The sequence below is a fragment of the Sphingobacterium corticibacterium genome (assembly GCF_004208525.1).
Taxonomy (GTDB): domain Bacteria; phylum Bacteroidota; class Bacteroidia; order Sphingobacteriales; family Sphingobacteriaceae; genus Sphingobacterium; species Sphingobacterium corticibacterium.
Genome location: NZ_SGIT01000007.1, coordinates 1 through 57671 on the forward strand (window position 1 = coordinate 1; position 57671 = coordinate 57671).

The window sequence follows — 57671 nt, forward strand, 5'->3', positions numbered from 1 at the left end:
ACCTCTTCCCATTCCGAACAGAGCAGTCAAGCCCGCCAGAGCCGATGGTACTGCCGTAAAAGGTGGGAGAGTAGGTCGGTGCCGAACCTTATACAGGGCCCCTGCAGTATAACTGCAGGGGCTTTTTGTTTTTCTTTTCGACCAGCAATTATTCTCTCTTATGAAGATCGTATTACGACGATCGGTGGCCCCTAACGGATTCTAAAAAACAATTGATTGGGCGGGGGAAGTTCGATCCGTTTGGGCGAATAACACAGTTAATTGTGATAATAAATAGAAGAGAAAAGCCCGGAGGTGAGTCCGGGCTTTTCTAATTTCTTGATAAGAAAAGGTATGAGTTATTTTGCCAATTCTTCAGCAATAGCGACGCCAATTTCAGCAGGAGATTCTACTACACGTATACCGCATTCACGCATAATCTTCATTTTGGCAGCAGCCGTATCATCCGCTCCACCTACGATCGCACCGGCATGGCCCATACGACGTCCCGGAGGCGCTGTCTGTCCTGCAATAAAGCCAACGACAGGCTTGGTACCGTGTTCTTTAATCCAACGAGCAGCTTCTGCTTCCATACCGCCGCCTATTTCACCGATCATGATAATACCTGCCGTTTCTGGGTCATTCATCAATAATTCTACAGCTTCTTTGGTGGTTGTTCCGATAATAGGGTCCCCGCCAATGCCTATAGCCGTTGTAATGCCTAAACCTGCTTTTACCGTTTGGTCTACTGCTTCGTATGTCAGGGTTCCCGATTTAGAAACAACACCTACGTTTCCTTTTTTGAAAATAAAGCCAGGCATGATGCCTATTTTAGCTTCTTCAGCCGTGATAATACCCGGACAGTTTGGTCCGATTAATCTAGAATTCTTGTCGCTCAAGTATGATTTTACTTGAATCATATCTTTAGTAGGGATACCCTCTGTGATACAAACAATAACTTCGATACCTGCTTGAGCCGCTTCCATAATGGCGTCAGCAGCAAATGCAGGAGGAACAAAAATGATCGAAACGTTAGCGCCAGTTGCTTCTACTGCATCTTGTACTGTATTGAACACCGGACGATCTAAATGAGATTGTCCTCCTTTACCTGGAGTAACGCCCCCTACTACATTTGTACCGTACTCAATCATTTGAGATGCGTGATAAGTACCTTCATTTCCGGTAAAGCCTTGTACAATTACCTTTGAATCTTTATTTACTAATACACTCATTTTTTCTGTTTTTTTGCAAAGCAAATCTACCATTTTGCGACGACTTCTGAAAATTTAATATACGATTGTCAACCGTACGAAAATTTTTTACAACGGCAATGCATACAATCGTTTACATGGTTACCGAGCTTTATTTATAAGCACGCCCATTTTTGCCTAAACTGCCATAGTACAATGCCAATAGTAACCGAGACATTTAACGAATGTTTAGTGCCGAATTGTGGGATTTCGATGCAGCCATCAACGATTTGCATGACTTCATCAGATACACCGTGTACCTCATTGCCGAATATTAACGCATATTTCTTTCTAGGTTGTATCTCAAACTTTTGTAAAGATATACTCTCCGCAGCTTGTTCTATAGCAAGAATTATATAATCTTCTCTTTTTAGCTGTTCGACGATCGCAAATGTATCACGATGATATGTCCAGTCAATGGATTGTGTAGCACCTAACGCTGTTTTTTCTATTTCGCGGTGTGGGGGGGTACCCGTAATACCACATAAAATAACTTTTTCAATAGCAAATCCGTCCGCAGTACGGAAAGTTGATCCTACATTATGCATGCTTCGTACATTGTCTAATACAACGACAACTGGGATTTTTTCTTGATTTTTAAAAGAATCGATATCAGTCCGATTCAACTCTTCCATGGATAATTTTCGCATAGGCGAAATTAAAAAGTAAAAGGCGAAAAAAGAACGTCCGCATAACATTTTTAAAATACATTTTGAATATTGGAAATAGTATGCTATTTTTGCATTCCGAAATTAGTATAAAAAGAAATATAAATATAGCTAGAGAAATGGCAAATCATAAATCAGCGCTTAAAAGAATCAGAGCAAATGCGGCAAAACGCTTAAGAAATCGTTACCAGGCAAAAACTACTCGTAATGCGATTAAAAAAATACGTAATACAACCGATGCTGAAGAGGCTAAAGTGTTGTTGCCGAGAGTTGTTTCAATGCTTGATCGTTTGGCTAAGAAAAATGTTATCCATAAGAACAAAGCTGCTAACAACAAATCTAAATTAACGAAATTAGTTAGTAAATTAGGTTAATTTTAAGCCTGTTCTTTAATAAGAATAAAAAAGGGATGTATTATTTACATCCCTTTTTCTTATTGACCTTTGATACAGATTATGTTAAAGGAACTTGGAATCAGGCAAAATACTTAAAATAATCTCGTCCAGTTTAGCCTTGTTGTCTTTGTAGGGAGATAGATCGTATAATTCCACTTTTCGGAAATCGATCGGATGACTTTCACTTTGCAGGTAAATAAATCCTTGCTTTAAAAGCTTTCCGTCCGCTTTTTGAGCAGGATCATAAGGTTCGACGTTCCCTCCTCCAATTTGGGGCTTGTGATATTCTAATACCACCTCACCTTCTAGTATGTGTTGAATAAGAGAGTCTCCTAATACGAGGAAATCAGCCGTTACCCATTCGTCTCCATGATAGGTTTTTGATGTAGAGCTTGTACAATGAGGGGTAAATAATGTTCCGTCAATAACGACGTTTGTTCCAGGGGTACATAAGTTCGATGTCGTACGTTCATCCTTGCCATTCCCACCAAGAAATTGCCCTTCAATAGAAATCGGGAAATCCTGGTCTTTTAGCATAGTATTTGGATCCTGTCCGTGAAGCATTGCCCCGCTATTGCGCCAAGCCCAGCCTTCACCACCTTTTACCTGCTCATCAACAAAACGGTATTCTACACGGAGAAGATAATAGCTATAAGGCGTATTGTAGGCAAGGTGACCATATTGTTGATTGAATTCGTCATAGCCATCGTAGCGGACTTTAAGCAGACCATCTTCGACCCGAAAAGTATTGGCGTAGTTCTCGCCTACTTCATGCAATCGGATTTTTGGCGTCCAGTCATTTATATCATTGCCATTAAAAAGCTGAATTGGTTTAGGAGTTTCCGCTGACACGGTAGTTTTACTTCCCGTAGAGGAGCAAGCCAATATAATGGCACTCGTTGCTAATACCAATAGAAAACTTAATTTGATTTTCATGCGTCTAGTTTAAGGTTATAATAATAAATTTTTGTTTTTGATATATTCGCTGGGTCTCACTCCAATAACTTTATTAAAGGTATTGCTGAAGGTTGGTAAGCTGCTGTAACCCACACGCATCGCTACTTCGTTTACACTCATCTTCTCGTCCAGAAGCAGTTTTAGTGCGGTGAGCATACGGAGAATAGTGTAATATTGGATAAAGCTCATGTTTAGTTCCCGTTGAAAAAGACGAGCCAGTGTGCGTTCACTGACCTCAAATTCGTTCGCCAGATTTTTAAAGCTAATGTTTTCATCTATACGTTGTTCCAAATAATTGACAATCATTTTTAGTTTTTCATGTTTCGGATAGGGGAGGGCTAAAGGCAATTCCGTTTGAGATATTTCCGGCAGGATTAATTTAAAAGCCTTAGCAATGGAGTATTTAGGTTCTTCTGTAGGTAATATATTACCTGTCCAGCGATTGGTAAACATAATAAACTCAATTAAAAAATCATTGACAGGATAGATATTTACTTTATCAAAAAAATCGGTGTCCGTATCAAATGGAGGGAAATATAAATTACGCATCACGACTTCGGGACTACTTGGGTAAATACTGTGTCTTATTCCGCCTGGAATCCATATGTAATGACGTGCGGGTAGAAAGTACGATTTTTCATCAGTTTTTAAAAAAACAATTCCTCCCTCTGTATAGAGAAACTGCCCTTTTGTATGACTGTGTTCGGAAATGAAGCTTTCTCCCATAAGTGCATGGTGGCAATAAATACTATCTTCGAAAGTGTCTACTTCCGTCATGTAATATTTGTCAACATAAAGCGTTCTGTCCATTGTTTTCTGAAGTAAAAGGCATAAATTTCCTATTTTTTGACGACATAACCAAAAAAGTAGGAGACATACGGAAAATTGATTATTATTGTTTATCTTACAGTTTGTAGCAGATAACAGCGTATTTTATATGACAGCGGAAAGAATTAAATTAGAGAGGCTAAAAGATAAAGTGATGACCGTACAAGAAGCGGTCGATTTTTTTGAGAACGATATGGTGGTGGGGTCGAGTGGCTTCACAAAAGCGGGAGATAGTAAGGTTGTGTTGGAAGCTTTGGCAGAACGTGCTAAAAATGAGGATATAAAAATTACGTTGATGACCGGGGCTTCGTTAGGACATGATACAGATGGTAAGTTAGCCGCTGCCGGAGCACTAAAAAAGCGGATGCCCTTTCAGGTAGATCGGACGTTGAGAAACAAAATCAATGCAGGTGAAGTATTGTTTATAGATCAACATCTTAGTGAGAGTGCGGAGTTGCTGCACAATAAGAATCTTCCTGCTGTTGATATTGCGGTTATTGAAGTAGCATACATTGATCGGGACGGGAGTCTGGTACTTACCACATCTGTGGGAAATTCTGCCACCTTCGCTGAGTTGGCGGAAAAAATCATTATTGAGATTAATACGGCTATCCCGATGGAGGTTTATGGTCTCCATGATATATATAAACCTGAGAACTACCCTCATAGAAATGTGATTCCTATTGTTGCGCCTTGGAATAAGATTGGACGTAAGACCATTTCTGTTAATCCAGATAAAATTGTTGGAATCGTTTTTACAGATAAAAAAGACAGTCCGGCAGATATCGCCGAGCCGGATGCAAAAACAACGGCAATAGCTGCCCATATTTTGAATTTCTTTGAGAACGAGGTGCAATTAGGGCATTTAACCGATCGACTGCAGCCATTGCAGGCGGGAATCGGAAAAGTGGCGAACGCGGTACTGATGGGGTTTAAAAACAGTAATTTTTATGATTTAACAATGTTTTCCGAAGTATTGCAAGATAGTACATTTGATTTGATAGATGCCGGAAAACTATCTTTTGCTTCTGCCTCGTCTATTACGGTGTCCGAAGAATGTTATGAACGGGTATTCAATAATTTACAACGGTATCGGGATAAAATTGTATTACGACCTCAAAATATTTCTAATACGCCGGGTTTGATTCGTCGGTTAGGCGTTATTGCCATCAACACGGCGATTGAATTTGATATTTACGGAAACGTTAACTCCACACATCTCGCGGGTTCCAAAATCATGAATGGTATCGGTGGTTCAGGTGATTTTGCGAGAAATGCGTACCTCAGTATTTTCGTAACGCAAGCAGCTTCTAAAAATAATACAATTTCGCATGTTCTGCCCATGGTATCCCATGTGGATCATACCGAACATGACGTGGATGTTTTGGTAACAGATATTGGACTAGCTGATTTACGTGGGCTTGCGCCGAGAGAACGTGCTCAAAAAATCATTGAAAACTGTGTGCACCCTGATTTTAGAGCAGAACTTCAATCCTATTTTGATAGAGCCTGCGACAGAGGGGGGCATACGCCCCATTTATTGGAAGAAGCTTTTAGCTGGCATTTACGGCTTGCGGAGACAGGTACAATGAAGAAACTTACTTAAAAACTAAAAGCACATCTCACTTGTAAAGGATGTGCTTTTTTCTGAAATAAGGTTGCTGCTTTTCTATCGTTGTCCAGGCAGATAGATCTGGAAACCAAGGCTTACACCAAGGCCGCTTTGTCCACCACCGGAATTAATATTAGCTTTGTTATAATTGTATCCAACTGTTGTTTCTAATGCTACTGATTGCGTTATAAAATGTGCATAGCCAGCAGCTAAACCTAGTTCTAGAGCGACATTGTCGCCAGCTGAACTGCCGGCAATACCAACGTTCCCGTGTCCGAAGAAACGTCCGCTCGCACTAGCTCCACCTGGGAAATAGTAACGCACGAAAGGGGCTACGCCATAAGTCCATTCGTTGTCCCCATCACCTTTGACTGATTTAAAGCCTAAACTGGCTTGTGCTCCGATTGCAACACCATCTGATACAAAGTACCCTGCGCGTGGCCTTAACCCGATATTAAACGATTCAGCTTCAAAATTGTAACCTAGGCCGGCTAGCTCGCCACCAACCATCCAATTGCCTTGTCTAATTGGTTCTAATCCTACGTTAGCAGATGTCTGCGGTGTCGTCTCTACACGTTGTGCCTGTGCGCTGATTGCGAAGCCTCCTAGTAAGAGGCATAAAAATGTAAACTTCTTCATATTACGATCTATTACGTTAAAATTATTTTATCTAAGTTAATAACGTTTTGTGACCATAATTGTTTGACGTAATTTAATAAATTATAGAAGCGATGTGAAAATGTAGTAAAAGATCTACTTTTTCTATTAGAAAATTAATTGATAAACGGAGAGGAGAGCCCTCTTTGTTTGCTATAATAATCTACTGTTTTCGCTGCTTGAAATGGTCGGTCAGTACTCAATATATCGGCTCCATTTTCAATATATTCTGCGTAAACCTGTTCGCCTCTTTGCTGCGCTTGGCGATCCAGGTTTCCGATGGTGCCTAAAATACATAAAATACCATGCTGATGAAGTAGATCGATTAGTTTTTTGTCTGCTTGTGATGTGCCGATAAAAGCAACAAGTCGCGTATCCGGAATATCCAGATCATTTAAACGTATCAAGTCTTCTACATTTTTTATAGAAGCTGAAATCATTAAATCTGGTGCCAAGTTATGTACTGCTGCCGCTTGGTCGGCACTGTAAGTAATGATGATCACATATGCTTCGGCTTTTGTTTTTCTAATGACGTCTACCACGAGCTGATAGGGGACATTTCTTTTTACATCCAATGTGAAAAGAACTTGGCCGATACCCCACCGTAATGTTTCCTCCAATGTTGGAATACGGTAGTTGGTTACAGTTCCTGCAGGATCTTTGAGGTTTAACTCCTTCAACTCAGCTAATGTATGTCGACTAACTTTTCCCTTTCCTGTTGTAGTACGGTCTAATGTTTCGTCGTGCATTAAAACGAGAACAGAATCTTTCGTAAGTGCAATGTCACACTCGATAATGGCAGGCATTTTCGAGGCCACGCGTTGAAAAGTTTCTATGGAATTTTCGGGATAATCTGTATCCGGCCCGCCCCGATGTGCGCTAACCAATGGAACCCTCGTTTCCGAATAGGTAAGGAAACGATATAAGTCCCCAACCTCTTTAAAATTAAATACCTGCGGAGCATTACCTAATCGGATGGTATCCGCTGTGGTGTTATTTCTGAAACAGCTGCAGAAAAACAATAGAAGCACGAGCGTTAAATAAAAATTATTTATTTTCTGCATAGGTTTCAATGGATTGACATATAGTATCTAAAGAGCTGTTTAACTGATCAATTTGGATATGGGCTTGCTTATAAAAAAATTCTCTTTCACCCAATTTTTCTTCAATAAATTTTAGGAGAGCTTCATCTCGTAACCCTTGGAGAGCAGGGCGGGAAGCAATATTGGATTGTTGCAATCTATTATATAAGGCTTTGGGTGTGAGATATAGATAAATGGCAATGCCGTTTTCCAAAATCCATTGCATGTTATCGAAAAAACAAGGACTCCCCCCACCGGTAGAGACTACTGCTCGTTTTCCGTGTTGTTCTTTGAGCATTTTGCTTTCCAATTCGCGAAAGTTTTGCTCGCCATATGCTGTAAAGTATTCCGGTATTGACATGCCGATACGTTCAACAAGCAGGTGATCTAAATCAATAAACTGCATGCTCAGATGGTTAGCTAGCTTTTTGCCTAGGGTAGTCTTTCCGCTGCCCATAAAACCGATTAAAAATATAGGCTTATACATTATTTCCCTAAATAATCTTCTTCTAATTCTTCTTTTGATGGAAATGTGATTTTTGACCACTTTTTGATTACCGTGCCATTTTGCAATAACAATACACCCGGGTTAGAACGAACCATACTTTTAAGTGGAACGGCATCAACATAAAATGTTTCCAATACCAAATCCATTTCATCATGAAGGCCTCTTGCTACTTGTGATGGGCTGGCGGTCAATAATATTGCCCGGAGGTTGTAATCGGTTGCTAGATCACGGATGGTAGTGTTAATACGATCCAGTGCGATAATGTCTGCTAAAGACAACTTGTCTGCATATGTACTTACGACCACAAAGTTATAATAAGGATTGGTGATGATTTCTTCTGTCACATCGTTTCCTTCCATGTCGGATATCACCAAATCTGGAATGGGAATCTGATATCCTTTTTTGATAAGTTTCGACGTAGGTTCGCCAATGATTTCCCAATTGTCATCTTCCCAGATGCCGTCCATATATTCCTTATCGGTCACTTTTTTAACTTCTGCCGTTTGCTTATGTTTTATTTCATAAATATATTCGTATACATCACCTTTTTCCCCTTCAGGAAGCACCCTTAATGCAGGTATATTGTTCCCTTCTTTATAAGGAAGAAAATCTATAAAAGGAAGGAAGTAGATGGTATAAATGCCAATTCCAAAAGCTAAAAGTACAATCAATGTACTGACAAGACCTATCGTGGTTGAGTTAGAAAAGATAGGTGTAATCCGTGTTCGGTACTTGAAAATGATAAACACGAAGATCAATAAAATAATATCTTTAATAAAAGATTGCCACGGTGTTAAGGGTATGGCATCACCAAAACATCCACAAGAACTTACCACCTCAAAAAAAGCAGAATAGAATGTTAGGAATAGAAAAAATACAGTTAACAGCAATAATCCCCAAGCTACCTTGTTTTTATAGATTCCCAATAATAAAAATACCCCTAAAACGATTTCTAAGCCACAGATAAGGACAGCTAGCCAGGTACTATAGTCATGGAGAAAATCCATGTGGAAAACAAGAAAGTATTCTTGCAATTTATAGCCGAAGCCAGTCGGATCATTAGCTTTGATTAAGCCTGAAAAAATAAATAGTATACCAACAAAAAACCGGCTAAATCCTAATGCAATATCAATGGTATTGGTTTTCTTTTTTCGCGTAGGGGTGAAATTCGTTTCCATGAGTCTATTTTTGTTCAGCAAGTCCTAATTTTATAAGTGCAAAAACAGCATAGTTTAGCATATCTTGATAGTTTGCCTGTAGTCCTTCCGATACAAGGGTTTGCCCATTATTGTCTTCAATTTGTTTGACCCGGTGAATTTTCATAAGGATAAGGTCTGTCAAGGAAGAAATACGCATTTCTCGCCAAGCCTCCCCATAATCATGATTTTTGGCAAACATCAAGTCACGTGTTTCGCTTACCTTTTCGGTGTATCGCTTGTCTACAATTTCATATGGCAAGTTCTCCCCCGCATCTTCTGGTAGCTCCAATTGCATCATCGCAATCACACAATAGTTGACGACACCTATATATTCTCCTAAAATGTCTTCTCCCACTTTTGAAACTTTTTTGACCTCCAATGTCCGTATGCGTTGTGCTTTAATATAAATTTGATCTGTTATGGATGGTGGACGCATAATCCGCCAGGCAGTACCATAATCTTTTGTTTTCTTCAGAAATAAATCCTTGCAATGTTTTATAACGTTATTATATTCGGTATTCGTGTCCGTCATTGTTATCACCTTTTCTACAAATATAATTAGAATATGTTTAAGGGATAGGTCATAAATAAGTACAATTTGCCATAAACGAAATTATCATTATTTATCCAAGGCACATTTGAGTGATGAATAAATCGAGCTTACGAACGCTGGAATGCTTGTTTAACAGACCTTGGCGATAAATCTGATAGCTTCATCGCCTTTAAAAATAACCGAGTGTAACGAGCTCATTTATTCCATGGAAACCTTACGGTCATAAATAATTACATACGGATGAAAAATAATTCCGTTCTTTGAGATAGAAATTAAATAGAGGTACGAAGTTTATATGGATGAAACTGAAATGTAAATAAGCGTGTATGAAGATATTTAAACCAGAGATACGTGACGTTCGTATTATACGATATGTTCAGCCTTTTCGGGAAGGAGGATCATTGCCAGCATTGGTAGATGCGGATGATGGATTTAGCTATGTCATTAAGTTTCGTGGGGCGGGACAAGGAAAAAAAGCTCTAGTAGCGGAGCTCATCGGAGGGGAACTCTGCCGTTTTCTAGGGCTTCGTATGCCTGAATTGGTATTTGCCGATCTCGACGAATCCTTTGCACGCATGGAACCAGACGAAGAGATACAGGATTTGTTGCGTTTCTCGGTGGGAAAAAACCTAGGTGTACATTTTTTGAACGGAGCGGTCACATTTGATCCGAATGTGGATGAGATTGCCGAAGACGAGGCATCTAAGATTGTCTGGTTGGACGCGTTACTCATGAATGTAGACCGTACCGTTCGAAACACCAATATGTTGATATGGCATAAAGAACTCTGGCTGATAGACCACGGGGCATCCCTTTATTTCCACCATGCATGGGATAACTGGGAAGAACAATTACCAAAACCGTTTCTACAAATAAAGGATCATGTGCTGCTCCAGTTGGCGTCCAAAGTAGAAGAGGTGGACGCACAGTACAGGTCTCGTTTTACAGAAGAAAATTTGTGGAATATATTACGAGTGGTTCCCGATGAATGGTTGGTAGACGAGCATAGGCAATTGCGTGCCGATGACGCAAGAGAGGTATATGTGTCTTTTTTATTGGGAAGGCTGGCTCATTCGGGGAACTTTATAAAACAGATACAGCATGAGCGAAAGAACATTATATGAGTATGCTGTCGTACGCGTAGTGCCTCGCGTGGAGCGTGACGAATTTATCAATGTTGGCGTAGCACTCTATTGTCGGAAGCAACGTTATGCCGAGGTCAAGATTTATGTAGACGAGGCTAAATGTAAAATGCTGGATTCGGAGATTGATCTGACTCTTATTGCAAAACACCTAGATTCTTTTCAGCGTATTTGTGTTGGGGATAAAGGAGGTGGAAAACTCGCGACTTTGGAACAAGCCGAACGTTTTCGCTGGCTGACGGCAAAACGGAGTACCATAATCCAATGTTCGGTTGTACATCCGGGCTTATGTGTTTCGGCAGAGCAGACCCACCAAGAATTATTTGAAAAATTAGTGCTATAGAAAGCCTCATTTTTTTATAGGAATCGTAAATTTGAACGAATACTAATACCGTATATAAGATGGAAGAATTTTATCGACATATATATCAAAAGCAAATGGAAGTGCAGGATATGCCGAGCAATGCTCGTATAGCCGATTGGGCGATGCATGTGCTCCATCTGCTATTTCCCGAAAGGCAATCGTCCCATTTTCAGGATGTGCAAGACGTGCGTAAAGCTTTTGAAGAAGCGGAAGAAGAATTGTTGGAATTGTTAATGAAAACAAAAGCATGTTCACATTGTGATAACAAACGGATTGCACGCCGATTTTTAGAAGAGCTACCCGCTATTTATGAAGTCATGCTTACGGATGCGCAAGCTATTATGGATGGTGATCCTGCCGCGCGGAGTTTACGGGAAGTAATACGAACATATCCCGGTTTTACAGCTATATGTGTATACCGTTTAGCGCATCAATTGTGGAAATCAGATGTTCCGCTTATTCCCCGTATATTGACCGAACATGCACATTCTAAGACAGGTATAGACATCCATCCGGGCGCCCAAATAGGTCGATATTTATATATAGACCATGGAACAGGACTGGTGATAGGAGAGACTTGCGTCATTGGCGACCATGTCAAACTGTATCAAGGCGTTACACTGGGTGCACTGAGCGTGGAAAAAAATATGATTGATACCCAACGGCATCCTATTATCGAGGATCATGTCATTATCTATGCCGGAGCAACGATTTTAGGAGGACAAACCGTCATCGGTCATCACTCCGTTATTGGTGGAAATGTATGGTTGACATCCAGTGTAGCGCCATACACCACGGTTTATCATCAACCTAATTCGAAATTTATTGACTCAAAACCTATCGTATAATGGGAAAACTGATAGATGCCATTGGCAATACACCCCTCGTAGAACTCACATCGTTTCACAATAATCCTAAGGTTAAGATTTTTGTGAAAATGGAAGGGAATAATCCAGCTGGATCCGTAAAAGATAGAGCTGCCCTAAACATGATCCGGTCTGCGTTGGAAAGAGGAGAAATTACGAAGAACACAAAATTGATAGAAGCCACTTCTGGTAATACCGGTATCGCTTTGGCTATGATAGCAGGTATATATGGCTTGGAATTAGAACTCGTCATGCCTTCATCATCTACCCGTGAACGGACGTTGACTATGGAAGCTTATGGCGCGAAGGTGACCCTATTAGAAAATATGGAAGTTTGTCGTGACTATGCCGAAGAAAAAGCAGCTTCGGGAGACTATTTTATTTTAAACCAGTTTGCCAATCCAGACAATTATAAAGCGCATATCAAATCAACAGGTCCGGAAATCTGGCGAGATACAGATGGGAAAATTACCCATTTTGTAAGTGCAATGGGAACAACAGGTACAATTATGGGGTGCTCTATGTTTTTAAAAGAGAAAAATCCTGCGATTCAGATTGTTGGTTGCCAGCCCACGGAGGGATCTTCTATACCGGGAATTCGTAGGTGGCCGAAAGCCTATCTTCCAAAGATATTTGATGCCTCGCGAGTAGATCGAGTTATCGATATTGCCGAGTCGGATGCCGTACAGCGTACACGGGAACTGGCCCAAAAAGAAGGTGTTTTTGTCGGAATGAGTACAGGTGGAGCTTTTCACGCAGCCTTAAAAGTTGCTAGCGAAATGGAGGAAGGTGTTGTTGTTTTTATCGCATGTGACCGCGGGGATCGTTATTTAAGTTCTGACTTATTTGGATAAAAAGAGATGTGGACCAGATTAAACCTGATCCACATCGCTTTTATTTATTATCCCTGCTCCAAATTTCATAGATCGGATCGCCTTTAGAGCTCAAGCCACTATGATGCCAAGCACCATCTTTCACCGCACCGTCAAAGCTCAAGTTAGCACCGACACGCAAATTGTCCCGAGAGAAAAATAGAATATGTTCACTGTATTTACCGTCGGTAAACGTATAATGGCCTCCTCCTGTACCGGAAAAAGTCTTCGCTCCTGGATCTATAGCCATCCATTGGAAATAGCCATCCACTAAGAGCTTAATGGTTTTGCGGGTGCCACTTTGGTGTATTTGAACGAGGTCGTTCCCTTGCTTCCGTCCGGTTATTCGCCATAAACCATCTAAATCTTGTGTTTTGGCGGTTTCTTTTTTCCATGCTTGTCCCGATTGTTCTAGCAATCCGTCTGCATTTGCAGTTAGTGCAAAGCTTTTTGTTTGGCCGACAGTATGGGCATTAGCATCGTTATATTCAATTTGAACGTTTAACGATCCATTCTGATAGGTATAGGGGCCACCAAAGGTCGATATATAGGTGTTATCTTTATAGGTGGTTTGAGAAGAATACCCATCAATAAACATCCAAACAATATTGGTGTCGCCTTTTTTTGTAGTATACACGCCCTTAAGATTTGGTGTAGTTTGTGCCATTATTAGTGTAGCGATACACATTAAAATAAACGATAGAATTGATTTTCTCATGATTGTCTGTGTTAGTCCAACATAAAAATAACAAATAATAGGAGAACATGTTCACACAAATTATACCTTTGTGGGTTTAAGATGATAATGAGAATACTACACTATTGTTTCTTGCTGACGATTTTATCATTATGTAGCATCCATGTTAGCGCCCAACACTTCGGTACGCTACACGGTATCGACACAACTGTGCAGTTGTTGGATACCAGTCGACAGGCACGCTGGGGGCAGTCTTCCCAGCCTGATCCACTACCACGCTTTGCCCGTACAACAAAAGAACCAAAAAGAGAAAAGAAATTTTTGCGTGCAGGCTCGGAATGGCTTGTTGCGAATATAGTTCCAGCTACTTTTAATCGGTTTATAACAAAAGATCCTTATTCCTATATCAGCTTTAAAAACTTTATCAACCATCAGCGATTTTCTGCATGGGATTGGGATGATAATCAGTTTACGACGAATCATTTAGACCATCCTTACCACGGACAACTTTATTTTAACGCGTTCAGGAGTAATGGTTATAACTTTTATCAGTCCAGTATAGCGACGTTGGCAGGGAGTTACCTTTGGGAAACGGGTGGAGAAACACAGGCTCCCTCTATTAATGATCTGGTAAATACGACGTACGGTGGAATTATCTTAGGTGAAATGACACATCGGATTGCCCGTAATATTTTGGGAAGAGGAAGTCGGCACCCTCATTCGCGCGTATCGAATGAAATAGGTGCCTTTTTTGTAAACCCCGTGAATGGTTTAAACCGTTTGCTTGATGGTAAATGGGGTAAGATAGACGAATATAATGCCGTCGATTCCTCTACAATATGGACAGAAGTAAATGTGGGCATACGTCGATTCGATGCACAAGAAGGTGATATTCTTGAAAAAGGAAAAAATGGATCATACGGGCGGCTTAGACTATGGTATAGTAATGGTCCCGAAAATATAACACGTCCGTTTGATCAGTTTTATGTAAATCTTGAATTCGGAAAAGGGGATAGCACCTTTATTAATGCTGTGAATGTACATGCGCTCCTCTATGGGCATAAATTCTTTGAAACCAAGCGCGGTGACCACTACGGAATATTAAGTGCCAACTACGATTTCTATAACAATGATGCGTTTTTCTACGGAGCGCAGAATTTGATGTATAACTGGAACTCCAAATTCCGTTATAAAAAAAGAAACCGTCTAAACATGAGTGTAGGAGTTGGGGCAATTTTATTGGCCGGTGTGCCAGATCCTTATTTGCTCTATGGCGCGAGCCGGAATTATAATTATGGCTCAGGAGCTGGATATCGTTATCACGCCGAGCTAAGCGTATTGAACCGCTTACTTATTACAGGAGACTACAATGGAGGTCTCTTTTTCACTATCAGTGGTAATGACTCCTATTATATTCTGCACGCAGGAACATTAGAGGCCAATTTGCGTCTTATCAAAAATTTTTCCCTAAATGTTAGCTCTGGATATTTTGCATTGGCAGGACATTTTGAGGAAGAACATTATCCAGATTTCAATCGAAGTTTTCCTTTTGGACGATTATCGATCGGGTATAACGTTAGGTTTTAGTATATGTTCAGGAATATTGTAAATGCACCAATTCTTTGCCAAACAAATGCACTTCACCTACCGGATTGAAACCTATGTTTAAATAGAGTTTCTTTGCTTTCTGATTTTCTTTGTCTACTAATAACCCTAATACCTCACCATATCGGTGCACGAAAAAATCAATAACATAAAGTAATAAGATTTTACCAATACCTTTTCCTTGAGCGGCTGCTGATACTGCGAGCGTGTCAATATAAATTTCTCCCGCCTGTGTTTCATGACCTATGTTTGGTTCCCTTTTAAAATGTGTATGTAAATAGGATAGGATGGGTGCGCGCAATTGTTCTAGTGCATCGCCCGGATAAAGACAGATTTGTCCGATGATGTTGTCATCCTCTTCAGCAACGATGATATGTTCATAACTATATTGATTTTTCGGTTGAGCTATATGATGGGTTAGAAAAGCAATGGCTTTTTGTTGGTCATGTTCTCCAATAAAATAATAAATAATCTCTTCCATTGCGGTCAACATAATAGGTGCAATGGCTTTTGCATCCGTAGGACGGGCTTTTCGTATCTGTATCATTTTTCTAAAATAGCAAAGGCTACCCCAAGAAGGCAGCCTTTGTTTGTCGTATTTATTTTTAAAAACGCTTATTTGCTGTCTTTATCCAATTTTTCGAAATCTACGTAAGCAATCTCCTGTGGTTTTAACGTCACATTTTCTTTTAGGTAGTCAAACACCTTAAGTGCTTTTGCTTCTTCAAAAAGACGGTTTGCTTGCTCTCTGTCTTGTAATAACTGGAGTGCATATTGACCTAGTTGCTCATCGGTAGGTTCATCATTGATGTTATACATCTTGATCTGCGCATAGATACGTTCTTTTGCCAAGTTAATCACTTCATCATATTTGACTTCAAGATTATTGGCCGTAACGATGCGGTTTTCAATGATTGTCCATTTTAGGTTGCTTACAAAGTCGGCAAATCCTTCTTCAAGCTCTTCGTCCGAAATATTAGGGTTCGTTGCTTTCAACCATTTTTTCAAGAAAGCTTCCGGAAATTTGACATCCACTTTCTCCATGCCATAGGTGTATATGTCGTTACGTAACTTCTGATCAGCATTCTGTTTGAAAAGACCTTCAACTTCTTCTTTTACTTTAGCCTCAAACTCTTCCTCCTTCGTTACATCGCCTGCAGGGAACAATTTGTCGAAGAACTCCTGATTTAAATCAGCCTCCTCCAAGCGGTTGATGTTGTTAACCGTCAGCTCAAATTTTGTTACATCCAGATTTTCAGCCTCGTCTTCGGTGATTCCTAAGATACGTGCAATATCAGCAACTTTAAATGCTTTTTTGATGTCGATTTTCGCTGTATCATCTTTTTTCAAGCCAACTAATGCTTTCTTCGTTTTGGCATCTTCAATAATATCGGTGCGAACAGAAGTTGTTTTTTCAATACCCTCTTCTTTGGTTTGTTTCAGTGTAGAATAGAGTACATCTCCTTCTTCAGAAACCTCTGGATTGGTCATTTTTCCGTAGCTGCGACGAAGATTTTTGACACGCTCTGCTAAAGTCGCATCGTCCGCTTTAATTTCATACGCCGTAAATGCTGTTTCTTTAGAGAATGGTGTCTCGAATGCTGGCGCGATGCCGATTTCGTATGTAAAGGAGAAAGTATCGTTAAAATCCCAGTTGTATTTCGCATCCGCATCACTTTCGACAGGAAGAGGCTGGCCTAATACTTCTAACTTATTTTCACCGATGTATTCGGAAATTTTATCATTGACCAATTTATTGATCTCATCAAATAAAATGGATTTTCCGTAGGTACGTCTAATGTGCCCCGGAGGAACCATACCTGGACGGAAGCCAGGTAATTTAGCCTTTTTAGCCTGTTCTTTGATAGCTTTATCTACCGAAGGATTGTAGTCTTCGGGCGCTAGTTCAACCTTAATGTTTGCATTGACATCGTCAATTGTTTGGTGTGAAATATTCATACTCTCGTTTCGCTTTTACGCATTTTACAAAAAAAATCCTCCCGAGTTTATTAAGTTCGGGAGGACATCAAGTGCGGAAGAAGGGACTCGAACCCCCACGCCTTGCGGCGCCAGATCCTAAGTCTGGTGCGGCTACCAATTACGCCACTTCCGCAGTTATTAGGACTTTTATTGTGGCACAAAGATAGTAAGCTTGCTCCTATCTTGCAAGATTTTTTTGCATTATTTTATAAAAAATGAAAAAACGTATTTTGCGTTTGCATAAGTTATTTGTATTCATTTACTTTGTTTTTCAAAGTTCTTTGTGTTTGTTGTATTGGGGCGAGCATAAAAGTTCATGAAATATATGTACATATGAATCAACAGGATTTAATCAAAGAAATTGGGCATATCCGCTCCATGATGGAAAAATCATCCAAAGTGCTGTCAATTTCGGGGCTTTCGGGAGTATTGATCGGTATTTATGCGTTGCTCGGTGCTGCGGTAGGTTATGTTGTGGTATATGGTTTCGACAGTGGCTTTGATTATCGAGATCATTATGTCACGGAGCCAGCTGTTATTGAAACTCTAATCTTTATTGCACTGGTTGTTTTAGTCGCTTCTTTAGCTACAGGGCTGTGGATGGCGCGAAGAAAAGCGAAGAAGACCCGTCAGCTTATTTGGAATCCGTCCAGTAAAGCGATGTTGCTGGCCATGGCTATTCCGTTGATGACAGGTGGTCTTTTTTCATTGATACTGTTATCAAAAGGATATTTCAGTTTAATAGGCGCGACACTTCTTATTTTTTATGGTCTATCCCTAACATCGGGAAGTGTATACACCTTTAAAGAAGTACGCTGGTTGGGTATATTGGAGATTTTGTTAGGGTTATTGGCGTTACTGCTCCCAGGATATGGATTATGGTTTTGGGCATTTGGATTTGGTGTATTACACATCATTTATGGTTTTATTGTACATAAAAGATACGAATAATAGTGGGGGTGGATTTTTCTCTATATGATAAGGTATTCGAGAATCGTATACGCCTGCAAATCATGAGCGTGCTGATGGCAAACGATTCTTATGATTTCACCTCGCTCAAGGAAATGCTGGAGGTGACCGATGGTAACCTGGCGTCCAATTTAAAAACGCTAGAGAAGGAGGGGTACATAAGTGTGGAGAAAAGTTTTGTCGATAGAAAACCCAACACCCAATATAGACGAACTGAAAAAGGCGTAAAAGCTTTTGAAAATCATTTAACAGCATTAGAAAATTTAATAAAACAACAGTATAAATAATTTTTTTATTCACTTACTTTGAAAACCAAAGTACTTTTAATTTTATTAGCATGGAAAATCAAAACACTCCCCCCGCATTTCCACCCTCTCAACCTACCTTTTTTGAACGGTTGGCAAATTCTGTCATCTTGAAATTAGGAATTATTCTCTTTTTAGTCCTTTTGTTGCTCATTCCGATGGATAGCGTGAAGGATTTAATCCGGGAACGCAAAAACAGAGATCAGGCAGTCAGCCAGGAAATAACGAGCAAATGGGGTAATAAACAAGTTGTTTCGGGGCCTATTATTGGAATACCCTATACCTATTCGTATAACGTAAATACAACCGATGAAAAAGGTGAGATTAAGGTAGAAAAACATGTCGAAAAAGATTATGTCTTTCTCGTTTCCAAAAAGCTCAATGTGAAATCTACCGTAGAGCCTACCTATTTGAAACGCGGTATTTATCAAACGGTAGTTTATAATGCAACGGTTGCACTACGTGGTGAGTTTGACGAAATAGACTTAGCAAAATTAGATTTAAATCCAGAGGATCTAGCTTGGGAAAAAGCAAAGGTATTTATTGGACTGAGTGATCTGAAAGGAGTAAAAGCCGTTCCGAAATTAAACATGGGACAAGCAGAGGCAGAATTTGAAGTCGGCAACACCGATGTTTCGCTCTTTGAACAGACCATGGTGGCCAATGTAGATTTGTCGGATAGATCGACCAAAAACCAATTTGAGATAAACTTAGATATCCGGGGTTCACGAAATCTAACTGTTTTTCCGACAAGCAACGAGACGAGCATAATCGTCTCCGGCACTTGGGACAACCCAAGTTTTAATGGAGGTTTTTTGCCTGAAGACCGTACAATATCAGAAACTGATTTCGAAGCACATTGGCGCATCCCGAGTTTTAGTCGTAAATTTCCACAACAGTGGAAAGGGGCGCGCGGTAGTATGTATTACGTAACGCACTCTGAAATTACCGATGCAGATTACCCTGCTGTTTCCATACCGGAACCCAAAGTTTCTTCTTCCGGAGCCAATGTACAGATGTCGACAGAACAAGATATGGTACAAATTAATTTTCTGGAATCTGTAAATAACTATCAAAAAACAACGCGTGTTGCCAAGTATGGTATTTTGGTAGTACTCTTAACGTTTACATCGCTGTTTTTTACCGAAGTCATAAAAAAGCAGCGGGTTCATATTGTCCAATATGTATTAATCGGTTGTGCGATGGTGTTGTTCTATTCACTCCTGTTGGCATTAAGTGAGCACATCGGGTTTAATTGGGGTTACCTGACTGCGGCTGTAGCTACGATAATGCTCATTTCTTCGTTTATCCTTGGCATCACGAAAGACAAAAAGATTGCGTTTGTTTTTAGTGGCATCCTCTCCGCTTTCTACATCTTTATTTTCTCGCTTATGCAACTACAGGATTATTCGTTGATTGTCGGTACGATAGGTGTGTTTGTGATACTCGCGTTACTGATGAGGTTGTCTACCCGCGTGAATTGGTATCAGTTTGAAAAGAAATAACTTTCTTCTCTTCTTTTTCCCTGTGAAAAAGAAGCAAAACCGGAACGAAGTGTAGCTCACGAAGGTAAATCTCGCCGCTTCGAATGTTTTACATTTGGTATAGTACTAAGAATGAGTTTGTAGAGTTGTAAAACATTCGGATGCGGCATTTTAATGTTAAGAAGGGATCATGCAATTGTATCGTCCCTTATTTAACCGCTTTTTTGCGGAAAAACCACGCAGTGCTCATCCATACAATTTTAACTAAACACTAATGGATAAACAGTATGAGCCAGTCGCGGCTTGAGCGACACAAAAAATTTTATAAAGAAAACTCGATTTTTAAATCGAAGCTACATTTCCTATCTTGCGATGAAAAAAGAGCAGACCTTATGGATAAAATTTCAATTTTAGCCTGTGCTATAATCGCGAGCACCCTATCTTTTGGACAGGAGAATCCGAATATGAGAGTAAAGAGGCCGGTAACAACAAACAAAGTATATCAATTGAAGAAAGAAGTGTTGACCCCAGAAAAACTATGGGAACTGGGACGTGTATCAGCAGAAGGGCTATCGGCTGATGGCAAATGGTTGGTGTACGGCGTATCTAATTATACGTTCGGCGAGAATAAATCGGAAAAAAACCTCTATGTCATTCCGATAAAAGGAGGTGAGCCAGTTCAATTTACGCAGGAAGAAGGAGGTGAGTCCGTCGTTCAGATAAAAGAAAACGGCGAAGTTATCTATTTGTTCAAAGGGCAATTATGGTCAAAACCATTGACCGGAGGCGAAGCGAAACAGCTTACAGACCTAGAAGGTGGTTTGGGAAATGTAAGGCTATCACCCGATGGAAAACATATCCTTTTTAGTCGGGCAGTGCTCATTCATCCTTATCATAGTAAAGATAAATACAGCGACTTGACTAAATCAGACGTCTATATTTATGATGATTTAGACTACCGGCATTGGGACACTTTTAATGATGGTCGTTTTAATCACCCATTCATAGCCACCTATGATAATGGTGAGGTAGGAGAACCCCTGGATATATTGGAAGGGGAGCCGTTTTACAGTCCACAGGCACCTTTTGGAGGAGCAGAAGATTTTGCCTGGGCGTCGGATAGCAAAGCTGTGCTATATGTATGTAAGAAGAGATTTGGGAAGGAGTATGCCTCCAGTACCAATACCGATATATATCGATACGATCTGGCTAGCAAAATCACGACCAATATTACGGAGGGGATGAACGGTTATGATACAAATCCGGTATATAGTCCGAACGGGCAACGGTTAGCTTGGCTGAGCATGAAAACCGACGGCTATGAAGCCGATAAGAATGATATTGTCGTTTTTGATAAAGCGACAACGCAACGTGCGAATTTGACAGCCGGTTGGGACGGAACAGTCAATTCCTATATATGGAGCAAAGATGGCAGAAAGATATATTTTACAGCTCCCGTCCGGGGCACGGTACAATTGTTTGAATTAGAGCTGCCGAAAAGCTTTGCTCGGGATACATCGTCCAAAATAACACAGATCAGTGAAGGTGAGTTTGATATAGCGGGTATAGTAGGAGAAGTTGATGGCGGTCTGATTGTAACCTCAACTACGATGACACGTGCCACAGAAGTATATCGGTATGACTTTAAAAAGAAAGCATTAGCAGCTGTCACGAAGGTAAACGATGGCATTTATAGTCATTTGGCTGAGACAAAAGTGGAAGGGCGTTTTACGAAGGCTACCGATGGAACAGATTTGTTTTCCTGGGTTATTTATCCGCCTGATTTCGATCCTTCGAAGAAATATCCGGCATTGCTCTATTGCCAAGGAGGACCACAATCAGCTTTAACACAAACCTACTCGTATCGTTGGAATTTTCAGCTGATGGCGTCGCAAGGTTATATTGTTATCATGCCTAATAGAAGAGGAATGCCCGGTTGGGGAGTAAAATGGAATGAAGATATATCGAAAGATTGGGGCGGCCAGCCAATACGTGATTATCTTTCGGCAATTGATGATTTGGCAAAAGAGCCTTATGTAGATAATGAACGTATCGGTGTAGTGGGAGCGAGCTACGGTGGATATTCTGTTTTTATGCTGGCAGGTGTTCATGAAGGACGGTTTAAGTCTTTTATTTCACATTGTGGATTGTTTGACATGACTTCTTGGTATGGTACAACAGAAGAATTGTTTTTCGCGAACCACGATTTAGGTGGTCCATATTGGGATAAGAATAATTCGAAGACCTATACCGACTTTAATCCCGTAACACATATCGATAAATGGAATACACCTATCTTGATTTTCCAAGGAGGGAAAGATTACCGAGTTCCGATAGGGCAGGGATTAGCTGCTTTCCAAGCCGCCCAATTAAAAAATATAAAAAGCCGACTGGTTTATCTTCCAGAAGAAAACCACTGGGTGCTGTCTGGACATAACGCGTTGGTATGGCAACGGGAGTTCTTTAGTTGGCTGAAGGAAACCTTATAACTAAAACGGTTCGAGTAATAAGCTCGAACCGTTTTAGTTATAATTATTTCGTATCTCTTTTTCCGAAGATACTTACACGGATATATTTACCAGGCCTTTCCTCTACATCTTTAATTAAATTGTCGAGACTTTCGGAAGCATTATTCAGATTGTTATAGAGGTTGTCGTCGTTTAATAATAATCCAATAGAACCTTCACCATTATTAATTTTAGTGGTAATAACCTCGACATTTTTCATTACTTGTGTAGCATTATCGATGGTTGCTTTAATTTCCGTTTTAGAAAGATCATCGGATAAGCTATCCAGATTGGTCAGGATATTGTTGATTTTGACGTTGTTTTTTTTGAAGTTTCCGGTGATAGATTCGAGGTTTTGCATAATTCTTGCGAATCGGATCTTTTCTGACCCCATCAAGCCTTCCACCTCATTGGTAATTGTCTCCATGTTTCGTAATGAAACGGAAATACTACGTAAACTGCTTTTAAAATCACGCTGAAACTCTTTGTCTAGCGCAGTGTTAACCGCCGAAAGGACGGAATCTAATTTGACGACAAGGTTTTCTACTTTTAATTGGAGGGGTTCTACCTTTTCCAATAAATTGGCCTGCACATCCGACAGAAGTGGATCGCCGCTTTTTGCCAAGGTTGTACTATTACCCAGTTCGAATACGATAGCCTTGCTACCTAACAGGTCGGCGCTTACGATACGGGCAACGGTGTTAGAAGGTATGTCATATTCATTTTTTATTTTAAAATGCGTACGAATTTTGCCATTTTCTAATAATCGCATCCCGGACACTCGTCCAATTTGATAGCCACTAACAACAACGGGTTTCGATATGGTTAAGCCATCCACATTATCATAATCCGTGTAAAACTCGTTTTCTTTGGAAAAAACATCATTTCCCTTTAAGAAGTTGTAGCCTATAAACAATAAGGCGAGTGCAACCACGGTGATGATACCGACTTTTGTTTCGTTTGAAATCTTCAAAATATGTCTAGCTTGGGTAAATTAAATCCATTATTAGTTTAACAACAAACGAATGTAACAAATGTTTATCGTTCCACCGCCGTTTTGTATGTTTTTATTGCGTCAAATAAGTTTTGTACGATCTCTTTTTGACCCGCGGCTGACAACATGTAATCTTCTTCGGTAGGACTGCTCATAAAACCAAGCTCGGTTAATACAGCGGGCATACCTGCGGTAGACAACACTGCCAAAGAAAGTTCTTGAACACCTCTATTAGGGCGGTTAGATTTGGAAAATTGATCTTGCATATTAGAAGCCAACTTGATACTTTCCCTTCTATATTGGTTTTTCATCAATTGGAATACAATCATACTGGATGGGTCTTTCGGGTCAAAACCACCGTAGTTTTCCTCGTAGTTGTCTTCCAATAAAATCGAGGCATTTTCACGGATAGCAACATCTTGGCTACCCAACCGGTTAAAACCGCAAACAAAAGTTTCGGTACCCGTTACATTCGGTCTGCGGACTGTTGTGTTAACCCATCTGCCTCTGCTATTTTTAACACGCTTGGTGCCGTTTGCTGAGTTGCAGTGTATCGATATAAAAAGATCAGCTTTGTGTTTATTTGCGAGGGCCGGTCGCTCATATAGTGGTAAGAAAATGTCTGTCTTTCTGGTGTATAGCACTTTTACATCCGGCATTTCGCTTTCAATTTTCTGTCCTAGTTTTAAAGCTACTTCCAGCGCGATATCTTTTTCGTTAGATTTCCTGCCCACAGCACCGTTATCTTTCCCGCCATGTCCGGCATCAAGTACAATAGTGCGTACAGGATGTCCAACACTTTTTGGTTCTTGTTCGGAAGGGAGAGGAGTAATGGATGAGGTAGTAAGCGTCAACGTAAAAATCGTAGTTACAAATAACGTCAGCTTTTTTACATTTAAATTTCTGGTCATGTGTATTATATCCTTATATATCCTCATTTAAAATATTGTACAAAGGTACTGTAAAATTATTTTTTATTAACGTTTGTCTGTCGTGCTTTCTAAATCTTTTTTGCCTATTTTTGCCGTCAGGTAGTTTTAGTACACACAAAAATAACATTCATAATTCACATTGAAGACGTTAACTTGTTTTTTCTGTAGCCTTTTGTTCTTGTTTGTGGCCATTTCGGCTTCTGATGCACAGGTTGCTTCGTCTTCGGAAACTACTTCTTTTAACGTCCAAGATACCACATTAATTGTTGTAGACAGTGTAAAAAATAACCAAGATACGGCAGTTGTGACCGATTCGACTGGTTTGACAGACACCACGAGAAATCATTTAAAAGAAACACAGGGACAAGATACTGTGATGATGGAAGACGACAGCGGTTTGGAAACCATGGTTACCATCGTTGCTAATGATTCCTCCTGGAATGAGGTTAGTAAAAATATTCTTCATCTATATAACGGTGCTAAAGTCAAATATCAGGACTTTGAGCTGGCTGCCGACTATATCCGGTTAGACAGGAATACCAATCAATTGTTTGCTAGTGGCGTAACAAATCATAATGGCAAATACGTCGGTCGCCCCGTGGTTATCTTTCCGGGAGAAAGTCCCAAGTCAGTCGATTCCTTAGTATATGATTATAAAAGTCGGGAGGGAAATACGTATGGTATCATGACGGAGGAAGACGGCGCGTATATCCAGGCAAGGGTCGTCCGCAAGAATCTATACGATGAGCTTTCTTTGCAGACCGGGATGTATAGTACCTGTAATTTGCCCTATCCGCATACCCACTTTGGTATCCAATTTACGAAAGGTCTATTGGCGAAAAACCATATTATCGTGGGGCCTGCATTTCTCGTGGTTGAAAATATCCCCATCAAGTTTGTCGCTATTCCTTTCGGTTTTTTTCCAAAGAATAATAAAAGATCTTCCGGACTTCTATTCCCTTCTTTTGGGGAGGACGCAACGCGGGGTTTTTCTATTCGTGATATGGGTTGGTACTTGGCGTTTAATGATTTTTGGGATTCCGAAATTAGAGGGAGTCTATACTCGAAGGGAGCGTGGGAGGCCAGTGTACGTACAAATTATTTGGTGAATTATAAATTTAGCGGGGGCTTTAATATTCGCTACGCCTCTACACCATCTGGGGTGGAGGGGACGGAGAATTACGGCGTCAACCGTGATTTTAACGTCACATGGAATCACACACAACGACAAGAGGCCAATCCCGGAACTTCATTTTCCGCTTCTGTTAATTTTGGTACCAGTTCTTACTTCCGAAATACAGGGTTTAACCAACAGAATTCAATAGAAGATCTGACGCGAAACAATATGTCATCTTCGATAGCCTATGGTAAAGTGTTTGCAGATGGAAAAGTAAATTTTACCGCTAATTTAAGTCACCGACAGGACATGGCATCCGGACAGGTAGACTTGGAGTTGCCGTCTTTTAGTTTGAACGTATCCACGTTTAACCCTTTTGATTCTAAAGACCGGGTGGGTGATCAAAAATGGTATCAACGAATTACGGTAGGATATAGTTTGCAGGGACGGAATACCATTTCTACGGCAGATTCCCTGCTTTTTAAGAAAGAGGCACTAAATGACTTTACCAATGGTTTTCAGCATAATATTCCTATCAGTTTGAGCTTAAATGCCTTTAAATATTTTCAATTCAACACCTCTGTAAACTATACGGAGCGCTGGTATTTGCAGAGTGTCCGTAAGCGACTAATAAATGAGGTCAACGGCTTTTCTGCTACGCGTGATACGGTGGGTGGTTTCGAGCGTGCTTACGACTATTCCATGTCAGCTGGTCTTTCTACGAAGGTTTATGGTATGTATCCTAAAATGGGAAAAGTAGAGGCCATTCGACATGTCATAACACCGTCGGTTAACCTCAACTACCGTCCTGATTTTTCGGATGCTCGCTATGGTTTTTACCGGGATTTCGTAAACGATAATGGCGTAGTTGAACGCTACTCTATCTTTGAAGGCGGTATCTTCGGTGGACCCGGCTCAGGTAAATCCATGGGTATTGGTTTTTCAGTCGATAACAATATCGAAGCCAAAGTTCGAAACAACAACGATACAACCGGTAATGAAGCGTTTCGAAAAGTGAAAATTTTGCAAGGTCTGACCTTTAGCGGGAATTATAATTTCATGGCCGATTCCCTAAAACTTTCTAACATTAGTTTCTCGGGGCGTACTTCTCTGTTCAAGGAAAAGATCAATTTAAACTTTAACGGTACTTTTGATCCTTATGCCTTTAACCCAGAGACCGGGCAAAAGATCGATAGGTTTGCTATTCAAGATGGAAGTTTGGCTCGACTTACCAATTTTGGGTTGTCGTTTGACTATAGCCTTAATCCCAATGCAAACAAAAGCCGGAATGATAATCTCGATTCGCTCCGTAATCAAATGCCGAATATGACGGCAGAGCAGGCCGATGCATTGGCACGTATAAGTACCAATCCGAATGCGTTTGTCGACTTTAATATTCCCTGGAATTTAAATGGTTCTTTTAGCATGAACTATAATAAGTCTTGGAATCGCGACGAAAGACGGATGATGAATAATGTTACAGCTACGGTCAATATAAATGGTGACTTTAATGTTACGCCTAAATGGAAGGTACAATTTAATACTGGCTATGATCTTAGGCAAAAAGCCCTCTCGCTGACACGGTTTAGTATTTATCGTGATTTGCATTGTTGGGATATGTCTGTGGGGTGGACCCCTTTTGGACAATATAAGAGTTATAATATAACGATTCGTGCGAAAGCATCGATATTGCAAGACTTGAAGTTGACAAAACGAGAGAGTCATTATAGTTATCGGTAATTTTTCTTTTTTTACCTCAAAAAAAGAAACAAAAAAACTCGTCGCTGAAAAATTTTGAAGGATTGGATAATGCAAAAATGTTGTTTCTACAGATTTCAAAATTTTTGATGCGACATGTAAGGTTAATTGGGGGATAGTACAACCGCGTGTGGATGTCCTTTATGGCGCTTATACGGAGATCTAAAAAGAGATGAAAGCAGAAATTATTACGATAGGCGACGAGCTATTAAATGGGCAGGTTGTCGATACCAATTCGGCCTGGATCGCTAAGCATCTGGGTGCTTTGCATATCCCCGTTTTCCATATTACTTCGATATCCGATAAAGCGAACGCGATAAAAGCCGCATTGCAACAGGCAGAAGCACGAGCAGATGTCATCATCATGACAGGTGGATTAGGGCCTACCCGGGATGATATTACGAAAGCGACCGTAGCGGATTATTTTGGGACGACACTTGTGCGTAATGATACTGTATTGGCACATGTAGAATCGATTTTCCGTCGTAAAGCTGGAAAACTGATGCCTACAATGAATATTGGGCAAGCCGATGTATTGGCAAATGCAGCTGTTCTGTTTAATGATGTTGGTACAGCGCCGGGAATGGCCGTCGAACGTGGCGGTAAATATTTCGCTTTTTTGCCGGGTGTACCGTTTGAAATGAAATTCTTAATGGAAAACCGCGTATTGCCTATGTTGCGCGATACGTATAAGAGCGATGTCTTTGTTTATAATAGCTATATCTTAACGGTCGGCATAGGAGAATCTCATCTGGCGGAGCAGATAGCCGACATAGAGGATGCCTTGCCGCCCTTTATTACCTTAGCCTATCTTCCGAGAATTGGTATGGTACGTCTGCGTTTTACAGGTGAGGGATCGGATATCGAAGCCTTGACAAGTATAACCAATAGCTTTAAACAACAGGTGGTGGAACGTGTAAAAGATTACGTCGTTTCGGTAGACAATCGTTCGTTCGAGGAAGTATTGGTCCAAACATGTACCTCCGCTGGAGTGACACTTTCGACAGCGGAAAGTTGTACCGGAGGTGCTATTTCGGCACAGATTACCGCAGTTCCGGGTGCTAGCCAAATGTTTCAGGGAGCTGCGGTCGTTTATTCCAATCAAGCGAAGATGGATGTTTTACGTGTTTCACCTGATACATTAGCACACTATGGGGCTGTCAGTGAACAGACCGTTAAAGAAATGGCGGAGGGAGCAAAGCGCGTATTCGGCACAGATTATGCCATTGCGACGAGCGGTATTGCCGGTCCGGGCGGGGGTACAGAAACAAAACCGGTTGGTACAGTCTGTATAGCCGTTGCCGGAAAATCTGAAACCCGAACGCAAACGTTCTATTTTAAAAATGATAGAGCCATCAATATCGAACGTACGGTTGTGGCGGGATTAACGATGCTTTGGAATATGTTTCGAAAAGAGGAATAATCCTCCAAGAGTTTCGTAAGTTTACAGCGTTAGATATCGCTCGATATGGGAACTCTCTTTTGGAAACGGCATTACAAACTCAGCATTTTACTCCATGTGCTCGCATGGGTAGGTTTCATCTCTTTACCCGTGATCTTTATTGGTAATAGGAATATGGGGATTTCCGAAATACTCCGACATGGAGAATTTTGGTTTTTTATAGGCTGCTTTATTATTCCCTATTATATCAATAGTTATCTGTGGACGCCCTATATCATCCAAAAGCGAAAATATGTGTTGTATGTTATTTCTATTGTGTTTGTTGGCGTTGTATTTGCGTTTTGGCTGCAGCCCTTTCATAGACTGATGCAACTGGACGAACTTCCGAAAAATGAAATAGCAACCTTCGAAAGAGAGTCAGTCCCGCCTCATCTGCCCAGAAATAAGCCACCTTTTCCGGATCGTCCACAAGATGCCAGACGATTGCCGCCACCCGAGGTTAGCAGACAGTTAGATATTGCATCGGTCTATATCGTCATGTTGGTGATCATTCTGGGATCTTTGGTTAAGATAGTACAATATTGGATCCAATCGCAACAAAAGGTACAACAGATACGGCACGCGTTAACCAAGAAAGAGCTTGCTTTTCTTAAGGCGCAGGTTCATCCCCATTTTTTATTTAATACCTTGAATAATATCTACTCCCTGGCGTTGACTGGCGACCCCTCAACGGCGACGAGCATTTATAAATTGTCGCAACTCATGCGTTATTATATGGACGAAAGAAATGAGGAGGAAGTAGATTTAAAAGACGAGATTCAGGCTATCCAAGATTTTATTAGTTTACAAAAACTCCGGATAGATGCAAATTGTACCCTAACAGAACAATACGCAGGTTTAGACATCCCCAAGAGGATATATCCGTTTATTTTATTTCCTTTTGTAGAAAATGCATTTAAATATGGTTTAAGTACATCAGCGCCCTGTTATTTGGAATTTTGTATACAAGTAACAGCTAATTATTGTTCCATGGAAGTGAAGAATTCTGTTTCGAAGGAGTTACTTGAACAACCAAGCTCCGGAATAGGGTTAAAAAATACAAGAAAGCTACTCGAACATCTGTATCCGAACAAATTTCAATTGGATATAACGAAGGAAAACGATACGTTTTTTGTTAAACTTTTGCTGTATATTTAACACATGCTGACCTGTATTGCTATCGATGATGAACCCTTGGCGTTACGCGTAGTAACGAAGTTTGCCGAAAAGCATCCGGCGTTGCACATGTTGCGCACATTCTCCAATCCACTGGAAGCCAAAATTTTTATAGAAAGCGAGTCTGTGGATTTAATCTTTCTCGATGTGGATATGTTGGAGGTCAACGGTGTTGATTTTGCCCGGTCGTTGTCTCGATGCCCGTTATTGGTATTTACGACAGCACACAAAGCCTATGCAGTTGATGGTTTTGAGTTGGATTCCGTCGATTATTTATTGAAACCTTTTGATTATAGTCGTTTTGAACGGGCTGTCGAAAAAGCATTGGCACGTCATGCCCCGCAAGATTACAGGCCATTCCTGACCGTGTACGAAGAATATCAATTGGTGAAGATCCATTTGGATGAGATAGAGTGTTTAGAAAGTATGCAGGACTATGTCAAAATCCATTTAACCAACGGACGGACAGTGCTGACACTTTCCACGTTGAAAGCTATGTATGACCGATTACCGGAAAATACGTTTATACGTATACACCGTAGCTACATTGTCGCCGTTCCACATATTGTTTCTTTTTCCCATAAAAAAATAAAACTCCCTCGTTTTCTGCTTAGTGTAGGTGAAAGCTATTACAAAGATGTGATTCGTTTTTTAACGAACTCATCGACACAATAAGCCCATTCATCGGTACTTAACATTATTTTACATCTTGCCCATGTAATTTTCGTTTATAATTTAAAAGAGAGATTATATGGAACGGAAAAAATTTATCAAAACTTTATCCTTTTTGGCATTTTCGGGACCTATGGCGTGGGCTTCCTGCAAAAAAGATGATAGTACTAGTCTTACGGATGAGACAGGAACAGATGTGGATGTGGATAACAGCTGTGCGGTTACTCCGACGGAGACAGAAGGACCATTTCCTACGAAAACCCCCGCTTCATACGTTCGTTCGGATATACACAAAGGGGATGGCTTAGGTGTGGAAATGGCAGCATTGATTACGATTGCTAATGTAACCGATAATTGTAATCCTTTAGCAGGAGCACTGGTGGATATTTGGCATTGCGATGTGGACGGCAATTATTCACAATATGGCGGCACACAGATGCAGTCTGTTAATTATCAGTCCGCGAATTGGTTCCGTGGTCGTCAGATTACGGATAACAATGGCTTGGTGACGTTTAATACCATATTTCCGGGTTGGTATCAAAGTCGTGCAACACATATCCACGTGCATATCTACGATTCCACAGGTAAGTCACTTTTGGTTACACAGATCGCCTTTCAAGATAGCCTATCGATCAATGTGAATACGAATGGTGCTAACTACGGGTACACAAAAGGTACCGCGGGGTATACATACAATAGCAGAGATAATGTATTCGGAGATGGCGTAGAGAAGCAAATGTCTACTGTTACCGGAACAATGGCTACCGGATTTGAAATGAAAATCACCCTTAGGGTTCGTGCGTAGATAAGGACGGCATGGAGGATATCAGAATTTATATAGCGGAACAACGAGGCGAGGAGCTCATCGGCGAAGGAAGGCTCAGAAGCACGCTGAATTACGGGGATTATCGTTCTCCGCATCGCAACCCTATAGGAGACTTACAGTATGTAAATGAATGGATAGGACATCTCGACCAGACCTTTTCGTTGCTATTACCAGCACAGCAGATATCTGTTTTCGTACCGCTGACAGGAGGCATTTTGTTGCGGATAAAAGAACAGGAATATAAGGTGCCCTTGGGAGATTTGCTGGTATTGCCGACTAATATAGGATCAGATGTCTTGATACAACAATTAATTCCAGAGGAACCTTATTTCACCTTTCAGCAATTCGTGTTTTCAGCAGCAGATATATCTTCTAAAGATATCTGCAGTTACAGTTTGCCAATAACAAACCCTTCTGACAAGAACAGACTGTTACCTGTTTGGGAAAAAGAGGATTTTCCATTTCGGATCTATATAGGAGCTTTTATCGGGAAAGAGGAATATAAGCTGATCTTAGATGCAACCTTTGATCGTGTTTTTGCATTGCCTCTTGACGGTCATTTTGAAGTAGAAGAAAGGTTGCTGTTCACCGGAGACGCATTATCGCTTCCGGGATTGCAGGAATTAGAAGCAGAGTGCTTATCCGTTACTGGTTTATTGCTGGTAATTCATTTTTAGCACGGCAAGTTTATAACATATTATTCCTTAAAAAAAAAATATTATTATGAAAGCGACAACATATCTCTCCTTTCTCGTGCTATTGAGTATGATTACGGTATCATGTACCAAAGACGACTTAACGGATGATACGGAAGAGGGAACAACCATTACAACAGATGGTGCGGTTACGATTAACGCAAGCACCACAAGTGGAACACCGGAAGGTTCGAAGGAAACTGGGGCAAATGCAGACGATTTATTGGCGAATTCCACATTCAGTTCTACCGTCAAAATAGCATTCAACGGTGCAAGTGCGATCGTGGAGAATACTGTAGCAGGTGTCACGGTAGCCGCTACAGGAGCAGATGTTGTTATTGAATCGACCGTTAGTGGAGTGGCTTATGAAGTGACAGGCAGTACCACAGATGGAATGCTCAAAATCTATAGCGATAACAAATATAAATTGACGTTGAATGATGTATCTATCAAAAACAATGACGGTCCTGCTATCAATATACAGTCTGGCAAGCGGGCTTTCATCGTATTGAGCGGAACGAACACCTTAGAAGATGGTACAACGTATGCTTCATATACAGAAGACCAAAAAGGAACATTTTTTAGCGAGGGGCAGTTGATTTTTTCGGGTGAGGGTACGCTTAACATCGTAGGCAATAATAAACATGGTATCGCCAGCGATGACTATGTGCGTATACAAAGCGGTATAATTAAGATCACGAAGGCCGCATCTGACGGCATACATGCCAACGATGCGGTCATTATCGATGGAGGCACGCTGGATATTACGGCAAGCAGCGATGGAATAGAGGCGGAAAAGGGACAAATTTTTATCAATGACGGCAACATTACGATCAACGTGGCAGACGAAGGTATCGTCGCCTCATACGAAACAGACAATACAATTGATCCATATGTTGTCATTAACGGTGGCACGATTCATATTACGACAACGGGTGAAGGAGGTGAAGGCATAGAAAGCAAGAGTACATTGACCATCAATGGCGGTGATATTTATATCCAAGCGGTGGACGATGCGATTAATGCAGGTACAGCCATTTATATAAACGGTGGAAATATCGTTGCTTATAGCACGACAAACGACGGTATTGACTCCAATGGTACATTGACCGTAACAGGAGGAAGAGTCTTTGCTATTGGTGCGAGAAATCCCGAAGCGGGTTTTGACTGTGATAACAGTACATTCAAGATAACCGGAGGGTTATTGATCGGTGTTGGTGGTACAACGAGTATACCAACAGCCAATGTCTCCACACAGGCTTCCGCCATCTTAGGCAGTGGAAATAGCGGAATAATATACAGTGTATTGGATAGTGATAATGGAGAAGTGGTCACGTTTAAATCGCCGACGAGCTTTACTACCGTGCTGTTGTCCAGCAATAAGTTCAGTTCAGGCAAAACATACAAATTGGTCAGTGTGTTGGAAATATCTGATGCTTCGAACGTTAACGGACTGTATCTTGGAGGGACTTTCAGTGACCCTATACTCTCGTCGTCTTTTACATTGACATCTATCGTAACGCGTATTGGAGGCAGTACTGGTCCGGGAGGAGGACAGCGATAAGGGTTTTCTGTGAATAATGAAATAATATTTTATTTTTGCCCTGTTGTAAAATATTATGTTTTGTTTAATTGAATTTGTTAGATTAAATGTTAATTTAGTAAATCATTCAATGAACTTAGATCGATATGGGTATATATAAAGTGGTTCTCCCAAGAATGGGAGAAAGTGTTTCCGAAGCCACCATTACAAAATGGGTGAAGGCAATCGGAGATTCGGTTGAGGAGGATGATCCAATTGTAGAAATAGCGACAGACAAAGTCGATTCTGATGTTCCCGCTCCGGTGACAGGAAAGTTATCCAAGATTTTTTTTGAAGAAAACCAAGTCGCACAAGTGGGCGATGTGATCGCATGGATTGAGGTAGAAGGGGAAACAAATGAAGATACCACTACGCCTGATACAGAAGAGGTGGCGGATGCGGTTAGTCAACCTGAGCCGGAAGTATCTCCAGATATAGAAGAGCATAATGTGATAGAGGAAGAGCTTTTGAACAAGGTTTCTGCTGCAGAGGAAAGAGGAGTTTCCACACAACAGATCCCCGGTACGGAACTATTGGAACAGGAATTGCGTGAAAAAACAGTCTTACATTCCGGTTCTCGTTTTTATTCTCCTTTGGTCAAGAATATTGCACAGGAAGAAGGTCTAAGCCAGGCAGAGTTAGATAGTATCATTGGTACAGGAGCAGAAGGTCGGGTAACCAAGCAGGATATTTTAGATTATCTCGGAAAACGTTCCGCGCAAGATCCACGAGTTGAATCAGAAGAAATAGCCGTTAAAACAGCGTCATCAGATCAACATGTAATCACGCCTCCTTCGAAAGAAAAGGAGAATACCCCGAAAATAACAGCACCTGGTGATGAAATTGTAGAAATGGATCGCATGCGTAGGCTCATAGCAGATCACATGGTGCATAGTGTTAAAACATCGCCACACGTTGCTTCCTTTGTGGAAGCCGACGTAACAAATTTGGTCAATTGGAGAAATAAGATAAAAGATAGTTATAAAAAGCGAGAAGGCGAAAATATTACCTTTACGCCTATTTTTATTGAGGCTGTTAGTAAAGCGTTACGCGATTTTCCGATGGTCAACGTATCCGTTGATGGGCATCATATTATCAAGCGGAAGAATATTAATATCGGCATGGCGGCGGCATTACCTTCCGGTAATTTGATTGTTCCCGTTATCAAAAATGCTGACCAGTTGAGTTTAGTGGGATTGAGTAAGGCAGTCAATGATTTAGCACAGCGAAGTAGACAGAATCAATTAAAACCCGATGATACCCAAGGTGGAACTTTTACCTTTACCAATATTGGTGCTTTCGGGAATATCATGGGCGTACCCATTATCAACCAACCGCAAGCAGCTATTTTGGCTGTAGGTACGATTAAGAAAAAGCCGGCTGTTTTAGAAACAGAACATGGCGATGTGATTGCCATTCGTCACATGATGTACTTGTCGATGTCCTACGATCACCGCGTCATTGATGGCGCGTTAGGCGGCACTTTTCTGAAACGTGTTGCGGATTATCTGGAAAATTGGGATATAAATAGGGAGATTTAAATAACAAAAAGCGGCGGATAAGACACCCGCCGCTTTTTGTTATTTAATATTGTTAATAGCCTCTTGTTCGCGCAATTTATCGATGTTATTCTTATCACTGTATTCTTCCGTTTTTTCCTGAAAAGACTCCAATATTTCCCTGATAGAATCAGCATTATCCGCTGTTCGCTGATAGATATCCGGCATTTTGGATTCGATTAGTTTATCCCCCAACTCGATGTTGTCTACTTCAATTTTGCCTATCTTTTCTAAAACAGCCTGCTGACTATTTCGTACGTCTTCCAATTCTCGGCCGATCTTCTCCATCAGATCGAATTTTTTCAATTTGTCCATATCACACTTTGTTTTAGTTCCTTATAATAAAACGTATTTGTAGACGATTTGTTTTAAATGTGGCTTGTCGCTGTATTTAAGGGCGAGCGGCAGCGTTCGTATGCAAATGAAAAGTTTCTCGCGAATACCCTGCAGTTTGTGGGAAATTACGTTTGTTTGTTGGTGAAAAAAGTATTTTATTAAAATGAGGTTTAGATACGAAAATCCATTATTTTAGTCGGGTAATTAAATCACTAAAATGACAGCATCCTTTCAACGCGCGAAGTTTGTTTCGAAACTTCCCGAGACAGAGATCAGTATATTCTCCCGCATGTCGGCTTTGGCCCAAGAACATAAAGCTATTAATTTATCGCAAGGGTTTCCCAATTATCCGACATCCGAAAAGTTAATTGCTCTAGTAGACCACTATATGCGTAAAGGATGTAACCAATATGCACCCATGCCGGGTATATTCCCCCTTAGGGAAGTTTTGGCAGAAAAGATTCATATGCTTTATCAGGTGGATGTGGATGTAGAAAAAGAAATAACCATTACCTCAGGTGGCACGCAAGCACTCTTTACGGCAATAGCAACACTTATCCGTCCGGGAGATGAAGTCATTGTCTTCGAACCGGCCTATGATTCCTATAGACCTAGCGTCGAACTTTTTGGAGGGAAAGTCGTTCCGGTTACGTTAAAAGCACCTCATTTCACGATTGATTGGAAGGAAGTAGAAACGTTGATTTCGCCTCGGACAAAGCTTATCATTGTTAATAACCCCACCAATCCATCCACTAAGATTTGGAAGAAAAGAGATTTCGAAGCCTTGGGAAAATTAGTACAGGATACCTCGATTACGATATTGGGCGATGAGGTGTACGAACATATTGTCTACGACAATCAAATCCACTGGTCTTTATTGCAGTTCCCGACGTTATGGGAACGGAGTTTTGTGGTGGCTTCATTCGGGAAATTATTGCATACGACCGGTTGGAAATTGGGTTATGTGGCGGCGCCGGCTTATCTAACGACCGAATTCCGAAAAATTCACCAATTTAATGTATTCAGTGCCAATACACCCATGCAGTTTGCGATTGCAGACTATATCCGGGACAAGGATAGTTATCTAAGTTTACCTGCTTTTTTTCAAGAAAAGCGTGACCTGTTTATAGAGGGGTTGAAAGCTAGCCGATTCCAGAGCCTGCCTTGCGAGGGTACCTATTTTTTATTGATGGATTACGCGCCAATCAGCGACTTGCCTGAATTGGCCTATGCTACCCAATTGACCACCCAATTTAAGGTGGCTACTGTTCCTGTTTCCGCATTTTACGCTTCCTCTTGTGATCAACGTCTACTTCGTATCTGCTTCGCCAAGGATAAGGATACGCTCAATAGGGCATTGGACCTATTAATAAAAATATAAAATATATAAGGTTGACTAGGGATCACCCAAACCTATCGATCCGCTGCCAGATAATACTACGGTAGCGCGTATACAACAATATCGAAGAAGTCAGCAATCCGAGCGAAAGCCCATACCAAACACCCTGCACCCCCATATTGAAATAGATGCCCAAAAGATATGCTACGGGGATGCCAACAATCCAGTAAGCAATGAAAGTGATCAATGTGGGCACATTCACATCTCCCATTCCGCGGAGAACCCCCAGTCCGACAACCTGCGTGCCATCAAACAGCTGGAACAGTCCGGCAATGATTAAGAGTTGCGCGGAAAGGCTGATAACAGCCTGGTCGTCACTGATTATCCGGGGCAGATATTGGTTGAAGACCGCAAAAATTACCGCACAGATCAACATGAAGACAATAACCAGGTGATAAGAAACGTTAGCAAACTTCTTTACACGCATCATGTTGCGTCGACCATAACTATGACCGGTCTTAATCGTTGCCGCAGAAGCGATACCACTTGCCATCATATAGGTCATAGCAGCTAGGGTAATGGCAACCTGATGGCTGGCCTGTTCCACGGCACCAATTTTTCCGGCGATAAGTGATGCCGCAGCAAAGGAACCGACTTCAAATACATATTGTAGCGCCATCGGGGCACCGATTTTAAAAATGCTCTTCACTCGGGAAAGCTCGGCATGGAAAAATGAAAACGTTTTGGTGTACAGGCTGAACCGTTTAGACCGGAGGACATAAAAAGACATCGCCAGCATCATCAAAACCCGGTCAATTAGCGTGGCATATCCGACACCCACAATACCCATTGGTTTGATACCGAACATACCTTTTACAAAGATAATCGCCAAAATCACGTTCAGTACATTGCCCCAGATCGTGATGTTCATCGCCTGCCGTGTAAAGCCCAGCCCCTCGGCAAACTGTTTAAAGGTGTTGAATGCCATCAGCGGGATAACGGAGAACATCAATACCCATAAATAAGGTTTTGCCGTTTCCACGACTTGGGGATCCTGATCAAGATGTCCCATGGCGTACATCGACCCAAAGCCAATGAGACCAAACAGCATAACAGCAGTGGCAATATTTAACCACAGGCTGCTGGAAAGCAATTTTCCACATGTTTCCATGTCACCTTTGCCGTTGGCTTGGGCGATAAGTGGCGTCAGACCATAGGAAACACCCAGCCCGATCACCATCACTACGATAAACACCGAGTGTACAAGGGAAACCGCTGCCAGCGGAATGGTTCCGGCAAATTTACCCACCACCACGGTGTCTGCGGTTTGCACAAGTGTATGCCCCAGTTGTGCAATGATAATAGGTCCTGCCAATGCAAAAGCATTCCAGTAAAAATGCTTGTTTTGTTTGTAGTAATGATGTAACATAGTGTTTCGCGTGTGCAAAGATAATCGTTTTTGTTACTAAATATTTACATCAAAATTTGGAAGAAACATAAATTTACGCTTACCTTTATCTTTCGATAAAAAGTTAAGGAGAAGGATAAAATGACTTTAGGATTCTTGAATATCGGTACACAGGAGATGGTGCTTATTGTTATCGTCATTTTGCTGTTGTTTGGAGGGAAGAAATTACCGGAATTGGCGAGAGGATTAGGACGCGGGATTCGCGAATTTAAAGATGCCTCTGACGGTATAAAACGAGAAATTTCAGATCAGATAAATAATTTTGAAAAGGATTTGGACGTAACCGTAGAGGATACACCTGCTACTAAAACCCGATCCCAAACAATCGCAGACGAAATTAATCAGCCAAAAGAAGAAGCCGTTGGCGAGGAGAAGGAGGAAACAAAAAAGGAGTTTCCGAAGTTTAGTACGCCAGAGAATGCGGTGCAACATCATCCCGGTGTGCAACCATCTTCCGGAGACGAACATTACACCTATGGGTATAATGATCACTTTGCGAATGAAGAGAGCAGTGCGGATACATCAGAAGGGGCGGCTGTGCAAACCAATACAACGGCTTCTGACGAGGAGCAATCTAAAAATGTTTAAATTTATTACCGTATAATACCATTGTAAAAGCTGTTGGTAACTCCTGCAGCTTTCTTTTTTACTTCACTTAAAATATGACATACGAAATTATTATTTCGCAAGAACTGGGGGTAAATAGCCGCCAGGTATCCACGACTATCAGTTTATTGGACGACGGTGCAACTGTTCCGTTCATTGCCCGTTATCGTAAGGAGATGACCGGCAGTTTGGATGAAGTGCAAATTACCACCATCCGGGACCGCGTACAGCAACTGCGTGATTTAGATAAACGTAAAGAAGCGGTCTTGAAATCTATTACGGAGCAAGGGAAATTAACACCGGAGCTGGCGCAGCAAATCCAGGAAGCGGAGACAATGGCCATTCTGGAAGATATTTATCTGCCGTTCAAACCGAAACGCAAAACCCGTGCATCAATGGCAAGAGAAAAAGGCCTACAACCGTTGGCTGATCGATTGCTGTTACAAGAAAAAGATGATATATTCATGTTAGCAGCCGATTTTATCGATTCGGAGAAAGGCGTAACATCAGCAGAAGAGGCGCTAGCAGGTGCACGCGATATTATAGCAGAACAAATTGCGGAAGACGCGGAAGTTCGTGCGAAAGCCCGGAAAATATTTTTGGATAAAGGTTTGTTTGTTTCGCGTGTTGTTCCTGGAAAAGAGGACAATGCGTTAAAATATAAAGATTATTTTGATTGGTCGGAACCGCTTAAAGATGCACCGTCTCATCGGGTATTGGCGATGCGCCGTGGCGAAAAGGAAGAAATGCTTTATCTTGATATTGCTGTAGACGAGGAAACGGTGCTTTCAGTCATCGAAAATAGCTATATAAAAGCCGCCAATGAAGCTGCTGCACACGTAAAGACCGCTTTACAAGACAGCTATAAAAGGTTGTTGAAACCGTCGATGGAAACCGAGGTACGTGTGTTGACCCGTCAAAAAGCCGATGAAGAAGCCATCCGTGTGTTTGCGGACAATGTCCGTCAACTGTTGTTGGCCGCACCTCTAGGACAGAAGCGGTTATTAGCAATTGATCCGGGATTCCGTACAGGGTGTAAAACGGTCGTTTTGGATGCTCAAGGCGCATTATTAGAGAATACGACCATCTTTCCGCATAATGGTGCGGGAGGCATAGCAGAAGCCGCAAAAACAGTAGAACTTTTGGTAAAACGCTACGATGTGGAAGCGATAGCTGTCGGTAACGGCACAGCTGGCCGGGAAACAGAAGAATTTGTCCGCAAATTAGGATTAAAAGATGTTACCGTCGTTATGGTGAACGAATCGGGCGCTTCCATTTATTCTGCTTCGGAAGTAGCTCGAGAAGAATTTCCGGACTACGATGTGACCGTTCGTGGAGCGATATCTATCGGAAGAAGACTAATGGATCCCTTAGCAGAATTAGTGAAAATTGATCCTAAGTCCATTGGCGTAGGGCAATACCAACACGATGTCGATCAAAACAAATTGCAAAGCTCATTGGACGATACCGTCATTTCTTGCGTAAATGCAGTGGGTGTGGAGTTGAATACAGCATCTAAACAAATTTTGGCGTATGTCTCCGGGCTTGGACCGTCTCTCGCACAACAAATTGTGAACTATCGCGGGACGAACGGACCGTTCAAATCACGCAAGGAGCTTAAAAAGGTTCCGCGTTTAGGAGATAAGGCCTTTGAGCAGGCTGCCGGTTTCCTCCGTATCCGTCATGGCGAACATCCGTTGGATGCTTCTGCTGTGCACCCGGAACGTTATGTGCTCGTGGAGCAGATGGCAAAAGACCTGCAAGCCAGTGTACAAGATTTACTAACCAATGAAGCATTACGCAAACAAATAGATTTAAAGCGCTATGTTTCGGATGAAGTTGGGCTTCCTACCTTAAACGATATTATTGGGGAGTTGTCCAAACCAGGACGTGACCCGCGGGAGCAATTCGAAGAGTTTAAGTTTACGGATGGCGTGAACAGCGTTAGCGATTTGCGCATTGGTATGAAACTGCCTGGTATTGTCACCAATATCACTAATTTTGGGGCATTTGTTGATATAGGTGTTCACCAAGATGGTTTGGTACATCTGAGCCAGCTTGCCAATCGCTTTGTCTCTGATCCGAATGAGGTTGTTAAGGTGCAGCAGCATGTTATGGTGACGGTAACGGAAATCGATGAAAGACGAAACCGTATCGGTTTGTCGATGAAAAGTGAAGACAAACCGGCATCCCGAAAACTTCATGATAACCAACGAAAAGCGAAGACTAAGGCTCCCGAAACCGATATGGCAAGTAAATTAGCGGCGTTGGCAAGCAAATTTAAAGCATAAAAGAAAGGGCAGATTGTTATGTCTGCCCTTATTTTTAATATCCTGGATTTTGCTCTAAAATATCCGGGCGGAGATTGATTTGTGCGGTTGGGATCGGGTAAACAAATCCATTTTCATTCGCTAAAGTCCCGTATTTTTCCAATGCTAATCCTGTTCGGCAGAAATCAAACCAGGTTTCCCCCTCAAAAAGAAGTTCCCTTTCTTTTTCTTCTTGTATAAACTTTACAAAGCTGTCCACCGTGGTAAATTCACTCTTTTCTTTGGTTACTCCTGCTCGTGTCAACACCTTTTGGAGTGAACTGAATGCCAGATCACTTACACTATTACTAGCTCTTGCCTCTGCTTCTGCATGAATAAGTAAGATTTCTGCCAGACGGATGATAGGCAGATTCTGGCTCGGTGGAGTTGCGTTCGGGAATTTTCCCATATAGTAACGATCATTTGATCCGTGAAATATCGAGAAATCTTGCCTTTTATCGCCCTCTTCGAATAGCGCTCGAATGGAAGCGTCTACATAAAATAACATGCTGGCGTTATCATTACTTACTGATGCTAGGGTGTTGGTCGTTTGATCATCAAACTGCAACTCAAAAATAGATTCAGCTGTATTTTCGGAAGACCAGATACTACCGAAATTGTCTGCTAACTGAAAATTTTCGGAGTTTATGATTTCTGCGGCGGCGTTTGCCGCTAAAGCGTAGTCATCTGTAATCGACGCTTGATAAAGATAAACTTTCGCCAATAAGGCCTGTGCGGCCGCCTTTGTAGCTCTCCCCTTAGTCGCTTCGGTATTTTCATGCACCTCGGGAAGCTCTGTTATGCTTTCCGTGAGGTCTTTTACCAGTTGCTCGTATATGGCGGAAGGTTCAGACTGTGGAATAGCTACATCTTCGTCTTCCGTAGTAGCTGTCAGCTTTAAGGGCACGCGACCAAAAGCACGTACCAGAAAGAAATAGTTTAATGCACGTACAAATTTGGCCTCACCAATAAACTGTGCCCGCTTCTCTTCAGAGATCGTGTTTTCGGGCATTTCAGCGACCTCGGCAATAATGTTATTGGCGGCGTTGATGGTAGAATAAATGCCCTGCCATGCATTGGCTACCCAAGGGTTGGTCGCTGCAAGGTTGTGTGTCTTGAAATTTTCGTATTCCGGAAATATCGAGGCATGAGAAACATGCCCAGCAGAAAATTCAGGAACAATGACCATTGTCTGTCCGTAGGTAAACGAGCTCGTCATGGTACGGTACATGCCTATTACGGCGGAATTCGCATTGGTTTCCGAATTGAAATAGCTATCGTTGGTAACTTGCGCAAGCGGTTCCCTGTCGAGGAAGCTGTCGCAAGACGTAAATCCTGCGAGTAGTAAGATAGCGAAAGATAATTTATATATCGTGTTCATAAGAATGTGCATTTAACAGATTAGAAAGATAAATTGACTCCTGCGGTAAATATACGTGGCTGCGGATAACTTCCGTAGTCGTATCCATAGATAAGGCCGGTATTGGCGCCACCATGGCTGGAACTTACTTCTGGATCAAAGCCGCGATATTTCGTAAATACAAAGGCGTTTTGAACCGTTACGTATGCTCTCAGTTTGCTAACTTTCATCCTTTCTGTGATCGATTGTGGTAACGAATAACCTAAGGTAATGTTCCGCAGGCGGAAGAAAGAACCATCTTCTAAGAACCTGTCCGATACCGCACCATTGTTGAAGTCACCAGGCGTAGGACGTGGCATATCGGTAACGTCGCCCGGTTGCCGCCAACGGTCTACCCAATCCACGAATGCGTTTGAGCTAGCGTTATAACCTTCTAGTCCATTAGCTAGATTATAGTTGAAGATATCATTCCCGTAAGAGAATTGGCCCATGATGCTAAAATCAAAATTTCCGTACTGAAAGGTATTGGTTATACCACCAAAGAAATTGGGATTTGGATCACCGATAATCTGCCGGTCTTGATCGTCTTCAGCTCTGACAGGTTCTCCATTTCTTCCTTCATAATCGATCATTCCCGTTTCAGGATTGACGCCAATCATTCTCCAACCGTAAAAAGAACCGAGCGGAAGACCTTCCCGCGCAATATTTATGGAGGAAACGCCGCCTAAGATTTCATTTACACCATCTGGTAAGGCGAGCACTTTATTACGGTTGAATGTCATGTTTAAAGAAGTAGTCCATTTAAAATCACCAACAAAATTGCGGGTGGTCAACTCAAATTCGAAGCCTTTATTTTCAATGTCACCAGAGTTGGTAAATCGGTTGGTGTAACCTGCGCTGGTCAAAATAGGTACACCGATAAGAAGATCGGACGTTTTCTTATGGTAATAATCTGCTAAAATGGAAATTCTATTATTGAATAGGCCTACATCCACGCCGATATCAGACTGCCTCGTTGTTTCCCATTTGAGGTTTCGATCGCCCAAAACGGACGGAATAAAACCGGGCATGCCTAAATAGTTGTTTCCTCCTGCATAGAGGGAATAACTGGCGTAGTTTCCGATGTTTTGATTTCCGGTAATACCCCAACTGGCGCGAAGTTTCAGGTCACTGATGACAGGAAGGGCTTGGATGAAATCTTCTTCTGTAAGACGCCATGCCGCGGCAAAAGAAGGAAATGTTGCCCAACGGTTATCGCGGCCGAAACGAGAAGATCCATCGGTACGTAAGTTAGCAGTTAGGATATATTTCCTTTTGTAATTATAATTTACCCGCGCAAAAGCAGATGCGATAGCCCACTCTTCGGGGTATGCGTCTGCCCGCATGATAACACCGCCAGCATTGATATGTTCGATATCGTTGGACGGAAAGTTAGAACGTTGGGCGTGAACAAATTCCAGTCGGGATTCCTGTACGGAGAATCCACCTAGGGCATTGAGTTGGTGGTCGCCAAATAACTTGTCATATGTCAAGGTTGTTTCGTTGATCCAAAGTTGGTCACGTGTATTACGGCGCGCACCGATACCGCCTTGGCTCGCGAAGGAGCGAATTCCATTCGGCGGCATAAAAAACGTCTCGTCGATAAAGCTGATATCTGTCCCGAAACTTGTTTTCAATGTTAATGATGGAATAAATTGATATTCGGCACTGACATTGCCCAATACCCGCCAAGTTTGTGCATTGTTGGTGGGGAGCATCAACATCGCTACTGGGTTTTCGCGTGAAGCGGTAACTTGATCATATGCATAACCACCTTGTGCATCATACACAGGTATATTGGGCGGCGAGAATATCCCATTTTTCGTTGGTCCTTCCTTGGAATTTTCCTCCTGTACTCTGTCGTTTTCTGCTCGTGTCACATTGATAGCCGTAGCGAATCTCAGTTTGTCGTTGTGTTGATGATTGAGGTTTATGCGTCCGCTGATTCTGTTAAAATCGGAATTAAGCAATATACCGCCTTGTCGCATATAACCCAACGAAGTATAATATTGTGTTTTTTCACTCCCCCCGCTAGCAGCAAGCTCGTAGCTTCTGGTGCCCGCTTTTCGGAATACAGCGTCTTGCCAGTCGGTATTCATGTTGGGGTTCGCTAATATTTGATCCGGTATAGTCGACGTGGGGTCGTCTTGCTGTCTAAAGTAATAATAATCCCGCATGTAGTCCTGGTATTGTTCGGTATTCATCATCTCATACTTGCGTTCGGATGGCATTTCAGAATATCCTTCGTACATGTTGAAATGGAATTGGCTCGTGCCCGGATCTCCTTTTTTTGTTGTGATGAGAACGACCCCATTGGCTGCCCTTGCACCGTAAATAGAAGAAGACGCAGCATCTTTTAATATTTCGATAGACTGTACATCGGAAGGGTTGAGCGACGAAAGGACGTTGATACCCTGTGTACCTCCACCGAAATTAAAATCCGAACCCCCTGTAAAATTGGTCGTACTGTTCACGGGGATACCATCCACAACGTATAGCGGATCGGAGCTGGCATTTATCGAAGTGGTACCACGTACGCGAATGCTAAGCCCACCACCCGGTGAACCGGATTTCTGTGTCACCTGCACGCCGCCCGCTTTTCCTTGGATAGCTTGCGGGATACTGGGCAATACTTCGTTCTCGATTTCATCCGCTCCTATACTGGATACCGAACTGGCCAATGTCGCTCGTTCCATCGTACCATACCCGACGGCCACTACTTGTACCGATTGGATGGTTTTTGATTCCTCACTTAACAAAACCGATATCTCTTTTCTATTGTTGAGCGGCTCCTCGTATTCCTTATAACCAACAGCACTAAATACCAGAATATCGCTCGCATTTGCTGGGATGTTGAACCGACCTTGTTCATCCGTAGCGGCTGAAGTTGGTTGTCCTTTGACCGTAACGGTAACACCTGTTATGGGACCATTTTTGTCACTAATTGTACCCTGGACGGCATTTTGTGAAGCGGCCGTAGAGTCAGTTGAGATAGTGGAAGGCGTAGGTGAAATCGCGGGAGTTCGTGTTGTGGTAGTCGTATCGGTACCGGTTGTATCTGTTGCGGTACTAACCATTGTATCAATTGGGGTATCTCTTGTTACAGATGAATCCGCTTCTGCACGTTTCAGTACCACATGTATCTCGCTCCGGTTATTGATACGCTCTTCGTGTCGGGCGAAATCTGTTTTGTTAAAAATCAGGGATCCATCTGGTTTCATCTCCAGTGTAAATAGACCTTGATCGTCTGTTACGGTGTTGATAGTTTCCCCCTTTACGGAGACGATAGCGCCTGCTATGGATTGGTTATCAGTGTCTTTGACGGATCCCTGTATCGTAATCAGGGAATCTTGGGTACTGGGTAATGTCGTCCGGAATAAGCTGGAATGGTCGATTTTACTTGAATAGGAAAGATGTGTATCGTATTTGGCAAGAGCCCAGTAGGGGGCAAAGAATAGGAAGGGAATGGCATACAGGGTGTGTTTCATATACGGTATAGAATTACATTAAAATCATTTTCTTGTTTCTATTTTCTGTAGTGTAACAAACAACTAGTTTCAATAGTTTTGTTATTTATAATATTTTTGTTACAATGTGTTGCGATAACGTGTAGTCGATAAGAAATAGTATTTGTTTAGGAAAAAAAATGTAATTTGTTGACCATAATTAATTGTGTAAGTATGACAACTTTGACCTACAATGAGTTTATCAATTCGATTGAAAAGGATAACACTATTCCTGATAAATTGAATGTCCATTTACAGTCACTTTGGTACGATGCGAAAGGAGATTGGCAAACAGCACATGACTTGATCGATCATTTGGAGGACCGTACCTCGGCGCATGTACATGCATATCTTCACCGTGTGGAGGGAGATTTGTGGAATGCACGCTATTGGTACAATCGCGCAAAACAACCGGAATACAAAGGCGACTTAAAGGACGAGTGGGCGCAGTTAGTGAAAATGTTGTTATAGTATTTATTCTTCTTCCCGCTTTTTGCGTTCATTCCATAACCATAATTTTCTCCAAAATTCGGATAAAGAATTGAACTCTTGCCGATATACTAGCCCAACGGCACTGATGTAATCACTATAAGGCGTGAACAAGAAATTTCGGGTATTGAGTCTATTGTATGCTCTTAATACAAGATTTCCATCTTGACGTAAGCGGAATGTGACTTCTGCATCGGTGGCTATCTGGTCCGAGAAGAGCGTGAGATCGTTGAGTTGATTTTGGCTACGGTCGCTAACACCTCCCGTAAAGACCAATCGGTCGTCGAAAAACCGCAAGGAAGCGGAAGCATCGTTGAAGGACCGGATATTAAGATCCAGAAAATTCATGTTGAGAGACTGGGAGATGATGCTGTTTAGTTGATTGAAAGCGATTTCTGTACCCGCCGATAGGAGCGTATTGTTGACTTCTCTACCAAATTCCTGTGTCGATGCCGGCGTGAAGCTCCTTCGGACGATGAGACTAATAGCCTGTTGGTTAACATTGTTGATATCGCTCAAATAGCCTTGAAGCTCATCTTTAATATACGGTGTTTGTGGGAAATTAAGATCGAAAGAAACGTCTGGCTGTGATAACGTACCTTTTAATATCATATCCGCTTGGGCCAGGATTCGGTCGTTGTTTTCTGCTCGTCCCGCAGCATTGTATAAAGGAGCAATTGATGTCCGTTGTTGATAGGTTGCACTCAGATTAACGGTTGCTTCGGCAGGATTGCCCGCCCATCTGATAGTTCCGCCTTCTTTGAGATCAAAGAACTTATTAAAGAAATCTTGTGCGGTAAAATGGAATTTTCCGGAGATAACATGATAGTCACCAAACATCTCAAAATCTCCCAAACTGGATATACGCAACGAAATATCACCTGTACCGACGCCGGTTAAAGAGCCGATGTTGTTTTCTAGATTGATTTCCGCATCAGGTGTCACGGTAATATCCATATTCATGGTTAAACCTTGAAAAAGCCGTTTAGAGATAGGTATCTCCTGTTGAGTAGAATCCGGGTTTACAAAATAGATGAAATCGTTGTCAGTCACTTTCAACGAAGTATTAAAAGGCAGGGTAATTACTGTATTAGGGTTTGGGCGTACATCAATATCCATAACCATGGCGCTGGTCGGGCCGTTAAAACGGAAAGCGCCTGATGCGTAGGCTGTACCAAAGAACAGTTCATTGTCTTTCCGGACGGTGTTTAGGATTTGGAAGTTATCTGCTGTCACGTGAATAGCCAAAGTCGGGTCGCTAAGTGTATTGAGATTGATTTCTCCATTTGCTCTCGCTGTCGCATTTCGAGCATCGTTTAACAATAAATTATTTAAAAGAATAGTATTCTCTTGGATGACGGAATGTTGATTGGAGATGCTGTATTTCGTCTGCAGATAATTAACTAAAAAAGATGCTTCCTTGATATGGGCAGTTCCATTTATTTTTGGCTGTCCGATAGTACCACTTATTGTCACATCACCGCTCATGGTACCGTATAAATTGGAAACAAGTGTGCGGAGGAACGGTTGCACCACACCGAGATCTATATCATTGACTGTTCCTTTTAAATGTAATGCATCCTTTTCAGCATTGACGTCATACGAGCCACTGAGCATAACCCCGTCGCCATCTACATCCAATAACTTAGATTGAAGTTGTATTAGTCCGCTCTGCGGATCAAAATCTGCGTTTACATCTAGACTTCCGATTGGAAGGTTATTATAAATGATCGGTGTAGTGGAGATATTGGCAGAAAGTGTTGGTGAACCAAAAACCGAATGTATTTGCATTTCTCCGCTAAGATGTCCGAGTAAATCAATGCCCAACGGTCGTGTAATTCCCGATAGTGAAGCTAGGCTGAAGTCTTTAAAAGCAATATCGAGCTTGTCGTCTTCATTGGAAAGAATCCCGTTTAAGCTGACCTCTTGGCGATCTCGGGAAATGTGAAGGTTATTTAAGTAAAATTTGCCTTTGGAGACCCACAGATCCGCATCCTGATTTATTTCCCATGACTCTTTATTCAATACAATTTCGGATTGGTCAAACCGAATATTTGCTGGCTGATTGTGGGCAAAGTGTATATTTCCGTTTAATTTAAGATAGTTAGGACGATCTGTTTCCGAAAGGGAAATATGGAAATTCAGACTGTCGTTAGCCAATACATTATTGATGGCAATATGGTCTACATATGTGGAGTCCGAAAAACTAAAGCGATCAGCCGCTACATCTAACGAAAAAGCTTGGTTATCCGCTTTTTCGGTAAGGGCGAGGTTGGTGATCTTCATGCCTTTGTAGGTCACTACTGGACTAAAAGCCTTAAAATTTGCGGTATAGTTATCCGACGAGAATTTGGCCGTTAAAGTTGCCCCGTCTTCTAGCGCCAAACTGGGATCAAATAATGCCGATATTGGAGCGAAGGATTTGACATTGACATGCAGGTCAAAATTTTGTGGATTGTATGGTTGGATTTCGAGATTGATGGCAGGCGCATAACGCATAGCCAACGAGCGAAAATAAGCACCTATACTGGATAAATCTATTTGCCCCGACATCACCCCATCAACGACATCGGATTTAAGGGTCAACTGTTTGGATTGCTCATCACCTTCCGATTCAAAATCTAAATAATTCATGACAAAATCTCCTCTTGTTGTGCTGAACTGTAAATGATCGGAGGTAATGTGACCGTTTAGGGAATTTAGGGTGTTCCCATGTAGCTTTGCTTGAATATTGGACTGACTGACGACAATACTGTCTTTGAGATGGAGATGTAATCCTTTTAAGTCGAGATGCTGTATGGTAGAATTAAATTCGTATCTCGGCATAGTGTCTTGCCAGTTAACCTCTCCTTCAAACGCTAGGGCAGCGTGTTGATCATCAATTTTGCCATTAGCAAATAAAATCTTATCCAGCATTTCGCCTTCAAAATCTATGTTTTGATAGCAATAATTCTTGAAGAGAAGATTCGACAAATGGCCATGTGTGCTTAAATGTAGTGATTTTGCATCATTTCCCCTGCCGTCATATTGAAGGCTAAAACCCGTTGTGCCAATTTCATTGGAGCGCACGAATTTCCCCAAGTCAAAGGAAGCGGTTTCTACTTTCCCCCTATATTGTAAAGAAGGTTTTATCGTGATACTACTTTTGGTGGAGAGAGAACCCAGCGCTGTGGTAGCTCTCCCGTCTACATCAAAAAGGTAGTAATATCCGTTAAGTGTGCCTTGATAGGCTAAAGTTTCCAAAAGATGAACTTGATCTGGCAGGGAAAAGGAAGATTGATTGGATAATGCCGGTACAAGCTCTTCGACATCCTTTGCGGAGGTTTGTAGATTCGCTAATGAAAAATGGAATCGCGTTTGCTCGATTGCCGGTAGTCCGTCAATCGTAAAGTCCCCTTGTAGACTGGTTTGTGTCCCCGTCTTGAGATAAACATCATGAGCCGTTAGATGTTCGACTGTGCCAGAAACGGAAGCTTGGATAACATCCGTTGTGAATCGAACATTTACCATGGTTGGTGCAAAAAACTCGATATCACGCGAATCTACAAAAGCATCGTGAAGCTTGCCTTCCATATTCACTTTTCGGATAAAATCCGAAAAGTCTGTAAAATTATCGTAATAGAAAGCGAGATAATTGCCTATCCTAGAGCGATTGGTATGTAGCACCAGGTCAGTAAATTCCATTTTTTTGTCGGATATATAAGATCGTGCACTAAATTCCTGAAGGTACAGTCCGCTTTTTTCTTTGAAAGTGAGCTGTTCTACATCTGCTTGCATCGTTGTATCGCTATAGCGGATCGCTTTAATATCACCCGAAATGTTTGTCAAATCTAGATCACTAAAATCTACACCGCGATTATGATGATTAAAGCGATGGTCGGTCAGTTTGAAATGATTGTCGTGCAGTGTGACACTTTGCAAATCCAATTGCATTTTAGTCGTTTTCGGTGTTTGTTCTTCTTTTTTTGGTGAAAAATAATCGATTAAGAAACTAACATTGGTGCTGTCTTTATATACTTCGTAGTTAATAAAAGCACTATCTAACGTGACTTGTTGAATCCCGATTTGCTTGTTCCATATTTTTACCAGGGAAATGCGGGCGGTTGCACTTTTGGCGGATAGCAACGTATTCCCGTTTCGGTCGTTGATAGAAAAGCGCTGTAATTCTAACGAACTAAACGGCTTGAAATATACTTTTTCCAAGGAGATATCCGTTTGTAGCTCTTTGCTCAAGTAGTTTGCCACCTTTTTCGTGACATAGGTCTGTACAGCAGGATAACGTAATAAGAAAATAGCCAATATCGTTAGCGAGAGGATGCTAAGCAGGGTAATCAGCGTTATTTTAAGTATTTTTTTGATATTTTTGTATTCTATTTAAATATTGTACAATGGCTGTTATCCTCGGTATCGAGTCTTCCTGCGATGAAACTTCTGCCTCTATATGTATAGACGGTGAAATTAAATCAAATATTATTGCTAGTCAAGCAATTCATGCAAAATATGGAGGTGTGGTACCCGAATTAGCATCGCGAGCCCATCAGCTACATATCATCCCGACAGTGGATGAAGCCATTCAGCAGGCAAAAATACATAAAAATGATGTGGATGCAGTGGCTTTTACGCGAGGCCCTGGACTTTTAGGGTCACTTTTGGTTGGCACTTCTTTTGCCAAATCGTTTGCATTGGCTCGTCAAATCCCGCTGATTGAAATCAACCATATGCAAGCACATATCCTGGCACATTTTATAGAGGAACCGAAACCCAGCTTTCCTTTTCTTTGCCTAACCGTATCGGGCGGACATACACAGATTGTATTGGTGAAAGACTATTTTGAAATGGAGTTGCTCGGACAAACGCTTGATGATGCAGCCGGAGAAGCGTTTGACAAAACAGCGAAAATACTGAACCTACCTTATCCGGGAGGGCCATTAATCGACAAATATGCACAGGAAGGAAATCCGGACGCCTATAAATTGCCCGAACCGCAAATTCCGGAATTGAATTTTAGTTTTTCGGGTCTTAAAACGGCTATTTTATATATGGTACAGGCGGAAGAAAAGAAGGATCCCAATTTTTTAATGGAAAATATAGCTGATGTATGCGCTTCGGTGCAACAGCGTATTGTTTCTATTTTATTGAATAAGCTAAAGAAAGCGGCGAAACAAACTGGCGTGCGGAATATGGCAATCGCAGGAGGGGTTTCTGCTAATTCAGGTCTACGACAGGGGTTGTTGGAAATGGGTAAGCAATACCAGTGGAACGTATTCATTCCCAAATTTGAATACTGTACCGACAACGCCGCTATGATTGCTATTGCGGGGTACCATAAATATCTGCGCAAAGAGTTTGTCGGTCAAGATATTACACCTTTAGCGCGGATGCACGTGTAGTGGTACGAAAAATAAATTATGGAATTTTCACTTCGTTGTCATCATGAAAGAAAAGATGTAAACCTTAACACTTTTCGTTATGTGGAACAACAAATTAGATATTTATGAGAAAGAATGGCTGGATGTCGTTTTTTCTTCCCGCAACCAAACTTATGGTGCGTATGATTTACGGCGTCAATCTGCTGCGGCCACGAATAAAGCCTTGCTTATGGTTATGTTCGCTGTTGCCTTACTGGTAGGTGGAAAATATGCTTATGACCGGATGCCGGGTAGCTCTTCGACCCCGATAATTGAAAACAATATACCTGTGACACTTGATCATTTGGCGGTTCCTGAAATACCGAAAGAAGAGGAAGTAATCCTTCCTGCAGAACAACCTGTCCAAAAGATCGCACAAGACCCACCTGCACAGGAACTGATCCGTTTTGTAGAACCTGTGATAACCGATCGTAATAGAGCAGTAGAGGATGTTGCCTCGCAAGATGATCTAAAAGACAAGATGACTGCTCGGCTTACGCTTAAACCAGTGAAGGGTGGTTCTTTTGTTGCAAAAGGGGAATTTGGTCCTACGAAAGAACTAGGCAACATCACCGGAACAGCCACAGGTGATCCCGATGGTGGTACATTAAATAATGGGGAACCGTTTGTGTCGGTACAGGTGATGCCAGAACCCATGGGCGGTATGGCTGCATTTGTCAACTGGGTAGGAAAGAACTATGCGTATCCCGATAGGGCGTTGGATCAAGGGATTAAAGGGAGCGTAATTGCTACGTTTGTGGTGGAAACAGATGGCTCTTTAACCGATATCACGATATTGCGGGATATCGGTTTCGGTACAGGTGATGAGGCTATCCGCGTGTTGAAAAAAGCGGCAAAGTGGAAGCCGGGTGTTCAAAACGGCGTGCCTGTTAGAGTCAAATATACATTGCCGATCAAATTGAGTACATTTTAATGACCAAAACACTGTTTTGTCTGTATTTTAACGCGGTTTTGTCTATCATGCTAAACGAAGCGAAGAATCTTAAATCTTACCGCTTGTAATTTATGGTATTTTTATTGCTAGTACTTTGAGATCGTTTTAATATATCGTTAGCGAGGCGTCATAGTGCTACTAAAAATGAATAAAATATGAGTTTAAAGAAAAAAGACAATTCAAGATGGTTACACGTTGCTATCTCTTGGGGAGCTAGTATCGTTATTGTTGGTGTTCTGTTTAAAATACTTTATATAGGAGGCTCATTTGCCAACTATATGATTGGTATTGGTTTAGCGGTGGAAGCTTTTCTGTTTTTCCTAATGGGGTTCAATCCGCCGCCAAAAGAACCCGCATGGGAGAGGGTATATCCTGAATTGGACGAGGATTACGCCGGAGAGTTGCCGCAGCGATCTGCTGCACTTAGCCATCAACCAGCAGGGCCGTCGGCGACAGCGGCGTTAGACAAGATGTTTGCGGAGGCAAAGATAGAGCCTGTACTGATTGAAAACCTGGGAAGAGGTTTGCGTGATTTTAGCGATAAAGTATCGGCTATCAACCAAATATCAGATGTGTCGTTTGCAGCCAACGAATTTACGGAGAAGTTGAAGCATGCGAGCTCGAAGTTTGATAATCTCAGCATGGCTTTTGAAAAAGCATCTGCCAATCTCGTAGCGATGTCCAATACGAACACAGATACCGCCGGTTACCACCAACAGGTACAAAACCTCACGAACAACTTACAATCGTTGAATGCGATGTACGAACGGGAATTACGGGATTCGGCATCTCATCTACAGTCCATGAACCAATTCTATGAAAGCTTAAGTTATACGATGAAAAACTTCAACGAATCCCTAGATGACTCGAAGGTGTTTAAAGAAGAAGTAAACAAGCTGGCGAAGAATCTAGCTGCTTTGAATACCGTGTATGGCGGTATGTTGACGGCCATGAATCAGCCACGTGTGTAGGAAAATCATTTTATAACAAAAAAAGAAAAGAATGGCTTACGGAAGAGAGACGCCAAGGCAACGCATGATCAATATTTTATATTTGGTATTGCTAGCCCTACTCGCATTAAATGTACCAAACTCCATATTAGATGCTTTTAAGAATATTAATGACAGTCTTGAAGCTTCTAAAACCAATGTCGACAATTCTGTCGAACAGTTGTTTGCCGCATTTGAGAGTACAAAACTAAAAGAAGAACCAGAACGGGCGAAGCCTATATACGAACAGGCTAAACAGGCTCGCGCTGTTGTAGATGAACTGAATCAATACATTAATGAATTGAAGCAGGAATTTGAGAAACAGGGCGGCGGATATGATGAAGATACCGGTGATTTGGTACGTCGTGAAAACGCAGATATTGCGCCGCATCTGATGATTAACGGCAAAAGAGGGGTGGAATTAAAAGAGAAGATAAACAGTACCCGTGAAAAACTGTTGTCGTTATTAAATGAAGACGACCGAAAATCGGTTTCGTTTTCCTTGGAAGCACAAGATCCAGAAAAGTCTGCAAATGGCAAAAGAAAGTGGGAAGAGGTTAACTTTGGAAGCGGAACGCCTTTGACGGCAGCAATGACTACGCTGACTAAAATACAAGTCGATGCGCAGAATGCGGAATCCGATGTCGTAAAGCTAATTTTGGGCAAAATGGATCAAGCTGTGGTGAATTTGGATAAATTTGCAGCAGTAGCGGTAGCGCCTACATCCTATCTTGTCCAGGGGCAGCCTTATACAGCAGAAGTTTTCTTGACGGCTTCAGATTCTAAATCGGAGCCAGCGATCAGTGTAAATGGAAGTGCGTTAAACGTAGTGGATGGAAAAGGTGTCTATACGGTGCCTACCAACCAAGAGGGTATTTTCACCTGGACAGGAACGATTAAAGTGCAACAAACGGACGGTACGGTTAAGGAATACCGTACACCGGAACAGACTTATCAAGTTGCTAGACCATCGGCGGTTGTTTCACCAGATAAAATGAATGTGCTGTATATAGGTGTCAGCAACCCTATTTCTGTTTCTGCACCAGGCACACCTACAAATAAGATCAATGTAAGCATGAATGGTGGTGGAGGTAGGATTTCTGGCTCTGGTGGAAAATATAATGTTACGGTAAGTTCACCTGGAACGGCTCGCATATCGGTATCCGCCGAAGTGGCACCGGGCAAAACACAGACGTTGAGTACAACAGAGTTTCGCGTAAAAAGAATTCCGGATCCAATTGCTAAATTCGGAGGAAAGACAGGGGGCAATATGGCGACCGTGGCAATCAAAGCACAAAATGCTGTTTTTGCCTCGTTGGATAACTTTGACTTCGATGCCAAATTTAACGTCACTAAATTTAGTATGATCATTGCCAAACCGAGGGCAGATGCTATTGTACTTTCTACCAATGGCGGAACGTTAAGCTCCAGTATGAAAACCGCGTTGAACGGAATCGTTCCGGGAACCAGAGTGATATTTGATAATATTATTGCGGTAGGTCCTGATGGATCTCCAAGACAATTGAACGCTGTTGCGTTAACAGCGAACTAGTAGAAAAGTTGCAAATAATAAAAAATGCCACTCGTTTTCGAGTGGCATTTTTTATTATATCTATGCTATCAGCAATTATTCCAACTCTTCTGTTTGCGTTATGGGTTGCTGTTCTTGTGTTGGAGGTTCTTGACTTTCTGTCTCTGACCCTGTTTCTTCTTCAGCAGTTGTCGTTGTCGGCGAACTTGATGGATTGCTGGTAGACGGCGTATTGTTTTGTCGTTGCACCGGTGGCTGGTAATTTTCAAGTTCTTCAGGATTTACACCTTTTGGTGCAGACCAAAGTTTTTCTTTATAAGTTTCCAGTTTATCTTCGATTTGTTGGGCTTCTTGCAGCTGCTGTAAGGCGTTTTCTGCATATTGTGCCTCTTGGCGCATCGCACTAGGAGAGGATTCCCGAATAATGGAGCTAGCAAATTTTCGTTGAACGAATAGATCATCCATACTCATGTCATACAGACCCCTATCGGGGTCAGAGACATCCACCTTAACAAGTGTATACCTTAGTTGCGGGAAATATAACCAAAAAGCAGGTGTTGACCCTATAGATTCCGCTAATTCGGCAGATGAAGAAATATCCATCAACGGAGCTACGCCGATAATCCGTGTTTCGAGACGCCCGCGTTGCTTATCGAAGAAAATATCTTCTTTGATTCTGAATTTGGTAACACGTTCCGGATTGAACTCATTCAAGGTCATCTGGGCATCAATTTGATTTCCTTCATCGTCAAAAATAGGTACTAAAACGCTGTCCGCAAACTGTGCGACACCTTGACTAGCCGTCATTTTTGTTTTGAAAGTATCGTCTTCTGGGCTGTATGGTGTCAATTTTCCTTCGTTTATTCCGTTCATGATGGCTTCAATTAAGGATGCGCCCGGAATGGCATAAATATAATTCTCTTCGTTGGATAAATCGATATCTCTCCAGACCCGTTTGTAAAAGCGGATATTTTTCATATTCACCTTAGGATAGGCAAATGGAACGGCATCTTCTAGATTATTCGCTTGGTAGAAACCATCGGTTGTTGGAATTGTATCCATCAATATATCCTGACTACTCGTATCGTATAGAGGAGTCTGTTGCTGATTACTCAGAAAAACATCCTCTGTAAGCGTATCCAACGTTGTGGTGTCCTGTTGCGGTGGAATATCTACTTCCTGCTGTGCAATAACATGATTAAACCCACATATTAAAGCGATTGTGACTAGTGCTTTCATCTCTGCTAAATTTCTTATAGTTCTACACTTCATCTTTTAATATCTCCTTGTTTTACTTTGATCGGTTGGCATTTCAAAGGCAGACATCACACAGCGGAATCCGATGTAGGAATGGGGTTCATATTCGACCACATAATTACGCGTTTCGCTATTTAACTGTTCGCCGTTATCTTTCCACGAACCACCTCTTACCACTTTTCTTTTGAGAGCGTCGCTGTCACTTTCATCGGCATCGTATAATAAAACGGGGTTCAAGTCATTGACAAAAGCAATAGCCGACGGGCTATACGCATCGAGTGTCCATTCAGACACGTTTCCTGCCATATTGTAAATGCCAAAAGCGTTCGGTGTATATGATTTTGCAGGTACGGTAAAGGTAGCCCCATCTTGCGAATAGGTACCTTCTCCCTGTTTGTAGTTGACGGCTAATTTCTTTTTGCCCTCTTTGCCGTCAATCGTTAGGCGAGTTCCAGATATGGTATCACGTGGATCTAGTTTACCCTCGGCGGCGTATTGCCACTGTGCTTCTGTCGGTAAACTGAATGTAAGATGATAGCCACTTAAATAAGAATTTTTCATAATGTTTGCCATCAACTCCTTTCCCCGCCAGTCTGTATAAGCTCTTGCCTGTTTCCATGTTACCCCTACGATCGGATAATAATCAAACGACTCATGAGTAAAGTAATTGGCGTCCATGGAAGCTAACTGGGCATTTGGAAAATCTTTAGACCAGATATCCTCTATAGGCATTACGGGTACTGTATCCGTTACATATTCTGTTTCTTCACGCCCATTAGACTTCAAATACGAAAACCGATACTTAACAGCTTCTTCGTTTAATGCCCTGCGCGCGCCTTTCATGACGA

General features: G+C 41.7%; 48 protein-coding genes, 1 tRNA gene and 1 rRNA gene (1 of these 50 running past the window's edge). 28 read left to right on the forward strand and 22 right to left on the reverse strand.

Annotation, left to right across the window (positions count from 1 at the left end; translation table 11 throughout):
• Window positions 1-87 (forward strand): 5S ribosomal RNA (gene rrf / locus EWE74_RS20410); the annotation flags it as partial.
• A 251-nt stretch (window positions 88-338) separates the two neighbouring features.
• On the opposite strand, the gene sucD is transcribed toward rrf, so the two are convergent.
• The gene (sucD, locus tag EWE74_RS20415; protein WP_130143517.1) at window positions 339-1211 is read right to left on the reverse strand and encodes a succinate--CoA ligase subunit alpha; all 873 of its coding nucleotides are present in this window, start codon (window positions 1209-1211) and stop codon (window positions 339-341) included.
• Window positions 1212-1345: 134 nt separating this feature from the next.
• On the reverse strand, window positions 1346-1879 hold the full coding sequence (locus tag EWE74_RS20420) for an RNA methyltransferase (protein WP_130143518.1): 534 nt from the start codon (window positions 1877-1879) through the stop codon (window positions 1346-1348).
• 137 nt (window positions 1880-2016) lie between these two features.
• Here EWE74_RS20420 and rpsT point away from each other — a divergent pair, with 137 nt between their 5' ends.
• Window positions 2017-2271: a 30S ribosomal protein S20 gene (rpsT, locus tag EWE74_RS20425; RefSeq protein ID WP_130143620.1), complete on the forward strand. Its 255-nt coding sequence runs from the start codon at window positions 2017-2019 to the stop codon at window positions 2269-2271.
• Between the two features lie 84 nt (window positions 2272-2355).
• On the opposite strand, the gene EWE74_RS20430 is transcribed toward rpsT, so the two are convergent.
• Together EWE74_RS20430 and EWE74_RS20435 are read right to left on the reverse strand one after the other, a co-directional pair.
• A complete protein-coding gene (locus EWE74_RS20430) occupies window positions 2356-3228 on the reverse strand; it encodes a 3-keto-disaccharide hydrolase (protein WP_130143519.1) in 873 nt (290 codons plus the stop codon).
• Window positions 3229-3243: 15 nt separating this feature from the next.
• Window positions 3244-4059, reverse strand: a complete 816-nt coding sequence (locus EWE74_RS20435) for a helix-turn-helix transcriptional regulator (protein ID WP_130143520.1) — start codon at window positions 4057-4059, stop codon at window positions 3244-3246.
• 127 nt (window positions 4060-4186) lie between these two features.
• Between EWE74_RS20435 and EWE74_RS20440 the strand changes: the two genes are divergently transcribed.
• Entirely contained in the window at window positions 4187-5683 is a 1497-nt protein-coding gene (locus tag EWE74_RS20440) for a succinate CoA transferase (RefSeq protein ID WP_130143521.1), read from the forward strand.
• A gap of 63 nt (window positions 5684-5746) precedes the next feature.
• Here EWE74_RS20440 and EWE74_RS20445 read toward each other — a convergent pair whose 3' ends face one another.
• The 5 genes from EWE74_RS20445 to EWE74_RS20465 form a co-directional block, all read right to left on the reverse strand.
• The gene (locus EWE74_RS20445) at window positions 5747-6328 is read right to left on the reverse strand and encodes a hypothetical protein (RefSeq protein ID WP_130143522.1); all 582 of its coding nucleotides are present in this window, start codon (window positions 6326-6328) and stop codon (window positions 5747-5749) included.
• A gap of 134 nt (window positions 6329-6462) precedes the next feature.
• The gene (locus EWE74_RS20450; RefSeq protein ID WP_130143523.1) at window positions 6463-7410 is read right to left on the reverse strand and encodes a glycerophosphodiester phosphodiesterase family protein; all 948 of its coding nucleotides are present in this window, start codon (window positions 7408-7410) and stop codon (window positions 6463-6465) included.
• The gene (locus EWE74_RS20455; RefSeq protein WP_130143524.1) at window positions 7394-7915 is read right to left on the reverse strand and encodes a shikimate kinase; all 522 of its coding nucleotides are present in this window, start codon (window positions 7913-7915) and stop codon (window positions 7394-7396) included. Before EWE74_RS20455 ends, EWE74_RS20450 begins: the two co-directional genes overlap by 17 nt.
• Window positions 7915-9114: a BT_3928 family protein gene (locus EWE74_RS20460; RefSeq protein WP_130143525.1), complete on the reverse strand. Its 1200-nt coding sequence runs from the start codon at window positions 9112-9114 to the stop codon at window positions 7915-7917. The genes EWE74_RS20455 and EWE74_RS20460 overlap by 1 nt, the downstream gene beginning before the upstream one ends.
• A gap of 4 nt (window positions 9115-9118) precedes the next feature.
• Window positions 9119-9667, reverse strand: a complete 549-nt coding sequence (locus EWE74_RS20465) for a DUF1599 domain-containing protein (protein WP_130143526.1) — start codon at window positions 9665-9667, stop codon at window positions 9119-9121.
• 347 nt (window positions 9668-10014) lie between these two features.
• On the opposite strand from EWE74_RS20465, the gene EWE74_RS20470 reads away from it, so the two are divergent.
• The 4 genes from EWE74_RS20470 to cysM are packed head-to-tail and all read left to right on the forward strand — an operon-like array spanning window position 10015 to window position 12914.
• Entirely contained in the window at window positions 10015-10812 is a 798-nt protein-coding gene (locus EWE74_RS20470) for a HipA family kinase (RefSeq protein WP_130143527.1), read from the forward strand.
• On the forward strand, window positions 10790-11173 hold the full coding sequence (locus tag EWE74_RS20475; protein ID WP_130143528.1) for a DUF3037 domain-containing protein: 384 nt from the start codon (window positions 10790-10792) through the stop codon (window positions 11171-11173). The genes EWE74_RS20470 and EWE74_RS20475 overlap by 23 nt, the downstream gene beginning before the upstream one ends.
• Window positions 11174-11232: 59 nt before the next feature.
• The gene (gene epsC / locus EWE74_RS20480; protein ID WP_130143529.1) at window positions 11233-12042 is read left to right on the forward strand and encodes a serine O-acetyltransferase EpsC; all 810 of its coding nucleotides are present in this window, start codon (window positions 11233-11235) and stop codon (window positions 12040-12042) included.
• A complete protein-coding gene (gene cysM / locus EWE74_RS20485) occupies window positions 12042-12914 on the forward strand; it encodes a cysteine synthase CysM (RefSeq protein WP_130143530.1) in 873 nt (290 codons plus the stop codon). Before epsC ends, cysM begins: the two co-directional genes overlap by 1 nt.
• 40 nt (window positions 12915-12954) lie before the next feature.
• On the opposite strand, the gene EWE74_RS20490 is transcribed toward cysM, so the two are convergent.
• On the reverse strand, window positions 12955-13650 hold the full coding sequence (locus EWE74_RS20490; RefSeq protein ID WP_130143531.1) for a hypothetical protein: 696 nt from the start codon (window positions 13648-13650) through the stop codon (window positions 12955-12957).
• 87 nt (window positions 13651-13737) lie between these two features.
• On the opposite strand from EWE74_RS20490, the gene EWE74_RS20495 reads away from it, so the two are divergent.
• Window positions 13738-15216: a DUF3943 domain-containing protein gene (locus EWE74_RS20495; protein ID WP_165384781.1), complete on the forward strand. Its 1479-nt coding sequence runs from the start codon at window positions 13738-13740 to the stop codon at window positions 15214-15216.
• Window positions 15217-15223: 7 nt separating this feature from the next.
• On the opposite strand, the gene EWE74_RS20500 is transcribed toward EWE74_RS20495, so the two are convergent.
• The 3 genes from EWE74_RS20500 to EWE74_RS20510 all read right to left on the reverse strand — a co-directional run bounded on the left by EWE74_RS20500 (window position 15224) and on the right by EWE74_RS20510 (window position 17347).
• Window positions 15224-15781 carry a GNAT family N-acetyltransferase gene (locus EWE74_RS20500; protein WP_239018737.1) on the reverse strand — a complete coding sequence of 186 codons (558 nt, stop codon included), beginning with the start codon at window positions 15779-15781 and terminating at the stop codon, window positions 15224-15226.
• A gap of 68 nt (window positions 15782-15849) precedes the next feature.
• Window positions 15850-17193, reverse strand: a complete 1344-nt coding sequence (locus EWE74_RS20505; protein WP_130143533.1) for a trigger factor — start codon at window positions 17191-17193, stop codon at window positions 15850-15852.
• Between the two features lie 72 nt (window positions 17194-17265).
• A tRNA-Leu gene (locus tag EWE74_RS20510) sits at window positions 17266-17347 on the reverse strand.
• A gap of 200 nt (window positions 17348-17547) precedes the next feature.
• On the opposite strand from EWE74_RS20510, the gene EWE74_RS20515 reads away from it, so the two are divergent.
• The 4 genes from EWE74_RS20515 (at window position 17548) to EWE74_RS20530 (ending at window position 22461) form a co-directional block, all read left to right on the forward strand.
• Entirely contained in the window at window positions 17548-18165 is a 618-nt protein-coding gene (locus EWE74_RS20515; RefSeq protein WP_130143534.1) for a hypothetical protein, read from the forward strand.
• Window positions 18166-18173: 8 nt separating this feature from the next.
• Window positions 18174-18470: a winged helix-turn-helix domain-containing protein gene (locus EWE74_RS20520; protein WP_394343233.1), complete on the forward strand. Its 297-nt coding sequence runs from the start codon at window positions 18174-18176 to the stop codon at window positions 18468-18470.
• A gap of 50 nt (window positions 18471-18520) precedes the next feature.
• A complete protein-coding gene (gene creD, locus EWE74_RS20525) occupies window positions 18521-19993 on the forward strand; it encodes a cell envelope integrity protein CreD (protein WP_130143536.1) in 1473 nt (490 codons plus the stop codon).
• Between the two features lie 371 nt (window positions 19994-20364).
• On the forward strand, window positions 20365-22461 hold the full coding sequence (locus EWE74_RS20530) for a S9 family peptidase (RefSeq protein WP_130143537.1): 2097 nt from the start codon (window positions 20365-20367) through the stop codon (window positions 22459-22461).
• Between the two features lie 43 nt (window positions 22462-22504).
• Here EWE74_RS20530 and EWE74_RS20535 read toward each other — a convergent pair whose 3' ends face one another.
• Complete coding sequence (locus EWE74_RS20535; protein WP_130143538.1) at window positions 22505-23452, reverse strand: MlaD family protein; 948 nt, start codon at window positions 23450-23452, stop codon at window positions 22505-22507.
• Window positions 23453-23517: 65 nt separating this feature from the next.
• Entirely contained in the window at window positions 23518-24384 is an 867-nt protein-coding gene (locus EWE74_RS20540) for an N-acetylmuramoyl-L-alanine amidase family protein (protein WP_130143539.1), read from the reverse strand.
• Window positions 24385-24544: 160 nt separating this feature from the next.
• Here EWE74_RS20540 and EWE74_RS20545 point away from each other — a divergent pair, with 160 nt between their 5' ends.
• From EWE74_RS20545 to EWE74_RS20580, 8 genes are all read left to right on the forward strand, one after another.
• The gene (locus EWE74_RS20545; RefSeq protein WP_239018738.1) at window positions 24545-27262 is read left to right on the forward strand and encodes a putative LPS assembly protein LptD; all 2718 of its coding nucleotides are present in this window, start codon (window positions 24545-24547) and stop codon (window positions 27260-27262) included.
• Between the two features lie 190 nt (window positions 27263-27452).
• Complete coding sequence (locus tag EWE74_RS20550) at window positions 27453-28703, forward strand: competence/damage-inducible protein A (protein WP_130143540.1); 1251 nt, start codon at window positions 27453-27455, stop codon at window positions 28701-28703.
• Between the two features lie 45 nt (window positions 28704-28748).
• Window positions 28749-29879 (forward strand): sensor histidine kinase, encoded by a 1131-nt coding sequence (locus EWE74_RS20555; RefSeq protein ID WP_130143541.1) that lies wholly within the window; start codon window positions 28749-28751, stop codon window positions 29877-29879.
• Window positions 29880-29882: 3 nt separating this feature from the next.
• Window positions 29883-30572: a LytR/AlgR family response regulator transcription factor gene (locus EWE74_RS20560; protein ID WP_130143542.1), complete on the forward strand. Its 690-nt coding sequence runs from the start codon at window positions 29883-29885 to the stop codon at window positions 30570-30572.
• A gap of 76 nt (window positions 30573-30648) precedes the next feature.
• The gene (locus tag EWE74_RS20565) at window positions 30649-31374 is read left to right on the forward strand and encodes a dioxygenase family protein (protein ID WP_130143543.1); all 726 of its coding nucleotides are present in this window, start codon (window positions 30649-30651) and stop codon (window positions 31372-31374) included.
• A gap of 11 nt (window positions 31375-31385) precedes the next feature.
• Window positions 31386-32072 (forward strand): hypothetical protein, encoded by a 687-nt coding sequence (locus EWE74_RS20570; RefSeq protein WP_130143544.1) that lies wholly within the window; start codon window positions 31386-31388, stop codon window positions 32070-32072.
• Between the two features lie 46 nt (window positions 32073-32118).
• Window positions 32119-33654: a carbohydrate-binding domain-containing protein gene (locus EWE74_RS20575; protein WP_130143545.1), complete on the forward strand. Its 1536-nt coding sequence runs from the start codon at window positions 32119-32121 to the stop codon at window positions 33652-33654.
• 125 nt (window positions 33655-33779) lie between these two features.
• Window positions 33780-35213, forward strand: coding sequence for a dihydrolipoamide acetyltransferase family protein (locus tag EWE74_RS20580; protein ID WP_130143546.1), 1434 nt, complete (start codon window positions 33780-33782; stop codon window positions 35211-35213).
• Between the two features lie 39 nt (window positions 35214-35252).
• Here the strand turns inward: EWE74_RS20580 and EWE74_RS20585 are convergent, their stop codons facing one another.
• Window positions 35253-35546 (reverse strand): hypothetical protein, encoded by a 294-nt coding sequence (locus EWE74_RS20585; protein WP_130143547.1) that lies wholly within the window; start codon window positions 35544-35546, stop codon window positions 35253-35255.
• Between the two features lie 238 nt (window positions 35547-35784).
• On the opposite strand from EWE74_RS20585, the gene EWE74_RS20590 reads away from it, so the two are divergent.
• Window positions 35785-36948, forward strand: coding sequence for a methionine aminotransferase (locus tag EWE74_RS20590; protein WP_130143548.1), 1164 nt, complete (start codon window positions 35785-35787; stop codon window positions 36946-36948).
• Between the two features lie 22 nt (window positions 36949-36970).
• Here EWE74_RS20590 and EWE74_RS20595 read toward each other — a convergent pair whose 3' ends face one another.
• Window positions 36971-38335 carry an MATE family efflux transporter gene (locus EWE74_RS20595; protein ID WP_130143549.1) on the reverse strand — a complete coding sequence of 455 codons (1365 nt, stop codon included), beginning with the start codon at window positions 38333-38335 and terminating at the stop codon, window positions 36971-36973.
• A gap of 120 nt (window positions 38336-38455) precedes the next feature.
• Here EWE74_RS20595 and EWE74_RS21510 point away from each other — a divergent pair, with 120 nt between their 5' ends.
• Both EWE74_RS21510 and EWE74_RS20605 read left to right on the forward strand, forming a co-directional pair.
• Entirely contained in the window at window positions 38456-38962 is a 507-nt protein-coding gene (locus EWE74_RS21510; RefSeq protein ID WP_130143550.1) for a Sec-independent protein translocase subunit TatA/TatB, read from the forward strand.
• A gap of 74 nt (window positions 38963-39036) precedes the next feature.
• Window positions 39037-41271, forward strand: a complete 2235-nt coding sequence (locus EWE74_RS20605) for a Tex family protein (RefSeq protein ID WP_130143551.1) — start codon at window positions 39037-39039, stop codon at window positions 41269-41271.
• Window positions 41272-41305: 34 nt separating this feature from the next.
• Here EWE74_RS20605 and EWE74_RS20610 read toward each other — a convergent pair whose 3' ends face one another.
• A complete protein-coding gene (locus tag EWE74_RS20610) occupies window positions 41306-42670 on the reverse strand; it encodes a RagB/SusD family nutrient uptake outer membrane protein (protein ID WP_130143552.1) in 1365 nt (454 codons plus the stop codon).
• A gap of 20 nt (window positions 42671-42690) precedes the next feature.
• Window positions 42691-46176, reverse strand: a complete 3486-nt coding sequence (locus EWE74_RS20615; protein WP_130143553.1) for a SusC/RagA family TonB-linked outer membrane protein — start codon at window positions 46174-46176, stop codon at window positions 42691-42693.
• Window positions 46177-46368: 192 nt separating this feature from the next.
• On the opposite strand from EWE74_RS20615, the gene EWE74_RS20620 reads away from it, so the two are divergent.
• On the forward strand, window positions 46369-46665 hold the full coding sequence (locus EWE74_RS20620) for a hypothetical protein (protein WP_239018739.1): 297 nt from the start codon (window positions 46369-46371) through the stop codon (window positions 46663-46665).
• A gap of 3 nt (window positions 46666-46668) precedes the next feature.
• On the opposite strand, the gene EWE74_RS20625 is transcribed toward EWE74_RS20620, so the two are convergent.
• Window positions 46669-51042, reverse strand: coding sequence for a translocation/assembly module TamB domain-containing protein (locus EWE74_RS20625; protein WP_449448559.1), 4374 nt, complete (start codon window positions 51040-51042; stop codon window positions 46669-46671).
• Between the two features lie 29 nt (window positions 51043-51071).
• Here EWE74_RS20625 and tsaD point away from each other — a divergent pair, with 29 nt between their 5' ends.
• The 4 genes from tsaD to porM all read left to right on the forward strand — a co-directional run bounded on the left by tsaD (window position 51072) and on the right by porM (window position 55587).
• The gene (gene tsaD, locus EWE74_RS20630) at window positions 51072-52073 is read left to right on the forward strand and encodes a tRNA (adenosine(37)-N6)-threonylcarbamoyltransferase complex transferase subunit TsaD (RefSeq protein WP_130143555.1); all 1002 of its coding nucleotides are present in this window, start codon (window positions 51072-51074) and stop codon (window positions 52071-52073) included.
• A 79-nt stretch (window positions 52074-52152) separates the two neighbouring features.
• Complete coding sequence (locus EWE74_RS20635; protein WP_130143556.1) at window positions 52153-53025, forward strand: energy transducer TonB; 873 nt, start codon at window positions 52153-52155, stop codon at window positions 53023-53025.
• A gap of 176 nt (window positions 53026-53201) precedes the next feature.
• Window positions 53202-54017, forward strand: coding sequence for a type IX secretion system motor protein PorL/GldL (gene porL / locus EWE74_RS20640; RefSeq protein ID WP_130143557.1), 816 nt, complete (start codon window positions 53202-53204; stop codon window positions 54015-54017).
• A 31-nt stretch (window positions 54018-54048) separates the two neighbouring features.
• Window positions 54049-55587, forward strand: a complete 1539-nt coding sequence (gene porM / locus EWE74_RS20645; protein WP_130143558.1) for a type IX secretion system motor protein PorM/GldM — start codon at window positions 54049-54051, stop codon at window positions 55585-55587.
• Window positions 55588-55662: 75 nt separating this feature from the next.
• Here the strand turns inward: porM and porN are convergent, their stop codons facing one another.
• Together porN and porK are read right to left on the reverse strand one after the other, a co-directional pair.
• Window positions 55663-56805 (reverse strand): type IX secretion system ring subunit PorN/GldN, encoded by a 1143-nt coding sequence (porN, locus tag EWE74_RS20650; protein WP_165384782.1) that lies wholly within the window; start codon window positions 56803-56805, stop codon window positions 55663-55665.
• 36 nt (window positions 56806-56841) lie between these two features.
• A protein-coding gene (gene porK, locus EWE74_RS20655) for a T9SS ring complex lipoprotein PorK/GldK (RefSeq protein ID WP_130143560.1) crosses the window boundary here: on the reverse strand, window positions 56842-57671 show its 3' portion. It continues 469 nt past the right edge of the window; the window shows 830 of its 1299 coding nt (coding positions 470-1299); the start codon falls outside the window, past its right edge; its stop codon occupies window positions 56842-56844.

What these genes read in the sequence shown, in the direction of transcription:
- sucD (WP_130143517.1), bottom strand. Translation starts at nt 1,211, where the DNA reads ATGAGTGTATTAGTAAATAAAGATTCAAAGGTAATTGTACAAGGCTTT.
- EWE74_RS20420 (WP_130143518.1), bottom strand. Translation starts at nt 1,879, where the DNA reads ATGCGAAAATTATCCATGGAAGAGTTGAATCGGACTGATATCGATTCT.
- rpsT (WP_130143620.1), top strand. Translation starts at nt 2,017, where the DNA reads ATGGCAAATCATAAATCAGCGCTTAAAAGAATCAGAGCAAATGCGGCA.
- EWE74_RS20430 (WP_130143519.1), bottom strand. Translation starts at nt 3,228, where the DNA reads ATGAAAATCAAATTAAGTTTTCTATTGGTATTAGCAACGAGTGCCATT.
- EWE74_RS20435 (WP_130143520.1), bottom strand. Translation starts at nt 4,059, where the DNA reads ATGGACAGAACGCTTTATGTTGACAAATATTACATGACGGAAGTAGAC.
- EWE74_RS20440 (WP_130143521.1), top strand. Translation starts at nt 4,187, where the DNA reads ATGACAGCGGAAAGAATTAAATTAGAGAGGCTAAAAGATAAAGTGATG.
- EWE74_RS20445 (WP_130143522.1), bottom strand. Translation starts at nt 6,328, where the DNA reads ATGAAGAAGTTTACATTTTTATGCCTCTTACTAGGAGGCTTCGCAATC.
- EWE74_RS20450 (WP_130143523.1), bottom strand. Translation starts at nt 7,410, where the DNA reads ATGCAGAAAATAAATAATTTTTATTTAACGCTCGTGCTTCTATTGTTT.
- EWE74_RS20455 (WP_130143524.1), bottom strand. Translation starts at nt 7,915, where the DNA reads ATGTATAAGCCTATATTTTTAATCGGTTTTATGGGCAGCGGAAAGACT.
- EWE74_RS20460 (WP_130143525.1), bottom strand. Translation starts at nt 9,114, where the DNA reads ATGGAAACGAATTTCACCCCTACGCGAAAAAAGAAAACCAATACCATT.
- EWE74_RS20465 (WP_130143526.1), bottom strand. Translation starts at nt 9,667, where the DNA reads ATGACGGACACGAATACCGAATATAATAACGTTATAAAACATTGCAAG.
- EWE74_RS20470 (WP_130143527.1), top strand. Translation starts at nt 10,015, where the DNA reads ATGAAGATATTTAAACCAGAGATACGTGACGTTCGTATTATACGATAT.
- EWE74_RS20475 (WP_130143528.1), top strand. Translation starts at nt 10,790, where the DNA reads ATGAGCGAAAGAACATTATATGAGTATGCTGTCGTACGCGTAGTGCCT.
- epsC (WP_130143529.1), top strand. Translation starts at nt 11,233, where the DNA reads ATGGAAGAATTTTATCGACATATATATCAAAAGCAAATGGAAGTGCAG.
- cysM (WP_130143530.1), top strand. Translation starts at nt 12,042, where the DNA reads ATGGGAAAACTGATAGATGCCATTGGCAATACACCCCTCGTAGAACTC.
- EWE74_RS20490 (WP_130143531.1), bottom strand. Translation starts at nt 13,650, where the DNA reads ATGAGAAAATCAATTCTATCGTTTATTTTAATGTGTATCGCTACACTA.
- EWE74_RS20495 (WP_165384781.1), top strand. Translation starts at nt 13,738, where the DNA reads ATGAGAATACTACACTATTGTTTCTTGCTGACGATTTTATCATTATGT.
- EWE74_RS20500 (WP_239018737.1), bottom strand. Translation starts at nt 15,781, where the DNA reads ATGATACAGATACGAAAAGCCCGTCCTACGGATGCAAAAGCCATTGCA.
- EWE74_RS20505 (WP_130143533.1), bottom strand. Translation starts at nt 17,193, where the DNA reads ATGAATATTTCACACCAAACAATTGACGATGTCAATGCAAACATTAAG.
- EWE74_RS20515 (WP_130143534.1), top strand. Translation starts at nt 17,548, where the DNA reads ATGAATCAACAGGATTTAATCAAAGAAATTGGGCATATCCGCTCCATG.
- creD (WP_130143536.1), top strand. Translation starts at nt 18,521, where the DNA reads ATGGAAAATCAAAACACTCCCCCCGCATTTCCACCCTCTCAACCTACC.
- EWE74_RS20530 (WP_130143537.1), top strand. Translation starts at nt 20,365, where the DNA reads ATGGATAAAATTTCAATTTTAGCCTGTGCTATAATCGCGAGCACCCTA.
- EWE74_RS20540 (WP_130143539.1), bottom strand. Translation starts at nt 24,384, where the DNA reads ATGACCAGAAATTTAAATGTAAAAAAGCTGACGTTATTTGTAACTACG.
- EWE74_RS20550 (WP_130143540.1), top strand. Translation starts at nt 27,453, where the DNA reads ATGAAAGCAGAAATTATTACGATAGGCGACGAGCTATTAAATGGGCAG.
- EWE74_RS20555 (WP_130143541.1), top strand. Translation starts at nt 28,749, where the DNA reads ATGGGAACTCTCTTTTGGAAACGGCATTACAAACTCAGCATTTTACTC.
- EWE74_RS20560 (WP_130143542.1), top strand. Translation starts at nt 29,883, where the DNA reads ATGCTGACCTGTATTGCTATCGATGATGAACCCTTGGCGTTACGCGTA.
- EWE74_RS20565 (WP_130143543.1), top strand. Translation starts at nt 30,649, where the DNA reads ATGGAACGGAAAAAATTTATCAAAACTTTATCCTTTTTGGCATTTTCG.
- EWE74_RS20570 (WP_130143544.1), top strand. Translation starts at nt 31,386, where the DNA reads ATGGAGGATATCAGAATTTATATAGCGGAACAACGAGGCGAGGAGCTC.
- EWE74_RS20575 (WP_130143545.1), top strand. Translation starts at nt 32,119, where the DNA reads ATGAAAGCGACAACATATCTCTCCTTTCTCGTGCTATTGAGTATGATT.
- EWE74_RS20580 (WP_130143546.1), top strand. Translation starts at nt 33,780, where the DNA reads ATGGGTATATATAAAGTGGTTCTCCCAAGAATGGGAGAAAGTGTTTCC.
- EWE74_RS20585 (WP_130143547.1), bottom strand. Translation starts at nt 35,546, where the DNA reads ATGGACAAATTGAAAAAATTCGATCTGATGGAGAAGATCGGCCGAGAA.
- EWE74_RS20590 (WP_130143548.1), top strand. Translation starts at nt 35,785, where the DNA reads ATGACAGCATCCTTTCAACGCGCGAAGTTTGTTTCGAAACTTCCCGAG.
- EWE74_RS20595 (WP_130143549.1), bottom strand. Translation starts at nt 38,335, where the DNA reads ATGTTACATCATTACTACAAACAAAACAAGCATTTTTACTGGAATGCT.
- EWE74_RS21510 (WP_130143550.1), top strand. Translation starts at nt 38,456, where the DNA reads ATGACTTTAGGATTCTTGAATATCGGTACACAGGAGATGGTGCTTATT.
- EWE74_RS20605 (WP_130143551.1), top strand. Translation starts at nt 39,037, where the DNA reads ATGACATACGAAATTATTATTTCGCAAGAACTGGGGGTAAATAGCCGC.
- EWE74_RS20610 (WP_130143552.1), bottom strand. Translation starts at nt 42,670, where the DNA reads ATGAACACGATATATAAATTATCTTTCGCTATCTTACTACTCGCAGGA.
- EWE74_RS20615 (WP_130143553.1), bottom strand. Translation starts at nt 46,176, where the DNA reads ATGAAACACACCCTGTATGCCATTCCCTTCCTATTCTTTGCCCCCTAC.
- EWE74_RS20620 (WP_239018739.1), top strand. Translation starts at nt 46,369, where the DNA reads ATGACAACTTTGACCTACAATGAGTTTATCAATTCGATTGAAAAGGAT.
- tsaD (WP_130143555.1), top strand. Translation starts at nt 51,072, where the DNA reads ATGGCTGTTATCCTCGGTATCGAGTCTTCCTGCGATGAAACTTCTGCC.
- EWE74_RS20635 (WP_130143556.1), top strand. Translation starts at nt 52,153, where the DNA reads ATGTGGAACAACAAATTAGATATTTATGAGAAAGAATGGCTGGATGTC.
- porL (WP_130143557.1), top strand. Translation starts at nt 53,202, where the DNA reads ATGAGTTTAAAGAAAAAAGACAATTCAAGATGGTTACACGTTGCTATC.
- porM (WP_130143558.1), top strand. Translation starts at nt 54,049, where the DNA reads ATGGCTTACGGAAGAGAGACGCCAAGGCAACGCATGATCAATATTTTA.
- porN (WP_165384782.1), bottom strand. Translation starts at nt 56,805, where the DNA reads ATGAAAGCACTAGTCACAATCGCTTTAATATGTGGGTTTAATCATGTT.